The organism is Flavobacterium sp. J372 (genome assembly GCF_024699965.1).
In the GTDB taxonomy this organism is placed as follows: Bacteria; Bacteroidota; Bacteroidia; order Flavobacteriales; family Flavobacteriaceae; genus Flavobacterium.
On record NZ_JAJOMZ010000004.1, the window covers coordinates 2659144 to 2700000 of the forward strand.

The 40857-nt window shown below is 43.7% G+C and carries 41 protein-coding genes and 4 pseudogenes (2 of these 45 cut by a window edge); 20 read left to right on the forward strand and 25 right to left on the reverse strand.

Annotated features, from left to right (window positions below; genetic code table 11):
- From LRS05_RS13210 to typA, 7 genes are all read right to left on the reverse strand, one after another.
- Positions 1-484: the beginning of a glycosyl hydrolase gene (locus LRS05_RS13210; RefSeq protein WP_257868749.1), read on the reverse strand. It extends 4877 nt beyond the left edge of the window; only the first 484 of its 5361 coding nucleotides appear in the window; its start codon is at positions 482-484; the stop codon falls past the left edge of the window.
- A gap of 322 nt (positions 485-806) precedes the next feature.
- Positions 807-1295: a PorT family protein gene (locus tag LRS05_RS13215; protein WP_257868750.1), complete on the reverse strand. Its 489-nt coding sequence runs from the start codon at positions 1293-1295 to the stop codon at positions 807-809.
- Positions 1296-1373: 78 nt separating this feature from the next.
- The gene (locus LRS05_RS13220) at positions 1374-2783 is read right to left on the reverse strand and encodes an FAD-binding oxidoreductase (protein WP_257868751.1); all 1410 of its coding nucleotides are present in this window, start codon (positions 2781-2783) and stop codon (positions 1374-1376) included.
- 31 nt (positions 2784-2814) lie between these two features.
- Complete coding sequence (locus LRS05_RS13225; protein ID WP_257868752.1) at positions 2815-3261, reverse strand: DoxX family protein; 447 nt, start codon at positions 3259-3261, stop codon at positions 2815-2817.
- A gap of 2 nt (positions 3262-3263) precedes the next feature.
- Positions 3264-3794 carry a YceI family protein gene (locus LRS05_RS13230; RefSeq protein ID WP_257868753.1) on the reverse strand — a complete coding sequence of 177 codons (531 nt, stop codon included), beginning with the start codon at positions 3792-3794 and terminating at the stop codon, positions 3264-3266.
- Between the two features lie 75 nt (positions 3795-3869).
- The gene (locus LRS05_RS13235; RefSeq protein ID WP_257868754.1) at positions 3870-4199 is read right to left on the reverse strand and encodes a hypothetical protein; all 330 of its coding nucleotides are present in this window, start codon (positions 4197-4199) and stop codon (positions 3870-3872) included.
- A 127-nt stretch (positions 4200-4326) separates the two neighbouring features.
- A complete protein-coding gene (gene typA, locus LRS05_RS13240) occupies positions 4327-6126 on the reverse strand; it encodes a translational GTPase TypA (RefSeq protein ID WP_257868755.1) in 1800 nt (599 codons plus the stop codon).
- Positions 6127-6334: 208 nt separating this feature from the next.
- Between typA and LRS05_RS13245 the strand changes: the two genes are divergently transcribed.
- From LRS05_RS13245 to LRS05_RS13270, 6 genes are all read left to right on the forward strand, one after another.
- The gene (locus LRS05_RS13245; RefSeq protein WP_257868756.1) at positions 6335-7234 is read left to right on the forward strand and encodes a MerR family transcriptional regulator; all 900 of its coding nucleotides are present in this window, start codon (positions 6335-6337) and stop codon (positions 7232-7234) included.
- 101 nt (positions 7235-7335) lie between these two features.
- Complete coding sequence (locus tag LRS05_RS13250; RefSeq protein WP_257868757.1) at positions 7336-8832, forward strand: NAD(P)/FAD-dependent oxidoreductase; 1497 nt, start codon at positions 7336-7338, stop codon at positions 8830-8832.
- Positions 8829-9668 (forward strand): squalene/phytoene synthase family protein, encoded by an 840-nt coding sequence (locus tag LRS05_RS13255; protein WP_257868758.1) that lies wholly within the window; start codon positions 8829-8831, stop codon positions 9666-9668. Before LRS05_RS13250 ends, LRS05_RS13255 begins: the two co-directional genes overlap by 4 nt.
- A gap of 2 nt (positions 9669-9670) precedes the next feature.
- The gene (locus tag LRS05_RS13260; RefSeq protein WP_257868759.1) at positions 9671-10120 is read left to right on the forward strand and encodes a sterol desaturase family protein; all 450 of its coding nucleotides are present in this window, start codon (positions 9671-9673) and stop codon (positions 10118-10120) included.
- A gap of 64 nt (positions 10121-10184) precedes the next feature.
- Complete coding sequence (locus LRS05_RS13265; protein WP_257868760.1) at positions 10185-10424, forward strand: hypothetical protein; 240 nt, start codon at positions 10185-10187, stop codon at positions 10422-10424.
- Positions 10415-10669: a type II toxin-antitoxin system RelE/ParE family toxin gene (locus LRS05_RS13270; RefSeq protein ID WP_257868761.1), complete on the forward strand. Its 255-nt coding sequence runs from the start codon at positions 10415-10417 to the stop codon at positions 10667-10669. Before LRS05_RS13265 ends, LRS05_RS13270 begins: the two co-directional genes overlap by 10 nt.
- Before the next feature lie 63 nt (positions 10670-10732).
- Here LRS05_RS13270 and LRS05_RS13275 read toward each other — a convergent pair whose 3' ends face one another.
- The 6 genes and pseudogenes from LRS05_RS13275 to LRS05_RS13300 form a co-directional block, all read right to left on the reverse strand.
- Positions 10733-11428: a T9SS type A sorting domain-containing protein gene (locus tag LRS05_RS13275; RefSeq protein WP_257868762.1), complete on the reverse strand. Its 696-nt coding sequence runs from the start codon at positions 11426-11428 to the stop codon at positions 10733-10735.
- A 10-nt stretch (positions 11429-11438) separates the two neighbouring features.
- Positions 11439-11936 (reverse strand): hypothetical protein, encoded by a 498-nt coding sequence (locus LRS05_RS13280; RefSeq protein WP_257868763.1) that lies wholly within the window; start codon positions 11934-11936, stop codon positions 11439-11441.
- A 28-nt stretch (positions 11937-11964) separates the two neighbouring features.
- A complete protein-coding gene (locus LRS05_RS13285; RefSeq protein ID WP_257868764.1) occupies positions 11965-13224 on the reverse strand; it encodes a sorbosone dehydrogenase family protein in 1260 nt (419 codons plus the stop codon).
- 318 nt (positions 13225-13542) lie between these two features.
- Positions 13543-15132 (reverse strand): T9SS type A sorting domain-containing protein, encoded by a 1590-nt coding sequence (locus LRS05_RS13290; RefSeq protein ID WP_257868765.1) that lies wholly within the window; start codon positions 15130-15132, stop codon positions 13543-13545.
- A gap of 257 nt (positions 15133-15389) precedes the next feature.
- A complete protein-coding gene (locus LRS05_RS13295) occupies positions 15390-16205 on the reverse strand; it encodes a hypothetical protein (RefSeq protein WP_257868766.1) in 816 nt (271 codons plus the stop codon).
- A gap of 125 nt (positions 16206-16330) precedes the next feature.
- Positions 16331-19752 (reverse strand): annotated as a pseudogene (locus LRS05_RS13300) (methylmalonyl-CoA mutase family protein).
- Positions 19753-19890: 138 nt separating this feature from the next.
- On the opposite strand from LRS05_RS13300, the gene LRS05_RS13305 reads away from it, so the two are divergent.
- The 4 genes from LRS05_RS13305 to LRS05_RS13320 all read left to right on the forward strand — a co-directional run bounded on the left by LRS05_RS13305 (position 19891) and on the right by LRS05_RS13320 (position 22986).
- On the forward strand, positions 19891-20781 hold the full coding sequence (locus LRS05_RS13305; protein ID WP_257868767.1) for an EamA family transporter: 891 nt from the start codon (positions 19891-19893) through the stop codon (positions 20779-20781).
- Positions 20782-20823: 42 nt separating this feature from the next.
- Positions 20824-21546 (forward strand): DUF4197 domain-containing protein, encoded by a 723-nt coding sequence (locus LRS05_RS13310; RefSeq protein ID WP_257868768.1) that lies wholly within the window; start codon positions 20824-20826, stop codon positions 21544-21546.
- 17 nt (positions 21547-21563) lie between these two features.
- Complete coding sequence (locus LRS05_RS13315) at positions 21564-22274, forward strand: DUF4197 domain-containing protein (RefSeq protein WP_257868769.1); 711 nt, start codon at positions 21564-21566, stop codon at positions 22272-22274.
- Between the two features lie 292 nt (positions 22275-22566).
- Positions 22567-22986, forward strand: coding sequence for a thioredoxin family protein (locus LRS05_RS13320; protein ID WP_257868770.1), 420 nt, complete (start codon positions 22567-22569; stop codon positions 22984-22986).
- On the opposite strand, the pseudogene LRS05_RS13325 reads toward LRS05_RS13320, so the two are convergent.
- The 4 genes and pseudogenes from LRS05_RS13325 to LRS05_RS13340 form a co-directional block, all read right to left on the reverse strand.
- Positions 22987-23795 (reverse strand): annotated as a pseudogene (locus LRS05_RS13325) (ABC transporter substrate-binding protein).
- A gap of 61 nt (positions 23796-23856) precedes the next feature.
- Positions 23857-24666: an orotidine-5'-phosphate decarboxylase gene (gene pyrF / locus LRS05_RS13330; protein ID WP_257868771.1), complete on the reverse strand. Its 810-nt coding sequence runs from the start codon at positions 24664-24666 to the stop codon at positions 23857-23859.
- 146 nt (positions 24667-24812) lie between these two features.
- Positions 24813-25886 (reverse strand): peptide chain release factor 1, encoded by a 1074-nt coding sequence (gene prfA, locus LRS05_RS13335; protein ID WP_257868772.1) that lies wholly within the window; start codon positions 25884-25886, stop codon positions 24813-24815.
- Positions 25887-25947: 61 nt separating this feature from the next.
- Positions 25948-26328, reverse strand: coding sequence for a Fur family transcriptional regulator (locus LRS05_RS13340; RefSeq protein WP_257868773.1), 381 nt, complete (start codon positions 26326-26328; stop codon positions 25948-25950).
- A gap of 181 nt (positions 26329-26509) precedes the next feature.
- Here LRS05_RS13340 and LRS05_RS13345 point away from each other — a divergent pair, with 181 nt between their 5' ends.
- The 4 genes from LRS05_RS13345 (at position 26510) to LRS05_RS13360 (ending at position 28831) form a co-directional block, all read left to right on the forward strand.
- Complete coding sequence (locus tag LRS05_RS13345; RefSeq protein WP_257868774.1) at positions 26510-26770, forward strand: hypothetical protein; 261 nt, start codon at positions 26510-26512, stop codon at positions 26768-26770.
- Entirely contained in the window at positions 26739-27410 is a 672-nt protein-coding gene (locus LRS05_RS13350; protein WP_257868775.1) for an NAD(P)/FAD-dependent oxidoreductase, read from the forward strand. The genes LRS05_RS13345 and LRS05_RS13350 overlap by 32 nt, the downstream gene beginning before the upstream one ends.
- 27 nt (positions 27411-27437) lie before the next feature.
- Positions 27438-28253 (forward strand): helix-turn-helix transcriptional regulator, encoded by an 816-nt coding sequence (locus LRS05_RS13355; RefSeq protein ID WP_257868776.1) that lies wholly within the window; start codon positions 27438-27440, stop codon positions 28251-28253.
- A 68-nt stretch (positions 28254-28321) separates the two neighbouring features.
- The gene (locus LRS05_RS13360) at positions 28322-28831 is read left to right on the forward strand and encodes a DUF6265 family protein (protein WP_257868777.1); all 510 of its coding nucleotides are present in this window, start codon (positions 28322-28324) and stop codon (positions 28829-28831) included.
- 167 nt (positions 28832-28998) lie between these two features.
- Here the strand turns inward: LRS05_RS13360 and arsB are convergent.
- The 5 genes and pseudogenes from arsB to LRS05_RS13385 form a co-directional block, all read right to left on the reverse strand.
- Positions 28999-30081, reverse strand: a pseudogene (gene arsB, locus LRS05_RS13365) (ACR3 family arsenite efflux transporter).
- Positions 30082-30083: 2 nt separating this feature from the next.
- Positions 30084-30713, reverse strand: coding sequence for a protein-tyrosine-phosphatase (locus LRS05_RS13370; RefSeq protein ID WP_257868778.1), 630 nt, complete (start codon positions 30711-30713; stop codon positions 30084-30086).
- 12 nt (positions 30714-30725) lie between these two features.
- Positions 30726-31199 (reverse strand): DUF6428 family protein, encoded by a 474-nt coding sequence (locus LRS05_RS13375; RefSeq protein ID WP_257868779.1) that lies wholly within the window; start codon positions 31197-31199, stop codon positions 30726-30728.
- A gap of 15 nt (positions 31200-31214) precedes the next feature.
- Positions 31215-31547, reverse strand: a complete 333-nt coding sequence (locus LRS05_RS13380) for a helix-turn-helix transcriptional regulator (protein WP_257868780.1) — start codon at positions 31545-31547, stop codon at positions 31215-31217.
- A 158-nt stretch (positions 31548-31705) separates the two neighbouring features.
- Positions 31706-33170 (reverse strand): annotated as a pseudogene (locus tag LRS05_RS13385) (aminoacyl-histidine dipeptidase).
- An 87-nt stretch (positions 33171-33257) separates the two neighbouring features.
- On the opposite strand from LRS05_RS13385, the gene LRS05_RS13390 reads away from it, so the two are divergent.
- Genes LRS05_RS13390 through LRS05_RS13410 form a run of 5 tightly spaced genes read left to right on the forward strand, consistent with a single transcriptional unit; the run spans position 33258 to position 36372 of the window.
- Complete coding sequence (locus tag LRS05_RS13390; RefSeq protein ID WP_308224933.1) at positions 33258-34322, forward strand: DUF3810 domain-containing protein; 1065 nt, start codon at positions 33258-33260, stop codon at positions 34320-34322.
- A gap of 42 nt (positions 34323-34364) precedes the next feature.
- On the forward strand, positions 34365-34859 hold the full coding sequence (locus LRS05_RS13395; protein WP_257868781.1) for an RNA polymerase sigma factor: 495 nt from the start codon (positions 34365-34367) through the stop codon (positions 34857-34859).
- A 15-nt stretch (positions 34860-34874) separates the two neighbouring features.
- Positions 34875-35516: a hypothetical protein gene (locus LRS05_RS13400; protein WP_257868782.1), complete on the forward strand. Its 642-nt coding sequence runs from the start codon at positions 34875-34877 to the stop codon at positions 35514-35516.
- A gap of 2 nt (positions 35517-35518) precedes the next feature.
- On the forward strand, positions 35519-36325 hold the full coding sequence (locus tag LRS05_RS13405; protein WP_257868783.1) for a TraB/GumN family protein: 807 nt from the start codon (positions 35519-35521) through the stop codon (positions 36323-36325).
- Complete coding sequence (locus tag LRS05_RS13410; RefSeq protein ID WP_257869277.1) at positions 36304-36372, forward strand: hypothetical protein; 69 nt, start codon at positions 36304-36306, stop codon at positions 36370-36372. Before LRS05_RS13405 ends, LRS05_RS13410 begins: the two co-directional genes overlap by 22 nt.
- 28 nt (positions 36373-36400) lie before the next feature.
- Here LRS05_RS13410 and LRS05_RS13415 read toward each other — a convergent pair whose 3' ends face one another.
- Complete coding sequence (locus LRS05_RS13415) at positions 36401-37204, reverse strand: 1-acyl-sn-glycerol-3-phosphate acyltransferase (protein WP_257868784.1); 804 nt, start codon at positions 37202-37204, stop codon at positions 36401-36403.
- Between the two features lie 39 nt (positions 37205-37243).
- Positions 37244-37885: a CoA pyrophosphatase gene (locus tag LRS05_RS13420; RefSeq protein WP_257868785.1), complete on the reverse strand. Its 642-nt coding sequence runs from the start codon at positions 37883-37885 to the stop codon at positions 37244-37246.
- A 45-nt stretch (positions 37886-37930) separates the two neighbouring features.
- On the opposite strand from LRS05_RS13420, the gene LRS05_RS13425 reads away from it, so the two are divergent.
- Positions 37931-38359, forward strand: coding sequence for a DUF4268 domain-containing protein (locus LRS05_RS13425; RefSeq protein ID WP_257868786.1), 429 nt, complete (start codon positions 37931-37933; stop codon positions 38357-38359).
- 53 nt (positions 38360-38412) lie between these two features.
- Here LRS05_RS13425 and LRS05_RS13430 read toward each other — a convergent pair whose 3' ends face one another.
- Positions 38413-40857, reverse strand: the 3' portion of a protein-coding gene (locus tag LRS05_RS13430; protein ID WP_257868787.1) for a T9SS type B sorting domain-containing protein. Its footprint extends 696 nt past the window's final position; 2445 of the gene's 3141 nt are visible here — the last part of the coding sequence; its start codon lies beyond the right edge, outside the window; it ends in the stop codon at positions 38413-38415.

Genomic DNA, 40857 nt, shown 5'->3' on the forward strand with positions numbered 1-40857 from the left:
TGACACGCGCAACATCTGCAGTGGCTTTTGAGAAGTACACAAACGGCATCGCGATACCTGCAGTTGCTGTAAACGAGTTGCTGCCACTTGCCCAGTTCATGCTCACGGTCCAGTCACTATAGTCTGATACGGTTGCCTGTGCTGCATTAAGCCCTTCAACACCTACTATTAAAGGCTGTGCATCATCCATCGGCTGGCTGGCGCCGTTTGGTGTCGAGGTCGGTACAATCATGCTTACAACTAAACCTTCATTTACCGTACGCATCGCCAGCGGATAGTTGAAGAGGTTATTCACATGATTATTTTTAAGCTTAGCCGACCACCAGTCGTTAGTTGGCACCGGCTTACCTACAGCATTTCCGCTTAGTAAAGGTGAACCTGAAGGGAAGGCATTACGGCCTGCCGAGTCGGTTCCGGGAAAGGTAGTAGTGTAGCTTCCGGCACCTACAGGTACAGATTGTGCGCACATAGTATGTGTAATCATAACACATACTATGGCTATCACACTTTTGATACATTTTTTGTAATTATATTGCATAAAAATTTAATTTTCAGCTAATATAATTCAGGAATAATGTTATATATGCAAAACATAAGTATATACAAACCATACAACATTGCATATACACACTACAACAAAGCGGTTTTACCTATACAACAACAATACAACTACCACGTTTGCGCTGTGTATTTACAGGGATTTTTTTAACAATTCTGCTATCTTATAAATATTGTGGATTTAGTGGAATAAAAAACCGTCCCGCAAGTAAGGATGCAGGACGATTACCAACAAAACTAAAACGAGTTTAGAATTTATATCCTGCGCCAATAAACAGGCCGCTTATACTTACATCACCCATACCTGCAGAATAGCGTGCCGAAGCCAGGAAGTTTTCTGTAATATCAAATTCCGCACCTGCAGAAATCCCGATTTTAAACTCGTCTTCTTCTGCGTCAAGAAGATAATTTAAATCAGGCCCTGCCATAACACTGAACTTGCCAAAGCGATATTTGCCCAGCACCGGCAGCGTAATCATGTTGCTGTCGCTAATGGCTACAAACAAAAGTTCGGGCTGGAAGGCAAAGCTTTCGGTAATACCGATTTCGGCAAAGCCACCCGCAAAGAATCCGGTTTCACTGCCTGAAACAGTTTCTGTTGTACCTGTGAAAGGATTCGTGTACTCTACCTTGACAGTGGCAAAGTCAGCCCCTGCCTTCACTCCGAATTTTGTTTCCTGAGCATTTACAGAAAATGCGCCCAATGCCAATAAAGCGGTAAATAGTAGTTTTTTCATCATGTTAGTTTTAATTGATTTATAATAACCAAAACTATAGCATGACGATTTGCACAGCAATACGTAATTTGCCGTATCTTACAGGTTATCAGGCAAAACCTTACCCGGATTAAGGATATTGTGCGGATCAAAAAGCTGCTTGATACCTTTCATAAGCTGGAGCTGCGTGTTATTAAAAGCGATATCCATAAAATTTTTCTGTACATAGCCAATACCATGCTCGCCCGATAGCGTGCCTTTCAGGGAGACTGTCAGTTCAAATATTTCGCGGATGCCTTTAGGTACTTCAACCTTCCAGTTTTCATCGCTCATATCGCCTTTAATTATGTTTACATGCAGGTTACCGTCACCCGCATGGCCGTAGCAAACAGATTTAAAGCCATACATATCACCAATGGATTTAATGCCTTTAAGCAGCGTTGGCAGCTCGTAACGAGGTACAACAGTATCTTCTTCTTTATAGACAGAGTTAGACTTTACGGCCTCACCCACGGCGCGGCGCATCTTCCATAGTGCATTCTTTTGGTCTTCTGTATCGGCAAAAAGTATCTCATCAATATCAAATTGTTCAAGTACGCCCATGATTTTCTCTGCCTCACTAAAAAGTACATCAGGATAGTTGCCGTCAACCTCAATTAACAAATGCGCCTTGACTTCAGGTTTAATGTTGAGGCTTACCCCGTCAACATACTTCAGCGTCCAGTCAATAGCATCACGCTCCATAAATTCCAGCGCACTTGGCACAATCCCTGCACGGAAAATTTCCGCAACAGCCTCACAAGCCTGTTCAGCCCTGAAGAAAGGTACAAGCATCAATATATTATGAGTATTGGCCGGCAGCAGTTTCATTACTATTTTGGTAATGATCCCCAAAGTACCTTCACTGCCAACCATAAGCTGCGTAAGATTATATCCTGTTGAGTTCTTGAGGGTATTGGCACCTGTCCATATCACTTCACCATTGGGTAAAACCACTTCAAGGTTCAGCACATAGTCTTTAGTAACCCCGTATTTTACTGCGCGGGCGCCACCGGCATTCTCAGCCACATTACCGCCAATTGTACAGCTGCCCTGGCTACTGGGGTCAGGGGGATAAAACAAGCCTTTTTCAGCCACAGCTTCACGAAAGGCTTGTGTTATCACACACGGCTCAACAACAGCCTGCAGGTTTTTCTCGTCAATCTCAATCTTATTAAAACGTTCCATCGAAAGGCCTATGCCTCCATGAATGCTCAATGCTCCACCACTTAGTCCCGTACGTCCACCAATAGGCACAATGGGAATTTTATATTCTGTTGCCAGCTTCATGATGGCTGAAACTTCTTCAGTACTGCCGGGCTTTACCACTACTGCCGGCGGGAAATTATAGTCTTCGGTCTCATCATGGCCGTAATGTTGGCGGGTTTCGATATCTGTAAAAACAAAAGGCCGCCCAACTATATTTTCAAGTTGTGCAGCCAGATTTTGATGTAATATTTCAGAATTCATGAGTATTTCTAAGCTTAATGCTTCAAAAATACTACATATTTGTTGTTGTATAATAACCCTGCTTATTCTTTCGGTGTGAAATCAGGTAGTCAATACTATACCTGCCGCTGCCGGCAATCATAAGGAAAATATATAGTGTGAGGTATATACCTGAAAGCTCTTTATCGCCAAACGTGTCTTCCATATGGATGTAAAAGAATACCACTGCCATAACTATTGCCAAAGGTATGGCAGCAAGCCGTGTAGCCAGCCCCAGTATTATCAAAAAGGAGCATACCACCTCGGCGAAAACCGTAAAAGCCAGTGAAGTTGTCTGCCCCATACCAAAAGGATCGGCAAACTGGATTGGTCCGTCACCCATAAGCATTGTAAGCTTACCTAAGCCATGCGTAAGCATAAAGCCACCTGTAACAAGGCGCAGCAATAAAAGCCCTACATCATAAAGCCTGTCGCGTGCTGAAGTTGAGAAGACATTCATGGCTATTGCTGTATAAATTGGAGGTTGCCAATCAGTTTTACCTCGTTGCTTACCGTAAGCCCGCCGCCTTCAATAACAGCGTTCCAGTTCACGCCGTAATCTTTACGGTTTATGCTGCCGGTAACTTCAAGCCCTACCTTGGTGTTTCCGTAGCCGTCAACCGCCTGGCCGCCGTATTCGCCTTTAAATGTTACAGATTTTGTAACGCCGCGCAATGTGAAGTCAGCAACTATTTCATAATCATCACCGCTAACTTGTTTTATTGAGGTGGTTTTGATAGTAATATTTTTATTATTTTCAGTGTCAAAGAAATCGGCAGCCCGCAAATGGCCGTCACGCTGCTCGTTATTGGTATTGATGCTTGAGGCGTTTATAGTGACTTCAATTTCGCCGCCCTCAAAAGTATCTTCCGGAGTAGTGGCCTTTCCTGTAAACTCACCGAATGAACCTGTAACGGTAGATATCACAAGGTGTTTTACTTTAAATTGTATTTCTGAATGTGCAGGGTCAAGCGCCCAGTTTTTTGTTGCCATTGTATATGTTTTTAAGTTAGAAACCTAAAATTAAGTAATTTACTACAATGCAAGGTTAAAAAATTGGTAAAACGGCTAAAGGTCGTTCAGCAGTTCGCTCAGGCGTTTCTTCTGCAGGCGGATTATGTCATTTATATCTCTGATGTTGTTGCGGGCATTGGCATCCATCCTGTTGAGCCGTTGCAAAAAGTCTTCAAGCTCCTCAACATCCTTTTCATCAAGGCGTTCACTAAGGCGTGAAACAAATTGTTCAAATTCGGCAGCTAGGTTTTCCACCTGTTCATAGTCGGCCTTCATATCATCGTACAGCTCATTTATTTCTTTAATCGCTTCGTTAAACAAGCGTGCCGATTTTTCCTGTTTCTGTAGTTCCGTATTGGCTTTTCCTTTTTTAAAAAGGCCCATAAGTATATGTTTGATAAATGCAAAATACCTGATTGTAAGTTAATTGCAGATTATGTGGACGTTACCAAATTATTATAAATAAAAAGCCCCCGCAAAATGCAGGGGCTCATGTTTATATGCTCAGGGCTTACGCTATCTTGTAACGTTTCCTGTCGTTTTCGTTCAGGTAAATTTTCCTTAAGCGAAGGCTCTTAGGCGTTACCTCAACATACTCATCTTTCTGGATGTATTCAAGCGCTTCTTCAAGAGAGAACTTGATGGCAGGGATAATCCTTGCCTTATCATCAGCGCCAGATGAACGCACGTTGGTAAGTTTCTTGGTTTTGGTAACGTTCACGACCATGTCATCACCACGGCTGTTTTCGCCGATAACCTGGCCTTCGTAGATATCTTCGTTAGGGTCAACAAAGAATTTACCCCTGTCCTGAAGCTTATCAATAGAATAAGGAATAGCCTTGCCATTTTCCATAGAAATAAGCGATCCGCTCAAACGGCCCGGAATCTCACCTTTAAATGGCTGATATTCTAGGAAACGGTGTGCCATGATAGCCTCACCTGCAGTAGCCGTAAGCAACTGATTCCTAAGGCCTATGATACCTCTTGACGGGATAAGGAACTTAACGATCATACGCTCGCCTTTTGGCTCCATGCTCAGCATTTCGCCTTTACGCTGGGTTACAAATTCAACCGCGCGGCCTGAAAGGTTTTCAGGAAGGTCGATAGTAAGTTCTTCAACCGGCTCACATTTTACGCCGTCAATTTCTTTTATAATAACCTGCGGCTGCCCAATCTGTAGCTCATAGCCTTCCCTGCGCATCGTCTCAATAAGAACTGACAAGTGCAGTACACCACGGCCAAATACCATGAATTTATCAGCGCTGTCAGTCTCTTCTACCCTAAGGGCAAGGTTCTTTTCAAGCTCTTTCGCCAGCCTGTCTTTAATGTGGCGTGATGTAACAAATTTACCCTCTTTACCAAAGAAAGGCGAATCGTTAATCGTGAAAAGCATACTCATTGTTGGCTCATCAATTGCGATTGAAGTAAGCGCTTCCGGATTTTCGAAGTCAGCAACAGTATCGCCAATTTCAAAGCCTTCAAGGCCAACAATAGCACAAATATCACCTGCCGTTACCTCCTCCACTTTTTTACGGCCAAGGCCTTCAAAAGTGTGAAGCTCTTTTATCTTTGATTTTGAAATCTTACCATCACGCTTCACCAATGATATGTTCATACCCTCGCGAAGTACACCGCGCTGAAGGCGGCCAATAGCGATACGGCCTGTAAAACTTGAGAAATCAAGCGATGTTATAAGCATTTGCGGAGTACCCTCGCTTACTTTTGGCGCAGGTATATGTTCAAGAACCATGTCTAGCAGCGGCTCTATGTTTTCTGTTTTCTTTTCCCAGTGCTCACTCATCCAGTTTTGCTTGGCAGAGCCGTAAACCGTAGGGAAATCAAGCTGCCACTCTTCAGCGCCAAGCTCAAACATAAGGTCAAAAACCTTTTCATGCACTTCTTCAGGTGTACAGTTTTCTTTATCAACTTTGTTAATTACAACACATGGCTTCAGGCCAAGGTCAATAGCCTTTTGCAACACAAAACGCGTTTGCGGCATCGGGCCTTCAAAAGCATCTACAAGCAGCAAAACACCGTCTGCCATGTTAAGCACGCGCTCAACTTCACCGCCAAAATCGGCGTGGCCCGGGGTGTCTATAATGTTGATTTTCGTGCCTTTGTAACTCACAGATACGTTTTTTGAGGTAATGGTAATACCTCTTTCACGCTCCAGGTCGTTGTTGTCAAGTATCAGGTCGCCCGTGTTCTCGTTTTCACGGAAAAGCTGGCAGTGATACATAATTTTGTCAACCAGGGTAGTTTTTCCGTGGTCTACGTGAGCAATAATCGCAATGTTTCTGATAGATGCCATTTGTATTTTTTAAGAAGGCGCAAAGGTACACTTAATTTCCGGATAAAAAAGTTTAACATCGCAGCGCATTGCGTTAAAAATTGAAGCTTAACCATTTGGTAAAATTTTCACTAAACTTTGTGACAAGGGGATGTAATGAATTTAAGATTTCTTTAACAAGTAGTAACTGAAGTTAAAAGTATATTTGTTTAATCTTTATTCCAAAAGAATGAACAATATTAAAACTACCTTCAATATAAAGGATCTTGAAAACCTTTCAGGCATCAAGGCACATACCATACGTATCTGGGAAAAAAGGTACAAAGTATTAGAGCCGATGCGCACCGATACCAACATCAGGGTATATGATAGCGAGGCACTGCAAAAGCTGCTGAATATTTCCACGCTCAACTCGTTTGGGTACAAAATATCAAACATTGCAAAAATGCCGCAGGAAAAAGTGCCGCAACTGGTGCGCGATGTACTTTCAAACAAAAGTATGGCCAACCATGTGCTGAGTACTTTCAAGCTTGCAATGATGAACTTTGATAAGTTATTGTTTCTCAACACTTATGATTCGCTGCTTAAGGAAAATTCGTTTCGTGATATCTTCTATAAATATTTTATACCGCTGCTTCGCGAGGTGGGCGAGCTTTGGCAAACAGGCACAATCACGCCGGCACATGAGCATTTCATAAGCTTTTTGGTAAAACAGAAAATCATTGCCAATATTGAGTTGCTGCAGGCCAGAGAACCCTATAAGCTTGACCGTACGTATGTATTGTACCTGCCTATGAACGAAATTCATGAGCTGGGATTGATGCTTGTAAATTATGAACTGATGCTGAATGGCTGCAAAACAGTGTATCTCGGCGAGAGCGTACCGGTAAGCTGCCTTAAAGGCATGCACGACTTTTTTGACAATATAACTTTTATAACTTACATGACTGTTGAGCCGCAAATGGCTGATGTAAATACCTATATAAGCCAACTGAAGGAAGAAGTGCTTAATGTTGGCAACTCTGAATTGTATGTGCTTGGCCGCAATACACAGTTTATGGATCCTGAGCAGGCAGGCAGCAATGTTACCGTTTTTGGCAGTATACAAGAGCTTGCCGATATACTTTAACTAAAATTTAATAAGGAACAAATTATAAAGACTTAGCTTTCAGGTTCTTCTTCTTCTCCTAAAACAGATGCAGAAATCAGCAAGTCAAAACAAACAACAAAATGAACAAGAACATCAGCATAATAGGTTCCGGTTTTTCTTCACTTGCGGCGGCTTGCTACCTGGCGCAGCAGGGCAATAACGTAACCGTATATGAAAAGAACGCTACAATAGGCGGCAGGGCAAGGAGGTTGCAAAAACAGGGCTTTACTTTTGATATGGGCCCTACATGGTACTGGATGCCTGATGTTTTTGAACGCTTTTTTGGTGATTTCGGCAAAGAACCGGCTGACTATTACAAACTTACAAGGCTTTGCCCCGCCTACAGCGTTTATTTTGATGAAAATGATACTATTGAAGTAGCGGGCAGCCACACGGCTATTGCCCAGATGTTTGAGGGTATTGAAAAAGGCAGCGGGCAGGCGTTGCGTAATTTTCTGTTTGAGGCTAAGAGCAATTATGACATTGCCATAAAAGACCTTGTATATCGCCCCGGTGAATCAATAACAGAACTTATAACGCCGCAGACGGTAATGAAGATAGGGCAGTTTTTCGGGAATATTTCTAAAGATATACGCAAACGTTTTAAAAACAAAAAGCTGGTACAGCTGCTCGAGTTCCCGGTGCTTTTTCTCGGGGCCAAGCCAAGTGATACGCCTTCTTTCTACAACTTTATGAACTATGCCGACTTCGGCCTCGGCACTTGGCATCCGCAGAACGGAATGTACAGCGTGGTACAGGGTATTGAAAGCCTGGCGCGTGACCTGGGTGTAAGTTTTGTGACCAATGCGGGTGTGGACAAGATTGGTGTTGAAGGCGGCAGGGCCACACACCTCATCATCAACGGTGAGCGTATTGACAGTGATGCCATTGTAAGCGGCGCTGATTATCACCATACCGAAACACTGCTTGACAGCGAATACCGCCAATACAGCGAAAGTTACTGGGAAAGCCGCACATTTGCGCCATCATCACTACTATTTTATATAGGTTTTGATAAGAAAATCGAGAATGTAGAGCATCACACATTATTTTTTGATGTGGACTTTGATACACACGCGGCAGATATATATGATAACCCCAAGTGGCCTGACGAACCATTATTCTATGCCAGCTTCCCGTCAAAAACCGATACTGGCGCTGCCCCTGAAGGCTGTGAAGCGGGTATATTTCTTGTGCCGCTTGCACCCGGTATTGAAGATACGCCTGAAATGCGCGCGCAATGCTTTGAAAAGATCATTTCGCGTTTTGAAAAGCTCACAAACCAGGATGTCCGCAGCCATGTGATGTTTAAAGAATCATTCTGCGCCAATGATTTTGTGGCAGACTACAACTCTTATAAAGGCAATGCTTACGGGCTTGCCAATACGTTGATGCAAACGGCTTTCCTCCGCCCCAACCTGCGCAGCCGCAAAGTGAAAGGATTGTTCTTCACAGGCCAGCTCACTGTCCCGGGTCCGGGCGTGCCTCCAGCCCTCATATCGGGTAAGCTAGTGGCAGGCCTTGTGAAGAAACAGCTTGAAAAAGAAATACCCCAACCCATAATGCAACCGTTATGAAAGCAATTTTTGACGATGTATCAAACCAGTGCAGCCGGGCGGTAACCCGCGCTTACAGCACCTCATTCTCGGCAGCCGTGAAAATGCTTTCAGCGCGCATACGCCAGGATATTTACAACATTTACGGCTTTGTACGCCTTGCCGATGAAATTGTGGACACTTTCCATGATTATGATAAAGAGAGTCTTTTTGACCGTTTTGAGGCCGACCTGCACCTCTCATTAATCGAGGGCATAAGCCTTAACCCGGTGCTCAATGCATTTTCACAAACGGCAGCGCGATACAATATTCCGCTAGACCTTATAAATGCTTTTATGAAAAGCATGCGCCAGGGACCTGGTAAAAAAGATTATGCTACCTTTGAAGAGTATAGCGAATACATTTACGGCAGTGCAGATGTTGTGGGCCTTATGTGCCTGAAGGTATTTACCGGCAATGACGACACCTGTTATGAAGAGCTGAAGCAGCCGGCGATGAGACTGGGCTCAGCCTTCCAGAAGATAAACTTCCTTCGTGACCTTAAGGCAGATATGGAAGGATTGGAACGCAATTATTTCCCGTCGCTAAACCTTGCGGAGCTTGATGATAATGCCAAAGCACAAATCATTGCCGAAATTGAAGATGACCTGCACCAGGGCTACCTGGGTATAGTGCGCCTTCCGGCTGAAGCTAAGTTTGGCGTTTACACAGCCTATGTGTATTACAAAATGTTATTGAAAAAGCTGAAGAACACCCCGCCGATGGAAATCAAAAACCGCCGTATACGCGTACCTGATTACCAAAAATTCGGCATGCTGGCAAAATGTTATGTAAGCTACCGTTTTAACCTTATTTAATCATGAGCATCTGGATTCATATACTGGTTTTTGCACTCACATTTTTTATGATGGAGTTTATGGCGTGGTTTACCCACAAGTACGTAATGCACGGTTTTTTATGGAGCCTGCACAAAGACCATCACCGTAAAGACCACGACTCTTGGTTTGAGCGCAACGATACTTTTTTCATATTCTATGCCCTGGTTAGCATCGGGTTTTTTCTGCTATGGAGGTATGATTACTTACAGATTGGCCTTGCCATAGGGTTAGGGATATTCGCTTACGGGCTTACGTATTTTCTTGTGCATGACATATTTATACACCAGCGTTTCAAGATTTTCCGCAATGCCACCAGCCGTTATGGTAAAGCAGTGCGCCGTGCACACAAAATGCATCATAAATCTACCCACAAAGACCATGGCGAGTGCTTCGGGATGCTGCTTTTCCCTATGAAGTATTGGAGGAAGTAAGTGTTAATTGAAATTAGTTTTAATCTTGGTTATCAAAAAATAATTACTTTTTGAAAAATGCATCATGGATATTCAGTCGAGAAAAATAGAATTTATTCAGGAGTTCTTGCAATTGCAAAGCGAAGCTGCAATTGCAAAGCTTGAAAAACTTTTGCGTAAAGAAAGTGCAGCAGAAGACTCTCGGTTCAACCCAATGTCGATTGAAGAATATGAAGCAAGATTACGTACTTCTCAGGAAGATTCAAAAAATGGTAAATTAACCAGCTCTGAAGATTTATTAAAAGAGATGAAGTCATGGGGTTAAAAATCCTATGGACTAATTTTTCAAAGACGCAACTTCGACAAATATACGATTACTATAAGGAGACAGCTTCTGTAAAAGTTGCCGGTAAAATTTTTTCAGGAATTGTTGCAGAGGCTGAAAAATTATCAGTTAACCCTGAAATTGGCCAATTAGAAATCCTTGTTTTTCATCCTGAAAAAGAGTATCGTTACCTTGTTCATAGAAACTATAAAATAGTTTATCTTATCAATAGTAATACATCATAATTGAGATTCACGATGTATTTGATACAAGACAAAATCCTGCTAAGATAAGCCGCAATAAATAAATCAGCGCTTCACCAGCCTATAGCTATAATCCGGATACACTGTTACTTTTATAGTGTAAATACCTGACTGTAGTTTACTGATGTTTATCCTGTTGCTTACTTCGCGAAGTACACCGCTTTGCGCTTCACGGGCATTCATGTCGAGCAGGCTATAGCCGGTACCCACCAGGCTCGGGTCGATATCTATATACAGCATGTCCCCGGCAGGGTTTGGGTATACGCGTATCATGTTTCGTAAGTCGTTGTGCGATGTGGCCAAAGCCATATTCTCAACATAATTGGCAAGATAAGGAGCGAGCGACACCTTATGCAGCTTCTGAGCTACATTAATGAACGGCGACTGCACCAGTTTTTCGTTGGTAATGAAATAATCAAGTCCGTTTGACGATGCAATGCCTTCAGTCTGGTGAAATGAAAGTGAAAGGCTTATTTTTCGCTTATTGCCGCTAAAAAAGTTATGCCCGTTAAAGTCATACAGTAAATATATAAATGGCTGTACTGTCCCGCTATAGCCTGTAAGCACCACTACCCGCCTATCGGCAATATATTCAGCTCCGGTGATAAGGCCATTTACATTAAGCGTACCCTTAAGTTGCGCTACATGTGTTCCCGGAGTTTTTGGCAGTGCGTACAGGCTGGTCTTTTTACTGACCCATTGCTTGGTAAACAGGTAGATACTGTCCTGACTCACAACCATTGCCTCACAGTCAAAATCGGTATTGTTGTTGCCTCTCGGCGAGAGGGTCCGTCTGGTCTGAATAAGTAAAATTTATATTGGTGGTTGAAGGCGCTCCGGCTTCGAGGGATGCTTTATCAACCCTGATGATACGTAAGTTGGTGCGGTTGCCGTTGCTGTTGTTTCCAAACTCGCCTATGTATATATACTGTTCATCCTGCGCAATATCTTCCCAGTCTTTATTAGTTACGCCGGTTATGGCAAAATCCTGCGTTACAGCGCCTGTAATTGTATCAAGTGCATAGAGTTTAATGTCATTACTGTCATTGTGCGTAATTAGGCTGCTGCCCCATTTTATTAAACCTGAAGTCTCTACAACCGCTGCAGGCAATGTCACCGTTGATAGTGGCGACACACTTGATGAACCGTATACGCAGCTACCGTCATTAACTGCAGCCAGCGGATTATAGTTATTAGAAAGCGGATCGGTACAGCCCGCAATCTGCCCGTAAGCAACAGGTTTCAGCAAAAAAGGCATATTATTGCGGCAATCAATCTCATTTTTTAGCAGCTATCCTCCAGATAATGTTTGTTTTGTCATCGGTAAGCAGCAATGCACCATCAGGCGCCATGATAATGCCCGTTGGCCTGCCGTAAACCTCATCTTTTGCCGGGTTTGGGATAAAGCCAACGAGAAAATCTTCCATCGGGCCTGCGGGCTTACCATTTTTGAAAGGTACAAAAACTACTTTATACCCTGAAAGCGGCTTGCGGTTCCACGAGCCATGTTGTGCAATGAAAGCCCCGCCCCTGTATTTTTGCGGAAAAGCGGTGCCGGTGTAAAACGCCAGCCCGAGTGATGCTGTATGTGCCCCAAGATCAACTTCCGGCGCAATAACTTTACCAAGGTTTGCCGGCTTTGGCTCTTTCACTCTTGTATCGGTATATGAGCCCCAGTACATCCAGGGCCATCCGTAGAAACCGCCCGGTTTAACCGATGTGAGATAATCAGGCACGAGGTCGTTTCCGAGTTCATCGCGCTCATTTACGGCTGTCCAGAGCGTTTTAGTGCCCGGCGCCCAGCCCATACCCACAGGATTCCGCAACCCAGAGGCATATACCTTAAGCCCGGTACCATCGGGGTTAACCTCAAGTATACAGGCGCGGTTAATTTCTTCATCCATGCCTTTTTCAGCTATATTTCCCGAGCTTCCCACGGCTATGTATATTTTAGTACCGTCGGCATTGGCAATAAGGTTTCGTGTCCAGTGCTGGTTCTTAGAACCTTCAGGAAGGCTGGCTATCTTCACACCCGCCTCGCTTATGGTATTCGCCCCGTTTTTGTACGGGTAACGCATAAGCGCATCGGTATTGGCAACGTAAAACCAGTCGCCAATTACCAGCATACCGAATGGCTGGTTAAGCCCCTGTGTCAGGAATATATGGCGCTCATCAACATGCCCGTCTTTGTTGCCATCGCGCAAAAGGGTAATACGGTCGGCGCTCTTTGTAACGTCTTTAGATTTTGCCGCGCCAATTATCACCGCCCCCGCCTGTACAAGCGGACTGTAATTTGAGTTGCTTTCAGCTACAAGTATATCGCCATTGGGCAGGGCATACATCCATCGCGGGTTGTCAAAGCCATCAGCATATTTTGTAACATTGAAGCCGACAGGCGCTATAGGCTTGTTGCCCCCTCCCCAGCCTATCACGTTAGAATAGTTAGTGACAGACTCTGACGGCGCAGGTAGTTTCTTTTTTTGCGCAGAAGCCCCGAAGGTAAGTGCACAGGCAAGAGATAGGTACAGGTATTTCATGACAGGTTGATTTTGATACTTAAAGTTACAACCTGCAACCTGCTGAACCTACGCCTTTAAGTTTTGTTTAGCATTGAAAGGCTAACCAAAAGTTAAAGTAGTATCATCGTCAGGATTATACCTTTAATTTTAATCTTATAAACTTAAACCAAACACCATGAACGGATTATTTAAAACACTGCTTGCCGGCTGGGGCGCAAAGAAACTGGGCTTCGGGTGCTTTGGTACCATCGTTGCCTTTTTTGTGATATACTGGCTGCTGGGGTATTTGTAGGATATTTTATAAAACAAAAAGCCTCTCAACTGAGAGGCTTCTATTTATTTGCTTATAATAATTTTTCTTTTGGCCGATTTGCCATCACCAGTCTTTATATGGCAAATGTAAATCCCTTCTGCAAGCGTAGAAACATCAGCATCAATAATATTATCGCCTTTGTTACTATGGACCTTCTGCCCGAGGTTGTTATAAATTTCTACTGATGATATAGTGACCGCTGACATGAAATTGAGCTTAGAGTTAGCAGGGTTAGGATATACAGCCAAATCATCTAATTCATTCCGGGCAACCGAAAGCGCTTCTACATACTTTGTCGTTACGGTATTAGTGATAATTGGTGCATTGTAGTCGAAATAAATTGATGCTGTATTTTCAATAGTGTCATTAAGCAACACATTATTTTTGGGCTTTATCTTATACATGAAAAATCCGTTGCTGCCGGCATCGTCTACCGATTTTGGAGGAAGGTTGATGTTATTAAACTCTACTGTAAGCAACCCATCAGCTATTTTAAGCCGGTAATTTTCATGGCTGGCTGATACAGGCCTGAATGTACTCCAGTCCAGCTTATCATCAAGCTGATCCTGAAGCTTTACAAATATTGCCGAAGCCGTTCCTGTATTCTGGAAGCGTATTTTATATGTCAGATATTCATCGGCATCACCAATAAGAACCTGGCTGCCTTGCAGCACAGCTTTATCATTAGGGTCATACGAGCCTACAAGCACCTGGCTTAAGGTATATGTATTGTTGGCGGGAGTGGCATCAACACCAACAGGAAGCAGCGCGCTTGTCAAAGTCATTGTGTCACCATTATTATTAATTGGCGGGGCTTTTACTTTAAGTATGGCTGTAATAGTTCGCGTGCTAAGAGGGTTCAGCTGAAAGTTCCATGTTGCGTTGCCGTCTGTGTAATTGGCAGGTTGTGTTGAGAAAGAAACAAGCTCCTGCTTTGCCGTGTCAAACTGGAAAGATACTGTACCGGATTTAGCTACCGTACCCGTATTTTCTATCCTGATTTTATACGTTGCATCAAACCCCGGCCTGGCAGGCTGTACAGGATATATAGCCACATTTACATCTTGTATAGTTTGGCTGGAAGATATGCAGAAAGGCGCAACGAATGCCGCTCCCGTACCTGTGAATGTATTTGTAAGCGGTGCGGTTGCTGTAAACGGTGACTGTACAATCGCTTTGGTAGTATAACTTCCCGGGGGTACATAAAGTTCGTAAGTTCCATCAGGTTTTGTGAAGGTGATGTTTTGCATTCCGGTAGCATCTGTACTTATTATCTCTATACCCTCAGCCGGAGTACCTGAATCCTGGCAGCCTGCCTGCTGGTGAAATTTAACCGTACCCGATATTTTGTTATTTACAGTGCCGCAATTAAACATAATTTCAGGGTAGGTGTTGCAGCCGGGAGCATTGCCGCCAATGAAATATTTATCCTGACTAAGCGGACTGGTCAACAATTCATTCCAGACTTCTTGTGCCCCTCCCCCGTATGATGCACCGGCCAAAAAACTACATAAATTTGGTAATGAACAAATAGCCAGATTAGGCGAATTTCTAATGAGAAGCCTGTTGATAGTCGAAGGATTTATGTTGCTTATCGCAGAAATATCAGACAAATTTTGGCAATTTTTTATAACTAAGAAACCATTTGTAAGATTAGTGATATTTTGCAGACCATTAAGCGTTTGCAAGTTAGTATCAGATATTTGTATACCTCCCATTAAAAGCGTATCATAATTGGGGTAATGACCATTCTGTTCTATTACGCCGCTTATCGCTGTAAGATTGCTTAATGCAGAAATATCTGTTAAACTGTTACCTTTTACATACAATCTTCCTACCGAAGTAAGATTTTGCAATCCGTTCAGGCTTGTTAAATTAGGGACCGCCTATAGAGAAACCACCCCCCAACTGATTGTAGCGAGCTAAGAAATGAGAGATTAGTACCAGCGATTCCAACACCGAAGTTTCCTCCTACATGCTGTAAACTAGATAACGAATAACTTGTGATTGCTGGGCTTACATCTATACTTAATCGCCCCGCTACACTTTGCAAATTATGTAAACCTGACAGATTTGTAACAGTTGGTCCTGAAATCGCCATATAACCCGTTATCGATGTAAGACTGCTAAGCCCGTTATAATGGGTTGCGTGCGTTGTTGTAATTTCTATAATTCTGGCTGTTGTAACATTTAGGACTAAGTCAAATGTTGGTAAATAACTTGTATATACATTATTCACAAAATGTGCATCCTGTATAAATAAATCTTGAAAATGTGTGACGTTGTTCAATGGTGCGAGGCTGCTTACTTTATTTCCGTCAATCCTTAATTCCCTACCAACATAGGTGAGATTAGTTAGTGGTGCAAGGCTTGTCACCCGGGTACCAACTATTAAAAGATCGTTTTCCACATGGGTAAGAGAATTTAATCCCGCCAAACTCATTATCGGCCAACCTGAAACACGCAATGTGCCTACGCTGGTAATATTTTGTAACCCATTGAGGTTGGTAATATCAGAATTGCCCAAAGGAGAGACAACCTGAAGATTATTAACGTGTGTACAGTTAGGATACTGGATTATGAAATTGTCAATTTGTGCCTGCGTTGCTAATGTTACGGTGGTTGGTGGGCACTGGCTATACACCGCACACGACAGCAGCATTATAAAAAAGAAAAGTTTTTTCATAACTATGTAATTTCAGCTAAGATATATATTTTTCTTACAGGTATTTATAAAATATAAAAAGCCTCTCAACTGAGAGGCTTTTTATATCAAATCAAAGAATTAACGAATAACCAAATTACCACCAATTACATATTTCTCCTATACTGCCCTCCTACTTCAAATAAAGCTGAAGTAAGCTGACCCAGTGAACATACTTTTGTAGCTTCCATAAGCTGTTCAAAGATGTTCTTGTTTTGTATGGCGGCTTCCTGGGTTACGGCAAGCTGTTGGCTAACTTTCTCAGCATTGGCAGCGTGCAGCGTTTCCAGCGTCTTAATCTGGAACTGCTTCTCCTCTTCGGTGGCGCGGATAACCTCAGCAGGTATAACCGTCGGCGATCCTTTTGAACTCAGAAACGTGTTCACCCCAATGATCGGGAATTCGCCTGTATGCTTCAATGTCTCATAGTAAAGGCTTTCTTCCTGAATTTTACTACGTTGGTACATGGTCTCCATTGCACCAAGCACACCACCACGTTCTGTAATGCGGTCAAATTCTGCAAGTACAGCTTCTTCAACCAGGTCGGTCAGCTCTTCGATAATAAATGAACCTTGTATTGGGTTTTCGTTCTTCGCAAGGCCAAGCTCTTTATTGATGATAAGCTGTATAGCCATGGCTCGGCGTACGCTTTCTTCTGTTGGTGTGGTGATAGCCTCGTCATAAGCGTTGGTGTGCAGCGAGTTACAGTTGTCATATATTGCGTACAGCGCCTGCAGCGTGGTACGGATATCGTTAAAGTCGATTTCCTGCGCGTGCAGCGAGCGGCCTGATGTTTGTATGTGGTACTTCAGCATCTGTGCACGCTCGTTGGCTCCGTATTTATTCTTCAATGCCTTAGCCCATATCTTACGAGCCACACGGCCAATCACCGCATACTCAGGGTCAATACCGTTACTGAAGAAGAACGACAGGTTCGGCCCGAAATCATTAATGTTCATGCCACGGCTCAGGTAGTATTCCACATATGTGAAACCGTTGGCCAGCGTAAATGCAAGCTGCGTTATCGGGTTGGCGCCCGCCTCGGCAATGTGGTAACCTGAAATAGAAACCGAGTAGAAATTCCTCACATTATTGTTGATGAAGTACTCCTGCACGTCACCCATCAGCCTCAGCGCAAATTCGGTAGAGAAAATGCAGGTGTTCTGCGCCTGGTCCTCTTTTAGAATGTCGGCCTGAACCGTACCACGCACTTGTGATAGCGTGCGGACTTTTATCTCATTATAAACATCAGCAGGCAGCACCTGGTCGCCTGTTACGCCAAGCAGCATCAGCCCAAGGCCGTCATTGCCTGCAGGCAGCTGTCCGTTGTAGCGCGGACGCTCAAGTCCCTTCTCTTTGTAGATGGCATTTATCTTATCGTCAACTTCTTTTTCAAGACCGTTTTCCTTGATGTAGATTTCGCATTGCTGGTCTATCGCGGCGTTCATAAAGAAGCCTAACAGCATAGGCGCAGGCCCGTTAATCGTCATACTTACAGACGTAAGCGGGTGCGACAGGTTAAAGCCTGAATACAGTTTCTTGGCATCGTCAAGGCAGCAGATAGAAACACCTGCGTTACCAATCTTTCCGTAAATATCCGGACGTAAATGTGGGTCGTTGCCGTATAGTGTAACTGAGTCAAACGCTGTTGACAAACGCTTTGCAGGCATACCGGCGCTCACGTAATGAAAACGCTTGTTGGTACGCTCAGGCCCGCCCTCACCGGCAAACATACGCGAAGGGTCTTCTCCCTCACGCTTGAACGGATAAAGCCCTGAAGTGAACGGGAATTCACCCGGTACATTCTCCTGCAAACACCAGCGAAGGATGTCGCCCCACGCCTGGTACTTCGGCAAGGCAACCTTAGGTATCTGCGAGTGCGAAAGTGATTCAGTATGCGTTTGTATTTTTATTTCCTTGTCTCTCACCTTAAATGAGTAAACCGGATTTTTGTATTTATTTACCTTGTCATTCCACGTCAATATTATCTCCCAGTTGTACGGGTCAAGATCCATTTTCACACGGTCAAACTCTGCAATAAGCAATTTCACTAAATCAGCATTCGCATCCGCCTTGGGGTTTACCGGTTCAATCCCGAATTTCGCCAGTTCAGGCGTTACGCCACCAACAGTTTCAATGGTTTTGTAAATGCCGTACAGTTTCTGCGCCACTTCCTGTTGTGCAGAAGCGGTTTCATCATACTTGCGGTTATTCTCGGCAATTTCGCTAAGGTAACGTGTGCGGTGCGGTGGTATTACGAAGATCTTCTCGCTCATTTCGCGTGTGATCTCGAAGGTAGAATTCAGGTCGGCGCCTGTTTTCTCCACCACCTTATCCATTATCTTTTTGTACAGCGTATTCATGCCGGGGTCGTTAAACTGCGAGGCGATAGTACCGATAACCGGCATATCGTCAGGGTTGGCGTCCCACAGGTTGTGGTTGCGCTGGTATTGCTTCTTCACATCACGAATGGCATCCAATGCCCCACGCTTGTCGAATTTATTGATAGCCACAAGGTCGGCAAAATCAAGCATGTCAATCTTCTCCAACTGTGTTGCAGCGCCAAATTCCGGAGTCATCACGTACAATGAAACATCACTGTGCTCAAGAATTTCTGTATCGCTCTGCCCGATGCCTGAAGTTTCAAGGATGATGATATCATATTTAGCAGCTTTCAATACCTGAATAGCATCAGCCACATATTTTGAAAGCGCAAGGTTACTTTGGCGCGTAGCGAGCGAACGCATATATACCCTCGGGTTATTTATGGCATTCATGCGGATACGGTCGCCCAGCAAGGCACCGCCCGTTTTACGTTTAGACGGGTCAACTGAAATAAGCCCGATTGTTTTTTCCGGAAAATCAATTAGGAAACGGCGCACCAGCTCATCTACCAGAGATGATTTACCTGCACCGCCCGTACCTGTAATACCGAGTACAGGTATCGTTGCGTTTTCATTTTCTTTCTGGATGGTTTCAAGCGCAGGCTTTGCCACTTCGGGGAAATTTTCCGCTGAAGAGATAACCCTCGCAATGGCTGTCGGGTTTTTATCTGCCAGATGCTTCACTTCTCCATTAAGACTGTCACCCACAGGGAAGTCCGAGCGCTGAACCAAATCGTTTATCATACCCTGAAGCCCAAGCTCCCGGCCATCATCCGGCGAATAAATACGTGTAATACCGTAGTCATGAAGCTCTTTTATCTCATCCGGAAGGATAACACCGCCGCCGCCGCCGAAGATTTTTATGTGGCCTGCGCCTTTTTCTTTAAAAGGTCGTGCATGTATTTAAAGTACTCATTGTGCCCGCCCTGGTAAGATGTAAGCGCAATGGCATTGGCATCTTCCTGTATGGCGGTATTCACCACTTCTTCAACGCTGCGGTCATGCCCAAGGTGAATCACCTCTACACCCGTTGCCTGTATGATGCGGCGCATGATATTGATGGCCGCATCATGCCCGTCAAAAAGCGATGCTGCGGTTACAATCCTTACTTTATTATTAGGAATATATGGCTGTACTTGTTCCATAATTAATTATATTCAATTTTAAGGGCGAAAGATACGCAAATCCTAAAAAATTCTTAATTACTGCACCCTTAAATTTTTAATAGAAACATAATAAAAGTTGGCAGGCATATTAGCTACTTTTGCAAAAAATTTCGCTGTATGAAAAACCCCAAACATTACCTTGCTGCAATTTCCGCATTTACCATTTGGGGATTTATGAGTTTGGGGCTGAAGCCGCTGCAGGCCTACGCGTCAATAGACATACTGCTGTACAGGATTTTCCTTTGCGTGGTTTTGATACTCATCATCAACCTCGGATTCAGGCGTGCTGTCATCAAAGAATCTGTTGCCGCGGTAAAACAAATGCCGAAACAGCAAAAACGCAAACTGCTGGCTGCAATGATTATTTCAGGGTTATTACTGACAGCCAACTGGTACTTATTCATCTACGTGATGAACCATGTAAGCGTAAAAACGGCGTCATTCGCTTACTTAGTCTGCCCTATAATCACTACTATTTTTGCTTTTATATTGCTGAGTGAAAAGCTTACAAACAGGCAGTGGTTTGCTGTGCTCATAAGTGTTGCCGGGTGTGCCTTGCTGTCAATAGGCCATTACATGGACCTGTTTTACAGCCTTGTCGTTGCGTCAACCTATGCCCTGTACCTCATCATTCAGAAGAAGATCACTTCTATAGATAAATTCCTGGTGCTTACGGTTCAGATGCTAATCACCGCTGTGGTGATGCTCCCGTTTTACCCTGTGCTGGCCGGGCCCGTGCCGCAATCGCCAACGTTCTATATCTATATCCTGATAATTGCGGTTGTATTTACGATTATCCCGCTGTTCCTGAATCTTTACGCGCTAAAGAAAATCAAATCGTCAACAGTTGGTATTCTTATTTACATCAACCCTATCATAGGCTTCGCACTCGCGGCGCTATATTACGGCGAGGAAGTTACGGCATTGCAGATTATCTCGTATTCGCTGATAATCATATCTATCATCATTTTCAATTCGGCGCTGTTCACCAAAAAAGTGAAGGCATAAGTACTGGAACGGTTTTTGTTTTTCACCTGCAAAACTATTCTTATGAAAAAATACATCCTGCTGCTGCTGATAGTCCCTTTTATCGGGAACGCCCAACTGAAAGGCCTCATAGACAAAGCAAAATCAACCGTACAGTCTAAAACCGGTACAACATCGCTAAGCAATGCCGACATCAGCAACGGCCTTAAAGAAGCCCTGAAAAAGGGTGTGAGCGAACAGGTTACCAAGCTTACCGCCGTTGACGGTTTTTACAAGAATGAAGCTGTAAAGATCCTGCTTCCCGCTGAATTGCAAAAAGTTGACACAAAACTGCGCCAGATGGGTATGGCTAACCTTGCCGATGAAGGAATTAAAGTGCTGAACCGTGCCGCCGAAGAAGCCGTGAAAGAGGGTACACCTATATTTGTAAATGCCATCACTTCAATGACGCTGACTGATGCGAAGAAGATTCTCATGGGCGCTGACAATTCAGCTACCACTTATCTTGAAGGCGCTACGTCTGCTCCGCTTTACGCTAAATTCAACCCTGTTGTACAGTCGTCGCTGAGTAAAGTGGGTGCTGATAAAGTATGGGCAGGCATCATCAAAAAATATAACAGCATGCCATTGGTTACTAAAGTGAACCCTGACCTCAACGATTACGTTACCAAAAAGACAATGGACGGCGTGTTTAAAATGATTGCCGTAGAGGAGAAAAATATTAGGAATAATTTAGCATCGCGCACTTCCGATTTGCTTAAAAAAGTATTTGCTTTACAAGACTAATTTGTAAAGCATTTACTATGAAAAAGCTTGCCATTTTACTTATAGCCTGCTTCACTTTTTCAGGCTGTGCCGAATTGCAGCAGGTTGCAGGCCAATTGCCTCAGGGCGGTGTACTATCTAACGCGGATATCGCTTCAGGGCTTCGTGCCGCGCTTGACAAGGGTATTGACACACAGGTTTCAAAACTTACGCAGACAGACGGCTTTTATAAAAACCAATTAGTAAAGATTTTACTGCCTGAAGAATTACAGAAGGTTGACAGCGGGCTTCGTGCAATAGGCCTTGGCAATCTTGCTGACGAAGGCATCAAAATGATGAACCGCGCCGCGGAAGATGCCGTAAAAGAAGCTACTCCCATTTTCGTTTCGGCTGTTAAGCAGATAACATTTACCGACGCAAGAAATATTCTTTTAGGCAACGACCAGGCGGCTACAAGCTACCTCGAGCGCACTACCTCAACACCGCTGTATTCAAAGTTTAACCCTGTGATTAAATCATCTTTTAATAAAGTAGGTGCCGATAAGGTCTGGAATAACATTATCACCCGTTACAACCAGATTCCGTTGGTAAAAAAAGTAAACCCCGACCTCACAGATTATGTTACTGATAAAGCTTTGGAAGGCGTGTACAAAATGATTGCCGTGGAAGAAAAAAACATCCGTGATAACATCTCGGCACGTACAACACCATTGCTGCAAAGGGTTTTTGCGCTACAGGACAGCAAATAATTTTCCACCTTCATCAGGAAGCTATGCATGCCTCTAAAATATTTAGTATCAGAACGATAAATAACATTGCCTTAACATTGCAAATATATTTTTTTGTGTAATTTGCACTCCATAAATGGTTTTCTCACATTTGGTTAGGGTTAGTTAGAAAGAAATGCCGGTACATCACATACCGGCATTTTTATTTGTCTCAAATCAGGGCTCTAAAATTTATCACAATCTTCATTTTTGGTACGTTTACTTTGCTACTTTTGCGCAAAAATAGACTACGTTGAAAAAGTTTGTGTTTGCTATGGCCTTACTGTTTCACCTTGCAGGCTTTGCGCAGGACTGGAACTACGATTTTGATGTGGCGAAGAAAAAAGCCGCTTCCGAAAACAAGAATATCCTGCTGGTGTTTTCCGGGTCAGACTGGTGTGCCCGTTGTATAGAACTGGAACGCAATGTGTGGCAGACCGAAGAATTTAAAGCTGAAAGCAAAAAAAGCTGGGTACTGCTGCGCGCCGACTTCCTCCAGAAAAAGGGCATTCCTGACCCCGTTGACGTAAACGACATGAAGATCATCCTGGCAGAAAAATACAACCGTGACGGCTTTTTCCCGCTGATAGTTTTTCTTGACAAAAACGGCCGTGTACTGGCAAAATCAGGCCCGCAGAATTTCGAAACTGCTACCGAGTATATTGATTTCTTTAAAGGAATGACAGGGAAGTAATTATTCCTTCGGCTCTTCCAGCCTCAACTGCAGCTGCTTAAAGTAGGCAAAAGCCTTTACCATACGGCTGCCATACCACGAGAACATCTCGCCGTCAACAAATACGGTTTTGGCATGGTGCGTAAAACGGCCCACCTCAAAGGCATCTTCTTCTTTGAACGGATAGGGTTCGCTTGAAAGGAAAACCACATCAGGGTCACCCTGTATACGCATTTTTGTATAATGATTTCCGGGTAGCGCCCGCGGCTTTCGTAGATGTTGGTAAAATTATTCAGCTTCAGCATTTCATTGATGAAAGTGTCGCCTCCCGCAGCCATGTAAGGATTTTTCCAGATAAGGTAAGCGGCTTTCTGCTGTTCCCTGCCCTGCATAAATTGTTTGAAATCGTTCAATTCATGGTTTATCCTGTCAATCCATTGCTGTGCTTTGGTACGCACTGAAAAAATTTGCCCAAACTCCGCAATCATATTGATACTGTCTTCAATAGTAATAATATCGCTTGTCCATACCGGTGCTATTTCACGTAAGGTGTTTACGATATCTTCAGTATTTTCTTCTTTGTTGCAAATGATGATGTCCGGCTGAAGCTCCCTGATCTTATCATACTTCACCTGCTTTGTGCCGCCCACGACAGTTTTGGTCGATTTGAGATGATACGGGTGTACACAAAACTTCGTAATACCCACAAGGCTTTCCTCAAGGCCGAGGTCAAACAATAATTCTGTTTGCGATGGCACAAGTGAGACTATCCGCTTTGGTGTTGCGTGAAGGGTTATAGTGTAACGGGTTTGGTCAGTGAAGTTTTTCATTTGATTGTTGCGGGTTGCGTGTTACGCGTTACGGGCAACCCGAAACCCGCAACTCGAAACTTTATATCAGCCTTGCCATTTCCTGTTGTATCTTCAACGCCTCTTCCCTGGCCTTCTCTGCAAAATCTTCTCCGGATGATGCATAAATGATACCACGGGATGAATTTACCAGCAGCCCAACTTTATCATTCATACCGTATTTGCAAACTTCAGACAGGCTTCCGCCCTGTGCGCCCACGCCCGGTACAAGCAAAAAACTGTCGGGTATAATCCGGCGTATTTCTTTAAAATACTCGGCTTTGGTAGCTCCAACAACATACATCAGGTTTTCGCTGTTTTTCCAGGTTTTTGAAGTTTTAAGTACAGATTTGTAAAGTTCTTCGCCATCAGAATCTTTCGTCTGGAAGTCGAACGCACCTTCATTTGATGTAAGTGCCAGCAGTATCGTAAACTTGTTTTTAACTGCCAAAAATGGCTCCACACTGTCTTTCCCCATATATGGCGCTACGGTAACCGAATCAAAGTTCATGTCTTGCAAAAACGCCTTCGCATACATGGCCGAGGTGTTGCCTATATCGCCCCTTTTCGCATCGGCAATCGTGAAGATTTCAGGATGTTTATTGTTGAGAAAATTTATGGTTTTCTCCAGCGAAATCCAGCCTTTCAGCCCGTATGCTTCGTAAAAAGCCGTGTTGGGTTTGTAGGCCACAGCCAGGTCATGCGTGGCGTCAATAATGGCTTTGTTAAATTCAAAGATAGGATCTTCTGTTGCGAACAGATGTTGCGGAATTTTATCTAAATCGACATCAAGCCCGATGCAGAGGAAGGATCTTTTTTGAAGAATGTTTTGGTGAAGTTGTTCGGTAGTCATTGTGTTGTGTTGTTGTGCAAAAATAAAGCTTTTTTATGGAACTTGTGGAAATCCTGCAAGGTCTTCCGGCCTAGTAGGTATGCTTTAAACCTACAAGGTTATTAAACCTTGCAGGAATAAAAAATCCCGCCGAAGCGGGATAAGTATTAATATATTTCTGTCTCTTTCAACTTCTCGGTATTATTTACTAATTGAAGCTCATCGATCAATTTTTGAATGTTTCCGTTCATAACACCGTCAAGGTCATACAGCGTAAGTCCTATCCTGTGGTCGGTAACGCGGCCCTGAGGGTAGTTGTATGTACGTATCTTAGCCGAACGGTCGCCTGATGATACCTGGCTGTTACGCTTGGCGGCATCTTCTTCCTGTTTCTTGGCAAGCTCCATTTCATAAAGGCGCGAACGCAATACCTGTAAGGCTTTGTCTTTATTCTTATGCTGTGATTTTTCGTCCTGGCACTGTGCTACCAATCCTGTAGGTATGTGCGTCATACGAACGGCCGACTTAGTCGTGTTAACTGACTGCCCGCCCGGCCCTGATGAACAGAACAGGTCAATACGCACATCGTTCATATCAATTTGCACATCAAATTCTTCAGCTTCAGGCAGTACCATTACGGTTGCAGCCGAGGTGTGGATACGCCCTTGTGTTTCGGTCTGCGGAACGCGCTGTACACGGTGTACGCCGGCTTCAAACTTAAGGGTTCCGTAAACATCTTCACCCGTAACCTCAAAGATAACTTCTTTAAAACCACCCGATGTACCTTCGCTAATATCAACTACGCTTGTTCTCCAGCCCTTGCTTTCACAGTATTTAGTATACATCCTGAAAAGGTCGCCTGCAAAGATACTGGCCTCGTCACCACCCGTACCGGCACGTACCTCAACCATCACGTTCTTTGCATCTTCCGGGTCTTTCGGTATCAGCATGAACTTGATCTCTTCCTCAAGCTGAGGAAGCCTTTCCTTAGCTTCGTCAAGCTGCATTTTGGCCATTTCAACCATTTCAGGGTCGCTGCCATCGGCAATGATTTCCTGTGCCTCAGTAAGGTTTCCTGAAACATTCAGGTACTCCTCACGCTTCTCTACAAGCGCTTTAAGGTCTTTATATTCTTTATTCAGAGCGACATAGCGCTTCTGGTCGGCAATCACATCCGGCTGGATGATAAGGTCTGAAACCTCATCAAATTTTTGCTTTATAATCTGTAACCTGTCTAACATCTTTCAGTGCTCCTTTATTTTAGCGGTGCAAAAGTACGCAATATTTTTGATTGTTCACTACTTACGCACACATCGCGCAGCGCCCGGTAACCCATCCTGCGGTTGACTGTGAGCTGTAACCTTCAGGCAGCTTCACGCTTATTTCACCCGGCAGGCATTCGATTTTCTCGCAATCGGTACAGCGGAAATGAAAATGGTTATGGTTGTGCTCATGCTTTTCCTCCCCGCAGCTGTGGCAAAGCGCATAGTAAAACTTACCATCATCGGCCAAAATCTTATGAACCACGCCGTCTTCGCAAAAACGGTTCAGCACGCGGTAAATCGTCACGCGGTCCATCTCGCCTTTCACAACGGCCTCTATCCTGTCCTGGCTCAGCGCCGAACCGGCTGATAACAATGCGTCCAATACCGCTTTTTTTGATGGTGTACTCCTTCTGTTCATCTTTAATGCAATTATGTTGCAATAGTACGAAAAATATTTATCTTTGGCAAATATTTAATGAACGCGGATGACGCGGATGCTTCGCAATCGCCGATTTAACTGATTATATTCCCTATTCTTTAAAAAAATCAGCGAAAATCCGTGCAATCCGTGTCATCCGCGTTCCTTAATCCAATCAAAAATGAAAAATCAATTTGAGGCAATTATAATCGGCGGCAGCTACGCCGGGCTGTCGGCAGCAATGGCACTTGGCAGGGCATCGAGAAATGTACTCATCATAGACAGCGGCCAACCCTGCAACGCGCCTACACCCCACTCCCACAACTTCCTGACGCGCGATGGCGAAACCCCTGCGGCTATTTCGGCAATTGCGAAAGAAGAAGTGCTCAAATATCCCCCCTGTAAATTTTTTGGATGGGACGGTCACGGCTGTAAACAATAGTGACAATGGATTTTCGGTTGAGACAGCTGAGGGCAAGAGTTTTTTCGCGAAGAAAATCTTGCTTGCTACAGGAATCAAAGATATAATGCCGGAAATACCAGGACTTGCCGAATGCTGGGGTAAGACTGTAATCCATTGCCCGTACTGCCACGGTTATGAAGTGAAAGGCCTGAAAACGGCTGTGCTGGCAAATGGCGATGTGGCTATACATTATGCGCAGTTGCTTCGGCAATGGACAAACGACCTGACGTTTTTTACTGATGGGCCTGCTACATTTACCAGTGAACAAAAAGCGAAACTGGAACAGCACAACATAAAGACCATCGAAACCAGGGTTGAAAGGCTTGTGCAAACCGGCGGCAATCTTGAGGGCATAATTACGGCAGATGGCATAAACCACAATTTCCCGGTGATGTATTACAGGGCAGATTTTGAATTGCCAGAATTTGTGCAAAAGCTCAACCTCAGCAAAGATGATTTTGGCTTTATCAAAACAGATGATATGATGCAGACATCTGCAAAGGGGATATATGCGTCGGGCGACTGCATGAGCATGATGCGCGCCGTAGCCAATGCTGTTGCAACGGGCAACAAAGCCGGGGCTATAATTAACCGTGATCTTTCAATGGAGAGTTTTTAATCCGCCGAAAATCACTATCATTGTTGAATGGATTACAATGTATATAAACCTTGTGAAGAACTTTCAAAACAAATAAAGACCTACTGGAGCCTGGAGTGCGCAGCTGATGAAACCAACGGGCGCGAGCGCATTTTCCCGGACGGGTGTATTGAGATCATCTTCAATCACGGTGACAGGTTCAGGAAATTTGACAATGAGACCGATTTCCACATTCAGCCTCCCGCCTTCATCCACGGGCAATTGAAAACCTATTTTGAACTGGAGCCAACAGGGAGCGTAGGCATTTTCAGCGCACGGCTTCACCCTGCAGGATTGCGCCCATTTGTAGATTTTGACGTTGATACTTTTACGGGAAGTACCCTAACGATAAGCGATGTGTGGGGTGATGACGGCGTGCAACTGGAAAAGGATATACAAGGCTGCACCGATAACCCTGCACGAATTTCCCTGCTTGAAAAATTCCTGCTTGAGAAACGTGACAAATTAAGAGTTGACAATACACCTGTCGAGGCATGCGTTGATTCAATAATTGAAAGCATCGGATCAATTTCCATGGAAGCTGTTGCACAAAAGCTCCGCATCAGCAAACGCCAGCTCGAACGCAGGTTTACTGCGGCTGTTGGCATTTCGCCAAAAATTTTTGCACGCATAACCCGTTTCCAGAATGTGCTGCAGCTTATTGAAAATAAGGAATTTAAAAGCTTTACAGCCACGGCCTATGACGGCGGGTTTTATGACCAGGCGCACTTCATAAAAGACTTTAAAGACTTCACGGGGCTCAATCCCAAACAATATTTCGCCGAAAACCTCGAAATGGTAAAGCATTTCACTTTTGATGTGTGATGTCGCTTTTTTACAATTTTTTGATAAGGCACAACCCCATCTTTGCCGGAGTTAACTCAATAAACATCATGAAGAAAATTACATTGCTTACCGCAGTTTTGTCCCTAATGGCATCATGCGGAAAAAAGGAGAACACAGAAAAAACCACTACTGCTCCCGTTGCGGAAACACCAAATAAATTGGCTGCAACCGAATGGCTTGCTGGCTCGTGGGGACATACCACACCCGAAGGAGACCTAAGTGAAAAATGGGAAAAAGTAAATGACAGCGTTATGCACGGCGAGAGTTATTTTGTTGTCGGCGGGAAAGACACCGTATTTGCCGAGACCGTTGCACTTACTTCTGAAAAAGGGAAACTAGCCTATACGGTAACGGTACCCGGACAAAACGATGAAAAACCGGTGCGCTTCGACCTGACCTCATCTTCCGAAAGCCAATTGGTGTTTGAAAACCCGCAGCATGACTACCCGAATAAAATTGTGTATAACAAAATAACAAACGACTCGCTTGTTGCAGAAATTTCAGGTATGCAGAAAGGCAAACCTGCCCGTGAGCAATTTGCAATGAAGAGGCAGTAGCAATTCATCATCGGCGAAGTTACGCCGGACTGTCAGCAGCGAGGGCCTCTTCATTGCCCTCGCGCAAATATGTTGGTAACTGACAACGGTAATTTATGTACTTCATACACGACCCAGCCCATACTTTCCAGATACACTATCGCAAACTATCCGCAGCCAGTTGGGACTTAAATATGCCTGTATACTTGATTATGAAAGTATTTTTTTCTGAACCAAAATGCGAGATTAACTAATGCAATAAGGGCAGGCACTTCTACTAATGGCCCTATTACACCTGCAAATGCCTGACCGCTGTTAATGCCAAACACGCCTATGGCCACCGCTATAGCTAATTCAAAGTTATTACCTGTTGCTGTGAAGGCAATTGAAGTACTTTTAGAATAATCAGCACCAAAGAATTTACCTGTGAAAAAGCTTATAATGAACATGATCGTAAAATATATTACCAGCGGAATTGCAATCCTTACTACATCCATTGGTATCTCAACAATCAGTTCACCCTTAAGGCTGAACATCAATATTATAGTAAATAACAATGCTATTAAAGTTATCGGTGATATGAATGGAACATATTTTTTATCAAACCAGTCTACTCCTTTCAGTTTAATAAGGACATACCTGCTTATAAAGCCGAGAGCAAAGGGTACGCCCAGATAAATCCCTACGCTTTCTGCAAGCTGTTCAATGCTTATATCTACAACGAATCCGTCATAGCCAAAATAGGGCGGAAGTATGGTAACAAATATATAAGCATAAACGCTGTAAAGCAGCACCTGAAAAATGCTGTTGAGTGCTATCAGGCCCGCGGCATACTCCCTACTGCCGTCTGCAAGGTCGTTCCATACAACTACCATTGCAATACACCGCGCCAGACCAATTAGGATAACTCCTATCATATATTCAGGATATCCATTGAGGAATAATAACGCCAATGCAAACATCAGGACAGGACCCGATAACCCAATTCAAAAGCAGTGAGGCAAACAGAACTTTGGTGTTAGTGAACACTTCACCCATCTTGCTGTAATTTACTTTAGCCAATGGAGGGTACATCATCAGAATGAGTCCGATAGCCAACGGAATATTGGTTGTCCCCTTCGAGAAAGAATTAATGACCGTGCTACTTCCGGGCAATAGATAACCGATGGCAACACCGATTGCCATTGCAAGGAAAATCCAAAGAGTTAAATAGCGATCTAAAAATCCAAGATTCTTTTTTTAACTACAGGAGTACAATTATTTATAGACATATTTATTTCCTGATTTGCGAGAATACATAAAACATTTCAAGACCTATTTGAAGGCTACGCTCTTTATACTTTTCAGCCTGCTGTTCTGATTTGTCAAATTCCTTGGGATCTTCATAAGTAATAGCTATCCTTTTTTCTGCACCGGCAATGAAGGGGCACCCTCCATCAGCTTGAGAGCAGGTCATTATTGCTGCGAAGCCTTCTTTGGGATTGAAGTCATTGTAATATGTTTTTGAAAACGCAACTACAGGATGCTCGTTCTCAGCATACTTCACAGCGTAGACAGGATTATTGCCTGTGGAAAGGGCTTGTATTTTAAAACCGGTTTGTTTCAGTGTTTGCACAACTGCCGGGAACATTGCAGTTGATTCCGTTCCGCCCGAGTAACAATACACCTGAGGAATTTGGTAATAGGCTGCCGCCGCCTGCGCCCAGATTTGTGCCAAGTGGCTCCTGCGGGAATTATGCGTGCAAATCAGATTCAACCGTATCTCTTCCTGTTGCGAGCTTTTTGCTTGAATAAAGTTGATTAATGGCTGAAGAACTTCTTTGCGCTCTTCTAATAGGTTTTCAAATTCAAAACCATTAACAACAGCTTCAATTTCCGGATAAAGTGTAACTTTATTTGACATAGTTGTAGATATTTAGCAGCATCCTCCGCCAGGAGCACAGCTGTTAGCCGTATTTGATAAAATTTCCGATGAGGAAACTCTTTCGTTTGTTTCAGGCACACCACAACTTTCCTGCGCGAGGCAGGCCGTCATTTTATTTTTTAGTATAAAATGCTGACCATTAAAATCAAGGTCATACTTACCAATTGTGGCAGACTGGTATTCAACCTCAACATGGTAATCGCCTATATTCAGTTTCCTCTCACTAAGGTTTATGATATTCAGGAGTTTTCGCGGCTTTAGCCTGTGCTCGTAATCATCAGCATCCCAAAGCTGGAAATTCACAACTTTTTCATTTCTGATGGTACCTCCGCAGTCAATAAAATCTCTCGTGATTAAACCAACCTCGGTTACATGGAAATGTTCAGGCACAAAGCTGCCATCTTCCAATTGGAAAGCCACATTGGTAAGGCCCGGCAGGATCTCTTTAATTTCTGATAGTTTCATAATAGATATTTTTAGTTAACAGCAATCTTCTGAATCTGAATTTAACTGGCTTGAAATTGCATCGAAATAATCCCTAAGCATTACAACAGCATCTTTATCAAGGCAATAGCATATAGCGGTACCTTCAACAGTACCTTTTATAAATCCTGCATTCTTAAGCTCCTTCAGGTGTTGCGAAACCGTAGGCTGTGCCAGCGGAAGCTCATTTACGATATCACCGCAAATACATGATTTTGCTTTTAGCAGGTATTCTATAATCGCTATCCTTGCCGGGTGGGCCAGCGCTTTTGCCATGTCGGCTATCTTATTATGGCTTTCTGTGAACAACCCTGATTTCGATACTCCCATAAACTTCATTATTATATCGCAATATTACGATAAATATGAATACAAATATCAGCAGATGATGTTTTTTTAAATAAAAATCCCGAAGCAAATACTTCGGGATGTTATTTTGAGTGAAGCTCACTGCCTACTGACTGGAAAACTGTGACTGCGACTGATAACTACTTCTTCACCGGTATATTCTCTAATATCTCCAGCACAAACTTCCAGTATTTTTGGGCTGAAGATATGCTGGCACGCTCATCGGGGCTGTGTGCGCCCTTAATGGTTGGCCCGAAAGAAATCATATCCATGTCAGGATAATTCGTACCCAGGATGCCGCACTCCAAACCGGCATGGCAGGCCACAACGTTTGGCTGAGTGCCATTCTGCTTTTCGTAGATGCTTTTCAGCACTTCAAGAATTTCTGACTCCACATTCGGTGTCCACCCCGGGTATGAGCCCGAAAACGTCACCTCGCAGCCTATAAGCTCAAATGCCGAACGCAATGCATTGGCAAGATCAAACTTGCTGCTCTCAACAGATGAGCGCGTTAAACAGCCTATATGCAGCTGACCGTCTTTAACGATCACACGTGCAATATTGTTTGATGTTTCGACCAAGTTTTCCATATCAGCGCTCATACGGTAAACGCCGTTATGGGCAGTGTATAGCGCACGAATAAGCCCTTCCTGCACGCCGAGATCCATAACCTTAGCCGGCAACTCGCCTTTTTCAATAGTAATCTTAAGGTTAGGTTCAGTTGTCTTATACTCGGCTTTAATATCATTGATTACTTCCTGCATATCAAACACAAACGCCTCATCAAAAATTTCGGAGATGATAACTTTCGCCACGCTCTCACGCGGGATGGCATTGCGCAAGCTGCCGCCATTGATTTCGCTTATCTGAAGCCCGAAATTTTCAAAGCTGTCAAACAGCAGGCGGTTCATTATTTTGTTGGCATTTCCCAGGCCTTTGTCAATATCCATACCGCTGTGCCCGCCGTTCAGTCCGTTCACGGTAATGGTGTAGCCCACAGAATTTTCAGGCGTATCCTCTTCATTATAGCTGCGTATGGCCGTAACATCTACCCCACCGGCGCAGCCTATGTCAATCTCGTCATCTTCCTCGGTATCGAGGTTAAGGAGAATTTCACCCTGAAGAAGTCCGCCTTTAAGCCCCATTGCGCCGGTCATACCGGTTTCTTCGTCAATGGTAAAAAGCGCCTCAATTGCCGGGTGCGGTATATCTTTGCTCTCCAGTATCGCCATGATGGTAGCCACACCAAGGCCATTATCAGCGCCCAGCGTTGTGCCTTTTGCACGCACCCAGTCGCCATCTACATACATCTCGATTCCCTGTGTGTCGAAGTCAAAATCGGTACCGTTGTTTTTTTGGTGCACCATATCGAGGTGGCTCTGCATCACAATCGTCTTGCGGTTCTCCATCCCCGCCGTGGCGGGCTTTTTTAATGATAACATTGCCTACCTCATCTTCCATCGTTTCGAGTCCGAGCGACTTCCCGAAGTCTTTCATAAAGGCGATAACACGCTCCTCTTTTTTAGATGGGCGCGGCACGGCATTTAGGTCGGCAAATTTATTCCAGAGCGCTTTCGGCTCAAGGTTCCTTATTTCCTGGCTCATTGTATTTGTTTGTGTTTTTTGATATTGTAGCTTAATTCAGCAAAACAAAAATACTACTTATATTTACAAACCTTTGCACAATTGCACATGATAAAGAAAAAACACGTACTGCCGCTTTTACTCCTCCTGCAAATCATCATCGTCAACATATTGGCGGCCTTTCCAGAGTTTGTAGAGAAGTATTACAGTAACGGTCTCTACCCTTTTATCGCGGCGGGTTCCAGGAGTATATTCGGACTGGTGCCGTTTTCGGTGGGCGACATTATTTACGGCATTGTGCTGGTATTTGCTTTTAGATGGCTTTGGCTAAAGCGTAAAACATGGGGCAGGGCGCTTTGGGGTAATGTGCTGGGGCTGCTGTCGTTCATGTCGGTTTTTTACTTCCTGTTCCACCTTCTTTGGGCAATGAACTACCACCGCGTCCCGCTTCATGAAAAAATGGGAATGGAAAAGAAATATGAACTGGCAGAGCTTATACCGTTTACCAAAAAACTCATCGCGAAGACCAACGCCATGCAGGTGCAGATTACAGGTAACGATTCTACTAAGGTTGTTAATCCCTACACTATCGCGCAGATATATGACATGTCACTGAACGGATACAACAGGGTCTCTGCAAAATACCTGTACTTTAAGTATGAAAGAGAAAGCATAAAGTCATCACTGATAAGCACACCGCTGTCTTACATGGGCTTTGGCGGCTACCTTAACCCGTTTACTAATGAGGCACAAGTAAATGCTAACCTGCCACTATATAACCTCCCTACAACTACCTGCCACGAAATGGCCCACCAGATTGGCTATGCCAGCGAAAGCGAGGCCAACTTCATAGGCTACCTGGCATCGGTTGATAATGAAGATGTTTACTTTCAGTATTCGGGTTACTCTTTTGCCTTGAAATATTGTATGCGCAGCATTGAAAAATTGGATGAGAAAACCGCCGAAAGCCTTGTGCCACTCATCAACAAGGGCGTTCGCAAAAACTTTAAAGAAAGTAAAGACTTTAATGAAAAGTATTCGTCATTCATAGAAACCGGGTTTGAATTTTTCTACGATAACTTCCTTAAGCTCAACAAGCAGAAAGACGGGCTTGAGGGTTACAGCAAGTTTGTTGGGCTGCTGGTTAATTACCACAAGCAAAAAGAATTATAGCCACTCTGTAACATTTATGGTTTAAAGACTACCTATAGCAATATGGCAACTTCATCAGAGCAATCTTTTGTAACGCAGCTTCAGCAGAACCAAAACCTGATCCACAAGATTTGCAGGCTGTATACCAATGATGAAGATTCGCACAAAGACCTTTTCCAGGAAATAACCATACAGCTCTGGAAGGCCTATCCGCAATTCAGGGGCGACAGCAAATTCACAACGTGGGCCTATCGAGTGGGGCTTAATACTGCCATCACGCTTTATCGCAAAAAAAAGCGCAGTATAGATACCATTGAGTTTGATACCAAAATACACCGCTTTACACATGATGAGTACAATTATGAAGAGGAAGAGCATATAAAACTGCTGTACCAGGCTGTGCACCAGCTTAATGATATTGAGAAAGCGCTGGTGTTCATGTATCTTGAAGATAAAGATTATGCAGAGATAGCTGAAACACTGGGTATCAGCGAAGTAAATGCCCGCGTAAAAATGAACAGGATTAAAGGAAAACTGAAAAAAATACTTAATCCGTAACAGGATGAATTGAATATGGAAGAGTTAGATAAACTAAAAAGAGACTGGCAGCGCAATGATAGCCTGTTCCCGAAATTTTCGGAAGCAGACCTGTACAAGATGCTGCACAAAAAGTCGTCGTCAATTGTAAAATGGATATTGATAATCAGTATCCTTGAGTTTGCGTTCTGGCTGCTCATATCCTTCTGTATGCGTGGCAGCAACGCCAATAGGCAACTCGAGAACCTCGATATTCAATATATCACCACACCTATGACTATTATAGGCTATCTTATCATACTGTACTTTTTCTACAGGTTTTACATCAACTACCGTAAAATCACTGCAACGGATAATGTAAAAAAACTGATGGCTACGATACTCAATACCCGTAAGGCCGTAAACCAGTACATCATCGTGAATATTGTATGGATTATCATAAGCTGTATCGTGATATTCACCATTTATTTCTATAAAGATGAAAGGCTTAACGAGGCGCTTCACCAAAGCGAAAAAAATGGCACAGAGACGACATTTTACCTAATATACATTATTGGGACGGTTATAAGCCTTGCTGCCTTCATAGGTATTATATGGGGCTTTTACAAGCTTATATATGGCATACTGCTAAAAAGGCTGCACAGGAACTATAACGAACTTAAAAAAATAGACTTTTAAACATGAAAAAGATTTTACTGGCGCTGCTTGCCGTTGCAGGATTTACCGCCAATGCCCAAAAACTTGACAATGCCCTGCTGTGGAAAATCACCGGCAAAGGGTTAACCCAACCGTCATACCTTTTCGGTACCATACATATCACCTGTGATGCCACGCTTGATGCTAAAACCAAAAAGGCGCTTGATGATACGAAGCAAATTTACCTGGAGCTTGATATGGATGACCCCGGCATGCAGGCAGCCATGATGGGCGGCATAATGATGAAGGATGGCGTTACAATGAGTTCACTCGTTTCTGCGGAAGATTTTAAGATTGTAGATGAATTCCTGACAAAAAACGTTAGGATGTCGGCCAAAATGATGGACAGCTTTAAGCCGGCGCTAATTTCAGCAATGCTGTACCCGAAGATGATTGACTGCCCTATGCAGAGTTTTGAGATGGAGCTGATGAAGGAAGCCGTGGCACAAAATGAAGAGATACTGGGACTGGAATCTGTAGCCGACCAAATGAATGTGTTTGATGCGATACCTTACAAAGACCAAATGAATGAGCTGGTGAAAACTGCCAAAGGCGGCATTAATAAAGACAAAAAAGAATTTGCAAAACTTATGGCTGTGTATCAAAGCAAAGATATTGAAGGCATGCACAAACTGATGGATGAAAGCGAGAACAAAATGTACTCGAAGTTTGAAGATGTAATGCTTGATAACCGCAATAAAAAATGGATACCGGTGATTGAGGCGGCAGCAAAAAGACACCTACTTTCTTTGCTGTCGGCGCGGCACACCTGGCCGGAGATAACGGCGTGATAAAACTATTGCGAAAAGCGGGGTACAAAGTTGAAGCGGTAAAATAAAAAAAGAGAGGCTATCACCTCTCTTTTTTTAATATCTCCATTGCCTTTGCACGTTCAGTTGTTCTTCAGCTTCGATCACTTCATTCGGAATCACCTTCAGGAAAGACGGGTGCTGCTCTATGGCGTACTCTATTTTCTCTAAAATTGACTCGACTGATTCATTCTCATAATCAATTTCAAGCGGTTCTTTTATGATGAAAGACTGCAGTATGCCTTTTTTCTTCATACGTAATCCCTTCTTATCAAATGAACGGCGGAAACCGTCAATCACAATAGGCACTACTATGGGCTTATGCTGCTTTATGATATGGGCAGTACCTTTCCTGATAGGCTTAAACGGTTTGGTTGTACCCTGCGGGAAGGTTATCACCCACCCGTCTTCAAGCGCTATGCGTATATTCTCGGTATCATTTGGGTTTACCTCGCGCTGTACATCTTTACCTTTAGCACGCCAGGTACGTTCAACTGTGATTGCCCCGGCGTAAGATAATATACGCGGCAGCAGGCCTTCTTTCATCGTTTCTTTGGCCGCTACATAATACATATTCAGCTTAGGGTGCCATATGTAGCCCACATTCTTAATGTTGTCTTCACGGCCTTTTAATGCAGCGTTGAATACATGGAACATGGCCACAACATCGGCAAAATAAGTCTGGTGGTTTGATATGAAAAGGACATTTCTGTCGGGCAGCGCACGTATGATTTCGCTACCGTCAATAAACAGCTCGTTGAAGCCGCGATACCTGCGGTGGGTTAGCACCCCAAACACACGTATCAGCCATTTTTTTAGGAAAAGTATATGCCCGAAAGGATTTCTTTTAAATAATCCCATAGTAAAGTAAAATCAAACGGCAAACTTACAAAAACCCCGCTATTTTATAGCCGTTTTTATGGTTTCTTTAAGCTCGCTGAGTATCATTGCAGTAGCTCCCCAAACAATATTTCCTTCAATGATAAATGAGGGAACCATAATGTGCTGTTTGTATGATGTTTGCATTGGCATTTCAGCTATGGTTGAGTCATCAAGAAAAACAGACATCGGCATCTCTATGATTTCAGAAACTTCAGCCGGGTTGGGCGCAAATACAGGCTCTTCTGTCAGCAGGCCCAAAAAAGGATATACCAGGAAGTTGCTTGGCGGTATGTAAATTTCACTGAAGGGCATTACTACCTCAATTTCGCTCTGCGCTATGCCTACTTCCTCAAAAGTCTCTCGCAGCGCTGTCGCCATAAAATCTTTGTCTTCCGGCTCTGCCTTACCGCCAGGGAAAGATATTTGTGCCGAGTGTATTCCCGGGTATGTATTTCGCTTTATCAGTACAATATGAGCTTCCCCTGCCTTTGGATAAGCCAGCATCATCACGGCCGATTTTTTGGGCTTAAGCTTTTCATATTCAGCTTCCGGCAATGAGACAGGTCTACCCAACGGAGCCATTTTAAGATGTGCTGTGCCCCCCGGAAGCTGCTGCTGTAGTATTTTCGGTATATATTTAGTAAATTCGGCAAATGTCATTATATGGCTTTGAAGCATAAATATAAACATTAATACGTTAAACAAATGTTCAGTAAGGCGGAAGCGCAAAAAATGAAGAAGGATTTCTGGACGGCTTTTGCCGAAGCCTATCCCCGTAAATGGCTTTTGTATGATACCAAAATAAAAGACCTGTCGCTTAAATTTTATGTAGACAATAAAAAGGCGCAGGTAATGATTGACATTGACAGCCGCGATGATGCCAAACGCTATGATTACTTTGAAAAACTGGAATCACTAAAAGCCATTTTGCTTGAAGAATACCTGCCTGATGCTGTTTTTGAAAAAGACTTTTACCTGGAAACCGGCAAGGCTGTAAGCCGCGTTTGGGTAGAGCTGCCGGGCATAAGCCTGTATAATATGGCCAGCTGGGCTGCAACCTTCAGGTTTTTTAATATCACCATGGATGCTTTTGAGCGCTTCTTCTATGAATATGAAGATATCATAAGGGGATAAAATAAAAATCCCCCCGAAACTTGCGGAGGGATTTTTTGGTTGTGAAGAATTGATTACCGGATCATTGCAAAATGCCCCTTGTATTCGCGTCCATCAGCCCGTGTTACCACAAACCAATAATCTGTACTTGGCAGGCGCTGCCCGTTTAGCGTGCCGTCCCAGCCTTCATTTGTTCCTGTAAAGCCTGTTATAAGCTTTCCGTACCTGTCATATATCTGTACTTTCATTTTCGGCTCAAGTATAGAATATTTAATTTGCCAGTTGTCATGTATACCATCTCCGTTTGGCGTGAAGTATTTAGGGTAGTATAACAATACTACTTCTTTCACGTCATAGCCGCAGCTTAAATCGTCTTTCACATACACATCGTATTTGCCCATCGGTAGGTTGGTAAATGTGTTCTCTTCCTGGAAGTTGATACCGTCTATCGAATACATAATATTATCGGCGCCGGTTGCATGTATAGTAATACTGTTATCGTTCTCAGACCAGTCTTGAGTTTCAATTTTGGTAATCTTAGGTGTAGATGATGCCTGGATTGTTACATCAGCAAAACCCTGGCAGGTAACATTACCGTATTTTTTCTCAACAAATACAGTATACTCACCCGGCTCTGTTACATATATTGTCCTGCCGGTCATACCGTTAGACCATGTGTAAGAAAGGTATCCTGCACTTGCTGTAATCGCTATCGGGTTATTGTTACAAACTTTACCTTCAGTAGTAATCTGCGGGTCCGGCGTTACACCGCGGAACAGCTTGAAGCTGGTAGTGCCGTGGCATATAGGTATCTCCCTGTGTACAAGCCTTGCGTATATTGTTTTGCCGTCAGTTCCCGGAGTATAAAAATCAGGAAGCTCATTAACACCTGCATCAGCATCAGCCTGTGTGGCGTGATATGTAATGATGTACATAGCTGCCGGAAGCGGGCCAAGAACGTCGGCATCTTTAGACGTAAGATCAAATTCTGCATCACCGTCACAATTCACAACATCTGTAGGCTTGCTGGCTTCAGCGATTGATGGCAATGTACGAAGGCTGAATTGTTTAGGTATTATATTACCGCATGCATCTTCAACCTGGAAAACATAATCAGCCGGTTCAAGGTTTGTAAACAGGTTGTTGCTGCCATTATTTATAAGGAATGGCTGTCCGTTTTTCCTGATGATCTTGTAAGCCGTTGGGTACCCTGTGGCTTCAATGTAAACATCTCCGGGCTGTCCCACACATGACAGTGAATAAGCATTTGATACCGAAAGGCCATCTTTGTATTCAAATTCAGATACCACACTCACACAAATAGTATTTGTAGCAGTGCCGCCGCCAAAAGCCTCAAACTTTTTAAGCACCCTGAATTTTCCTGCAAAGTTCAGGTTTGACCTTGTAGCGTTGTTATTAAGCCTGATACCGTTTGAAGCTGTTGGGTTAGTACCTTCAACATATGCCGCACCGGTACCTGCCGGATGGCCCCATGTGTTGGTGGCAGGGTTAAACTTCTGAAGCCAGAATGCACCGCCTTCAGTACCATTGCTGTTATCAGAAACCTTCACTGCAAAGCCACCGCAATTTGCTGTATATGTTACAATATTTACAGGTTGGCGGTAACCCTGCACATTTACAGAAAGCTCTTTAGTTACGCCGCAAACATCAGTTCCTTTTAAAGTGTAAGTTCCTTCAGGAAGATTATTGATATACAAATCACCCGCACTGTTAATAAGCGATGTAACGTTGTACGGAAGTGCGTGGCCGAATGATGCAGGCGCAGCAGTTACGTAGGCCGCATTCAGGTCGCCATTGCCACTGCGGAAACGTACCGTACCCATATTTGCAGCACAATCTGGCAATGTAGCAATATTAAAGTTTTTCTCTACATATGGCGGTACTTCAATATCCTTAACATATGTGTTGCCGCAATCATCAGTAAATTCAATTGTATATACTCCCAGGGGAAGGTTATTTAATGTTACAACACCGGCATTGCTGATAGTAGATGTAACATCTTTAGGCAATGGTTGTGTGTAAGTAGCAGGCGCTGAAATAATTGTAGCGGTAACAACCTTTTGTCCTGCAATACTTATCCTTATCCTGCCGAATAGCGAGAAACAACCATTGTTTGTACCTTTGGCAGATACTGAAAGTTCAGACATTTCTACAACTAGAGATTCTGTTTTAGTACGGCCGCAGGCATCTGTAACCTCTACAGTGTAATTTCCAAGCGGTACATGGTTTGTTTCGCTGCCAAACTGTAGTGAAGTATTTGTTTGAGGGCCTTGGTATGCAGCGTTGTAAGCAATTGGGTTAAAGTCTGCCGGAGCAGTGATGAAGCTTATTGTATAAGGCGCCATGTGCATTGATGGAGTAACCGTTAGATATTTATATCCGCATTTTGCATCAGCAGCACCGAGAGTAAGCTTAATTTCAGGATTTACCTCATTATCATCCTTTTCATAAATGTTATTACAATTATCTGTAACCTTCAGTTCGTAAGTGTAGCTTTC

What these genes read in the sequence shown, in the direction of transcription:
- LRS05_RS13285 (WP_257868764.1), bottom strand. Translation starts at nt 13,224, where the DNA reads ATGAAATACCTGTACCTATCTCTTGCCTGTGCACTTACCTTCGGGGCT.
- LRS05_RS13340 (WP_257868773.1), bottom strand. Translation starts at nt 26,328, where the DNA reads ATGAACAGAAGGAGTACACCATCAAAAAAAGCGGTATTGGACGCATTG.
- LRS05_RS13230 (WP_257868753.1), bottom strand. Translation starts at nt 3,794, where the DNA reads ATGGCAACAAAAAACTGGGCGCTTGACCCTGCACATTCAGAAATACAA.
- LRS05_RS13390 (WP_308224933.1), top strand. Translation starts at nt 33,258, where the DNA reads ATGATAAAGAAAAAACACGTACTGCCGCTTTTACTCCTCCTGCAAATC.
- prfA (WP_257868772.1), bottom strand. Translation starts at nt 25,886, where the DNA reads ATGTTAGACAGGTTACAGATTATAAAGCAAAAATTTGATGAGGTTTCA.
- LRS05_RS13270 (WP_257868761.1), top strand. Translation starts at nt 10,415, where the DNA reads ATGGGGTTAAAAATCCTATGGACTAATTTTTCAAAGACGCAACTTCGA.
- LRS05_RS13225 (WP_257868752.1), bottom strand. Translation starts at nt 3,261, where the DNA reads ATGAATGTCTTCTCAACTTCAGCACGCGACAGGCTTTATGATGTAGGG.
- pyrF (WP_257868771.1), bottom strand. Translation starts at nt 24,666, where the DNA reads ATGACTACCGAACAACTTCACCAAAACATTCTTCAAAAAAGATCCTTC.
- LRS05_RS13295 (WP_257868766.1), bottom strand. Translation starts at nt 16,205, where the DNA reads ATGAAAAAACTTTTCTTTTTTATAATGCTGCTGTCGTGTGCGGTGTAT.
- LRS05_RS13235 (WP_257868754.1), bottom strand. Translation starts at nt 4,199, where the DNA reads ATGGGCCTTTTTAAAAAAGGAAAAGCCAATACGGAACTACAGAAACAG.
- LRS05_RS13415 (WP_257868784.1), bottom strand. Translation starts at nt 37,204, where the DNA reads ATGGGATTATTTAAAAGAAATCCTTTCGGGCATATACTTTTCCTAAAA.
- LRS05_RS13380 (WP_257868780.1), bottom strand. Translation starts at nt 31,547, where the DNA reads ATGGGAGTATCGAAATCAGGGTTGTTCACAGAAAGCCATAATAAGATA.
- LRS05_RS13400 (WP_257868782.1), top strand. Translation starts at nt 34,875, where the DNA reads ATGGAAGAGTTAGATAAACTAAAAAGAGACTGGCAGCGCAATGATAGC.
- LRS05_RS13215 (WP_257868750.1), bottom strand. Translation starts at nt 1,295, where the DNA reads ATGAAAAAACTACTATTTACCGCTTTATTGGCATTGGGCGCATTTTCT.
- LRS05_RS13375 (WP_257868779.1), bottom strand. Translation starts at nt 31,199, where the DNA reads ATGAAACTATCAGAAATTAAAGAGATCCTGCCGGGCCTTACCAATGTG.
- LRS05_RS13420 (WP_257868785.1), bottom strand. Translation starts at nt 37,885, where the DNA reads ATGACATTTGCCGAATTTACTAAATATATACCGAAAATACTACAGCAG.
- typA (WP_257868755.1), bottom strand. Translation starts at nt 6,126, where the DNA reads ATGGCATCTATCAGAAACATTGCGATTATTGCTCACGTAGACCACGGA.
- LRS05_RS13305 (WP_257868767.1), top strand. Translation starts at nt 19,891, where the DNA reads ATGAAAAACCCCAAACATTACCTTGCTGCAATTTCCGCATTTACCATT.
- LRS05_RS13265 (WP_257868760.1), top strand. Translation starts at nt 10,185, where the DNA reads ATGGATATTCAGTCGAGAAAAATAGAATTTATTCAGGAGTTCTTGCAA.
- LRS05_RS13255 (WP_257868758.1), top strand. Translation starts at nt 8,829, where the DNA reads ATGAAAGCAATTTTTGACGATGTATCAAACCAGTGCAGCCGGGCGGTA.
- LRS05_RS13355 (WP_257868776.1), top strand. Translation starts at nt 27,438, where the DNA reads ATGGATTACAATGTATATAAACCTTGTGAAGAACTTTCAAAACAAATA.
- LRS05_RS13220 (WP_257868751.1), bottom strand. Translation starts at nt 2,783, where the DNA reads ATGAATTCTGAAATATTACATCAAAATCTGGCTGCACAACTTGAAAAT.
- LRS05_RS13260 (WP_257868759.1), top strand. Translation starts at nt 9,671, where the DNA reads ATGAGCATCTGGATTCATATACTGGTTTTTGCACTCACATTTTTTATG.
- LRS05_RS13315 (WP_257868769.1), top strand. Translation starts at nt 21,564, where the DNA reads ATGAAAAAGCTTGCCATTTTACTTATAGCCTGCTTCACTTTTTCAGGC.
- LRS05_RS13310 (WP_257868768.1), top strand. Translation starts at nt 20,824, where the DNA reads ATGAAAAAATACATCCTGCTGCTGCTGATAGTCCCTTTTATCGGGAAC.
- LRS05_RS13320 (WP_257868770.1), top strand. Translation starts at nt 22,567, where the DNA reads ATGGCCTTACTGTTTCACCTTGCAGGCTTTGCGCAGGACTGGAACTAC.
- LRS05_RS13360 (WP_257868777.1), top strand. Translation starts at nt 28,322, where the DNA reads ATGAAGAAAATTACATTGCTTACCGCAGTTTTGTCCCTAATGGCATCA.
- LRS05_RS13395 (WP_257868781.1), top strand. Translation starts at nt 34,365, where the DNA reads ATGGCAACTTCATCAGAGCAATCTTTTGTAACGCAGCTTCAGCAGAAC.
- LRS05_RS13275 (WP_257868762.1), bottom strand. Translation starts at nt 11,428, where the DNA reads ATGGTTGTGAGTCAGGACAGTATCTACCTGTTTACCAAGCAATGGGTC.
- LRS05_RS13345 (WP_257868774.1), top strand. Translation starts at nt 26,510, where the DNA reads ATGAAAAATCAATTTGAGGCAATTATAATCGGCGGCAGCTACGCCGGG.
- LRS05_RS13245 (WP_257868756.1), top strand. Translation starts at nt 6,335, where the DNA reads ATGAACAATATTAAAACTACCTTCAATATAAAGGATCTTGAAAACCTT.
- LRS05_RS13250 (WP_257868757.1), top strand. Translation starts at nt 7,336, where the DNA reads ATGAACAAGAACATCAGCATAATAGGTTCCGGTTTTTCTTCACTTGCG.
- LRS05_RS13370 (WP_257868778.1), bottom strand. Translation starts at nt 30,713, where the DNA reads ATGTCAAATAAAGTTACACTTTATCCGGAAATTGAAGCTGTTGTTAAT.
- LRS05_RS13405 (WP_257868783.1), top strand. Translation starts at nt 35,519, where the DNA reads ATGAAAAAGATTTTACTGGCGCTGCTTGCCGTTGCAGGATTTACCGCC.
- LRS05_RS13425 (WP_257868786.1), top strand. Translation starts at nt 37,931, where the DNA reads ATGTTCAGTAAGGCGGAAGCGCAAAAAATGAAGAAGGATTTCTGGACG.